The sequence below is a fragment of the Dyadobacter jejuensis genome (genome assembly GCF_003149085.1).
Taxonomy (GTDB): domain Bacteria; phylum Bacteroidota; class Bacteroidia; order Cytophagales; family Spirosomataceae; genus Dyadobacter; species Dyadobacter jejuensis.
Genome location: NZ_QGDT01000013.1, coordinates 1 through 57,671, shown reverse-complemented (window position 1 = coordinate 57,671; position 57,671 = coordinate 1). Strand labels below are relative to the sequence as shown.

Below are 57,671 nucleotides of genomic sequence, written 5' to 3'. Positions count from 1 at the left end.
ATTCACAATAAGCTAATCATTGGGATTTTCACCCTCTGTCTTATTGTATGGGGCAGCTACTCCCTTACGCAGTTGCCTATTGATGCCGTGCCGGACATCACCAATAACCAAGTACAAATTATTACGAGCAGCCCATCTTTAGCAGCACCAGAAGTAGAGCGCTCCATCACCTTCCCCATCGAAACCACCATGACCACCATACCTGGCATGGAAGAGATCCGATCTATATCACGGTTTGGTCTTTCGGTGGTCACGATTGTTTTCAATGACAATATAGACATTTACTGGGCCAGGCAGCAGGTTTCTGAGCGTCTATCGCAAGCCAAAGAACAGATTCCAGTGGGCTCCGGTACTCCAGAACTCGCGCCCCTAACGACCGGTCTTGGCGAAATATACCAGTATGTATTGCATACCGAAGAGGGGTATGCGCATCAATACGACGCTACTGAGTTACGGAGCATCCAAGACTGGATCGTGCGCCGGCAGTTATTAGGGACCGAGGGTGTAGCCGACGTCAGTAGTTTCGGTGGCCTGCTCAAACAATACGAGGTCGCCATTGACCCCTTGAAGCTCAGAGCGGCAGGGCTAACCATCGGCGAAATATTTAGGGCATTGGAAAACAATAACCAAAACACCGGGGGAGCCTATATTGATAAAAAACCGCAGGCCTACTTTATCCGAAGCGAGGGGCTGATCGGCAACTTAGCAGATATTAAAAAAATTCAGGTGGGTGAAACCCCTGAAGGCCTGCCCATACTCGTGCGCGACATAGCGGAAGTAGGCTTGGGAAGTGCCGTTCGCTATGGTGCCGTTACCAGAAATATGGATGGCGAAGTGGTAGGTGGACTGGTATTAATGCTCAAAGATGCCAACGCAGCCAAGGTAATCGGACATGTTAAAGAAAGGATAGAGCAAATCAGAAAATCCTTACCCGAAGGAGTGGTCATTGAACCATTTCTGGATCGAACCAAACTGGTCAATAATGCCATCGGAACGGTGTCTACTAACCTAATAGAGGGGGCCTTAATCGTAATCTTCGTATTGATATTGTTATTGGGCAACTTACGCGCAGGGCTGGTGGTAGCCTCGGTGATCCCTTTATCCATGCTCTTTGCAGTGAGTATGATGAACCTGTTCGGTGTCTCTGGGAACCTGATGAGCCTGGGCGCTATCGATTTCGGACTGATCGTCGACGGGGCCGTGATCATCGTTGAAGCGACCCTGCATCATATAGTGGGTAAAAAATACACCCATCGGTTAACCCAAGTGGAGATGGATCGTGAGGTGTTCCAATCGGCCTCCAAAATCCGAAATTCGGCGGCCTTTGGGGAGATCATCATCCTGATCGTCTACCTACCTATTTTAGCGCTAGTAGGTATAGAAGGAAAAATGTTTCGGCCCATGGCACAAACCGTCAGCTTTGCCATTCTAGGAGCCTTTATCCTATCGCTCACCTATGTTCCCATGGTTTCAGCCTTGTTTCTTAGTAAAAAAAGCGACCATAAGCCTAACGTTTCCGATAAAATCATCTCCTATTTTCAAAGGATTTACCGCCCTGCACTCAACTTCGTACTCAGCCATACCCTAGGAGTTATCACCTGTACTTTCGGTTTATTTTTGCTCAGCCTGGTGGCCTTTTCAAGAATGGGTGGGGAATTCATCCCCCAATTGGACGAGGGCGACTTCGCCATAGAAATGCGGGTACTCACCGGAAGCTCCCTAACCCAGACCATCGATGCATCACTAAAAGCTTCCCAGGCCCTGCTCGAAAACTTCCCTGACGAGGTGGTAGAGGTTGTAGGTAAAATCGGTTCCTCTGAAATCCCAACCGACCCCATGCCTATTGAAGCGGGGGATGTGATGGTCATCCTAAAGGACAAATCGGAATGGACAAAAGCCATAAACCGGGAAGCGTTGGCAGAAGCAATGGAAGAAGTCCTAGAAGCGAACGTACCTGGAGTTTCCTTCGGATTCCAGCAACCGATACAGATGCGATTTAATGAACTAATGACCGGAGTAAAACAGGATGTGGCCGTAAAAATATATGGAGAGGACCTAGATATCCTAGCCCAACAAGCCGACAAGGTAGGCAAGCTGGTGAGCAGCGTAGAAGGAGCCACAGACTTATATGTAGAAAGCGTAAGTGGACTCCCTCAAATCGTCGTAGCGTTCGACAGGGATCGGTTGTCCCAATTTGGGATTAGTATTGCGGATGCCAACCGTACCCTGAACGCCGCTTTTGCTGGATCCAGCGCAGGCTTGGTATACGAGGGAGAAAGGCGGTACGATTTGGTAGTCCGGCTACAACCCTTTAGTCGCCAATCTATCGACAACGTTGGCCAACTATTTATCACCAACCCCAAGGGGCAACAAGTACCCTTAAACCAACTCGCCCAGGTAAGTATGAAAACGGGAGTTAATCAGATTCAACGTGACGATGCTAAAAGAAGAATCACCGTGGCTTTTAACGTGCGGGGCCGAGATGTAGAGAGTATTGTGAATGAACTCCAGTCAAAAATAGATAGTCAGATAGACATGCCTGCAGGCTATTTCGCCACCTATGGAGGACAATTCCAAAACCTAAGAGAGGCCAATGCCCGCCTGAGCGTCGCCGTTCCCTTAGCCCTGATATTGATATTCATTCTCTTGTATTTCACCTTTCATTCCATACGTCATAGTATGCTCATCCTTTCGGCCATCCCACTCTCGGCCATAGGGGGGATTGGCGCCTTGGTCCTACGCGGAATGCCATTCAGTATTTCAGCAGGAATCGGCTTTATAGCTCTTTTTGGCGTGGCCGTCCTAAACGGTATCGTATTAATAGCCGAATTCAACCACCTCCGAAAGGCAGGTATGACCGACCTGAAGGAGATAATCCGCCAGGGCACACAAACGAGGCTCCGGCCCGTGTTAATGACGGCCCTAGTGGCCTCCTTAGGCTTTTTACCGATGGCCCTCTCTGCTAGCGCGGGGGCCGAAGTGCAAAGACCCTTGGCTACGGTAGTAATTGGCGGGCTACTGTCTGCCACCTTACTTACCCTGCTCGTCTTGCCTGTTTTATACCTATTATTAGAGAAAAAACATTCCCTTCCCAAAGGCCCTAAACCCTCCATCATCGGCCTTTTAATAGCTTTGGGCTTACTAACAGGCCCTTCGGTAGTAGCTCAAGGACAGCCCGAAACCCCCACCCTGCCCATCAGCCTACAGGAAGCCTTACAACGAGCGGAGTTGCAAAATTTGCAAATGATATCGGACCAGCACCAAATCGACTATCGGCAAGCCCTAACAGGTACCGCCCTGGAATTGGAAAAAACCAATCTCACCTGGGTTGGCGGGCAATACAATGGGCTTCGCTTCGACAATCAATTCGGCATAACCCAAGCCTTGCCTTTACCTCCAACTACCCGTAAGAAAAAGGCCTTACTGCAGCAGCAGCTGGCTACTGCTGAAGCACAGATCCTAACCACGCGCGCATCCTTAATTCGGGAAGTCAAGCAAAATTACCATGGTCAGCTTTTACTCGAGAACCAAAAAAAACTATTGGAACAAGAAAGAAAGAGAACCGAAAAATTTGTTTCAGCAGCTGCCTTACGACTCAAAACGGGAGAGGGAAACAAACTGGGCTATACCATGGCACTTAGCGAACTCAGTACACTGAAAGCGAGAACAATACACAACCAGAACCTACATAGGCAATTACAAATAGGACTTCAAGAGCTATTGAATGCAAACACGCCTCTGCTGGCCCAAAGTGATACGATGGTCAAACTGCCTTCACCCTATGTTTTGAAAGACTCCGCCCTACTGTCAGAAAACCCCAACTTACTTTGGATGGAGCATCAAATGCGCGTCAGCCAATTGAAAACAGCCCTGGAGAAAACCACTTTACTCCCCGATATAACCCTGGGCTACCACAACCAATCCCTCATCGGTATCCACAACCGCAATGGCCAGGAAGTGTATTACGGCTCAGGACATAGGTTTCAATACGCGCAAATAGGCCTTGCTATCCCCATTTTTAATGGGGCCACCAAGGCCAGAATAGAGGCTAACCGAATACAAGAAAGATTGGTTGAAAACAAGAAGCTGTCGACAGAGGTTCAGCTTAAAACCGACCTTCAAAAAAGTATTCAGGCCCTTCAATCGGCCAGCCTACGACTCATAGAGTTTGAAGAAAACCAATTGGTTATGGCCCAGGAACTACAGCAAAATGCGACCATGGCCTATGCCGTTGGAGAGGCCAGTTATATGGAGTATATGCAAGCGCTCAACCGTGCATGGGCCATTCGGTCCGGTTATTTACAGGAAGTGTATGCCTATAATCTGGCCGTGCTCGACATCGAATATTTATTATATAAGCCCTAACTGGACCATATCAACTATTTTAACGAACGATCTCATTCTTATGAAATATATAATTATAGCCCTAATATTGATGATGCTAACCTCCGCCTGCAACAGCAACGGTACCCAGGAAGAAGCATCCGCCCCCCATTCCTCTGAAGAGCCAGGCCATGTCCAGCTCACCGACTTCCAATACAATGTTGCGGGCATCGAACTGGGAAAAACCAGCCTTCGAGACCTAAGCGACGTGGTGGTCGCCAATGGGTTAATCGATATACCCCCGCAAAATTTGGTGAGCATATCCGCTATTATGGGAGGATTTGTCCGAAAAACGGAATTATTACAGGGAATGAAGGTCAGGAAAGGCCAGGTGCTGGCAATGATAGAAAACCCCGATTTTATACCCTTGCAACAAGACTACCTCGAAACCAAGAGTCAGCTAGCATATGCCAAGCTTGACCGACAGAGACAGCAGGAGCTCAGCACCGAACAAGTAAATGCGCAAAAGACCTTACAACAAGCCGAAACACTCGTACAAACGCTACAAGCGCGCATGTTGGGAATGAAAGAACGACTTCGAACTGCGGGAATACCTTTGAAGACATTAGAGTCTGGTAAGATCGTCAGCCAAACGGCTATAGTCGCCCCCATTAGCGGTTCGGTCACTACCGTGAATGTCAATCTAGGCATGTATGTCAGGCCCACCGACGTTCTGTTTGAGATTGTGGATACCGACCACCTCCATGTAGAACTTTCGGTATTTGAAAAAGACATTCCAAAGGTTCAAATCGGTCAAAAGGTAAGGTTTCACGTGAGTAACAACCCAGAAAAGGAAATACAAGCTGAAGTATATTTGATCAACCAAATGATCGACGAAGATCGTACAGTCCGGGTACATTGCCATCTGGAGAACGACGCAGCTGGGCTCTTACCCAAAAACTATGTAAAGGCGGTCATTGAAACGGGTACCAAACCAGTGAACACCCTTCCCGAGAATGCCTTGGTTCAGTTTGAAGGGAAAGATTATATCTTTATTGAGACGGTTGACAAGGACCGGGATTCATCAAAATCGTCGGATAAAACCTTTGAAATGCTTGAAATTCAAAGGGGTATTTCGGAAGACGGTTTTACGCAAATTACATTTCCGGCAGGGTACGATATAAAAAACACCTCTATCGTTATAAAAGGAGCCTATACCCTGCTTTCAATGCTGAAAAATAGTGAATCCGGTCATTCACATTAGACCATTATGGGAGGGTACGCCTAGCTACTTTCCATAGAAAAAGAATCAATCCCTGAATTGGTACGATTATCTAAAATCATAAACCATGAAAAGTAAGAGTAAAGCTAAAGAACACGATCACAAAGGTCAGCCTTCAGAGCATGATCATCACCATCATGGCCCATTGGGAGAGGCCACGGAACTCACCTTCTCATTAATGAGTGGGGCAGCCTTAGCGATGGGCTTTCTGTTAACCTTTATGCATGAAGCCCCTACCTGGGTCTCTCTATCGTTATATATGGCGGCCTACTTTTTTGGAGGTTATTTTACAACTAAAGAAGCCGTCGAAACGGTGCGCAAGGGTGGCTTTGAAATAGACTTCCTCATGCTGGTGGCCGCACTGGGAGCGGCATTTTTGGGGGAGTGGGCGGAAGGAGCTCTATTACTATTTCTCTTCAGCTTAGGCCATGCTTTAGAGCATTACGCCCTTGGCAAGGCGCAAAAATCCATTGCCAGCCTCTCTGGCCTGGCCCCTCCCACGGCCCTGTTGCTAGTAAATGGACAACAGATAGAAACGCCTGTGGAGCGACTCAGGATAGGAGACCGAATTCTTATAAAACCCAATAGTAAAATACCTGCCGATGCTTTAGTAGTCGCTGGTGAAGGCCCTGTGGACCAAGCTCCTATAACCGGAGAAAGCATACCCGTCATCAAGACGGCATTCCCATCCTCAACCGTCAACCAGGATCGTCTATCTAATATACCTAAAGAACATCGGGTATTTTCAGGGACTATTAACGGTTCTGCGGCCATGGAGGCTCAGGTGCTCAAAACTTCCGGCGACTCCACCATCGCCCGGTTGATCAGATTGGTTCGTGCTACCGAAAAACAGAAATCACCTACTCAGCTTTTTACAGACAAATTTGAAAGGTACTTCGTTCCTGCCGTCTTGCTACTGGTACTAGGGCTTTGCTTCGCTTTTTTGGTCATCGACGAGCCTTTCAGCACCAGTTTTTACAGGGCCATGGCCGTTTTGGTAGCCGCTAGCCCCTGCGCCCTGGCGATTTCGACCCCTAGTGCGGTACTCAGTGGCGTAGCTCGAGCTGCCAATGGCGGCGTGCTCATAAAGGGCGGCCGGCCCTTAGAAGACCTTGGAACGCTGAGTGCCATTGCTTTTGATAAAACAGGAACACTAACCGAAGGAAAGCCTAGCCTCACTCATCTGATAGCCCTGAGTCCATTCTCGGAAACAGAACTATTGAAATATGCTGTCGCTCTCGAGCGCCTTAGCGATCATCCTTTGGCAGCGGCTATCGTAAAGGGCGCTCAGGCCTATTTGAACGGAGTCGACATTCCACAGGCAAGGCAGCTCCAAGCCGTGGCGGGCAAAGGCATAGAGGCTCAAGTAGGACATCAGCACATAAAAGTCGGCAATAAGGCCTTTTTCGAAGAGGAAGAGATCCCAGAAGTCATCATTAATCAAATGATAGGTCTAGAAAAGGAAGGGCATACCACCATGCTCGTACGCAAGGATAAAGACTGGATGGGCCTAATAGGCGTTATGGATGTTCCTCGCAAGGGCGCCCAACAAGTACTAAAGCGCCTCAGCGAACTAGGCATTCGTCAGATGGTCATGCTTACGGGAGATAATCAGCGGGTGGCCAACGCCGTGGCACGTCAGATTGGAATCGATCGGGCATGGGGCGACTTGATGCCCGACGATAAAGTTAAAGCCATAGCTAAGCTAACCCATCAAGAAACTAAAGTGGCCATGGTGGGCGATGGCGTCAATGATGCCCCCGCCATGGCCATGAGTACGGTAGGAATCGCTATGGGTGCGGCGGGCTCCGATGTAGCGCTCGAAACGGCCGACATCGCCCTCCTAGGCGACGACCTCCAAGGCCTACCCTTTGCGATTGGACTGAGCAGACAGGCCCACCAAATCATCCAACAAAATCTATGGATCAGCCTTGGCATGGTCGCCGTGTTGATTCCATTGACCCTGCTGGGCTATGCCTCTATTGGCCCCGCCGTATTAGCCCATGAAGGCTCTACACTTTTGGTGGTCCTCAATGCGCTCCGTTTGCTCCTATACAAGTCCGAGCCCTAGCTAATTACACCTGTTGGCATACTGCCCTAGGCCCATGTGTCGTTCCTTTCAATAATGCAATGAAAAAACCTGGTTTAGACAAATGTTTAGCTTGTATATTTGAGTGTACTCCAATACCCTATGACGCGCACAAACATTATCATCGTGAAACCCAAAATTAGAGTCGTTATCGGAATAGCAACCCTCATACTTTTGGCACAATGGTACCTACTGGGACCATATTCAGCCTTCGACTTTCACAGGTGGGGCATTTCATCGCCCAACCAGTACCTGAGCTCCTCCCCCTTTGCTGGGAAGGACCCTTGTGAATTTGGTCCGAAAATCATGGAAATTTTCAACATAACGCCGCAGGGTGCCCGTGTCACTTTTCATGGAGTGAATGTGTTTGGGCTCAATTATAAGGTCTATGACCCATCCAACCAATTACTCACTTCCGCCAATCTAAAGCCTACTTCCAGCCTTATCACCATCGGCTACCCACGCCTGCAACCTGGTAAGTATCGGCTCGTGCTGAGTGCCACCACCTGCGAGGGAAAATCGGAAAAGTATTTTACTATACCTCATGACGACGCCACCAAAAATAGCCGTTTACAAGCCTCCAATCGCCCACAATGGATCACCAAAGGAATGGATGAACATCTGGATTTACGGATCACGGGCGAGCCGGGCAATTGGCTATTAGAGGATTTCTCCTCTCCAGCCTTAGAAGATGGATATGAATTTCGCTATATGATCAATAGTGACCTGGTAAAACAAAGTACGCCTCTCCACCAATACCCCTACCAGTCCGACAGCCCTATTCGGGTATGGAAAATGAAAACAAAGACCGGTCTGGAATCGGTAAACCGATGGTCGGACAAGGTGATGAACTACTTCTTCTCGACGGATGCCGGAAAAACCTTCTCTTATAATGTTACGGCGGGTATTTATACAGGAATCTTTCCAAAAGGGCCCTCTAAAGAATTTATAGACCCTATCCCCGATGGCTATGACCCTAACCTAAAAACGAGCCAATGGGCCGACTTGTTGCCTCCTTTTAAGCTCCCCAAGGGCCATGTATTTTTTGTAAATCGAGGCGAATGGCCCGTTAACACCATGCTGTCGCAAGGGGTAACCCATATTTCTCATTTTCAGCTACCTTGGGAAGATATCAACGAGGTTCATCGCCTCAAGCAGGCAGGACTGACCTACTTCGATGTGCAACGCTTGGAAAACTTCCTTCAGCTTAAACCCACCAATGGCCCCGACGACTATTCTAAAGGTTACAATAAACGTTGGTGGCCCCATGGCCCTTTCGACCAGCAAACGTCTATTCAAAAGGCCAACGAAATACAAGCGCTCGACGCGGTGTGGATAGGGGAAACCCTGGAAAATGCCTCTTGGATCCAGCAAGATGTACCTATGTGGGGCTGGTTCTACAAACGCCTGCGAGAGCGTTATGAAGCAGAATTCGGCAGCCGAGATATCCCCTATTACATTTGTCATAATTATTTTCAACTCAACAGAGACTTGATTACCAAAGGGCGTGAAAAGGCGAAAAGAATTATACGTCAGCCCGAAAGTGAAAGCGGATTGGGGGTTTACCTCAAAGGAGGCACCCTGACCAGCACGAACCTCATCACCACTTCGGTATACCTTGGGGCTCCTGACGATCAGGTGGGGAGTGTCTATAAGGATATTTATGATATGATTCTGAACAAGAGTATGGGATACGAAGCGGGGATATTCTTGGCCGGTTTTCACGAATGGAAACCCAATAACCTATTCGCCTACCACTACCCCGAAGGCACCTTTTACACCTATAGTAAGCTCCCTTTGGATCCTAATGTGATCATCAATTATGCCTTCCTATCGCAGGTGTATGGGAAGGTGTTTGTAGAATGGGGAGGGGCCGGCAAACAAACCCGCCGGGATTTCTCGCCTCAATGGGCCAAAGGATTATGGTTTCCAGACGGAACGCATTCCCCTCAGGAAGGCTTCCCTTACTATAGCAAAGACGACGGCTACTACTCAGGTTATAACGCAAGTATCGATTTATCGGCATTCGGGATCCGCCTTTATACCGAATCCTTCGGCCGGCTTCAAGGAAACGCAGGAAGCCGGCAATACCTCCCTTTCCGGATCGACAAGGGGCCTTGGATCCAGCCCGCACAGGAAGCAGCCGATGAGGTGGTCGATGCCTATTACGACCGCCGTGGCTTCGTATATTCACAATCCAAAGGAGGCAAAACCGCCTGGTTTTATCTCAATAGTTTTGCGGATAATAAAAAACATCTTTTGGAAGTAAAACTACCCAATGGTCGAATAGAAAGTAGAACAGTAGCAGGAAATTCTGTCCATGTGACTATAGAGTAAATTTACTACTACTGTTTCGTTGAAGGCATCTTGCTAGCCGAGGCTTATTTGGTCAAATATGGTCAAATCATTAATCCGTTTCATTCAAACCCTCAGCCAGAACCCAATCAGCCTATACCAACGCTGAGCTTCGTACCTCACGAATCACACGGGTAATTTCGGCGGCATTATTCTTGATCTGGCTCCACTCCTGGGCTTGTATCAGCTTTTGTGGGGCTATCCAAGATCCCCCAATGGAATGAATCAGAGGCGACCCTAGGTACATAGGCGCATTACCAATATTGCAGCCTCCCAAGGGGATAAACTGTAGACCAAGGAAATGATAAGGAGCGGCCATACTCTGCAAATGCTTGAGCCCTCCGGCGGTTTCGGCGGGGAAGAATTTCATCACTTTACATCCCTGTTCCAAGGCCATTTCTATGTCGGTGGGGGTCATGACACCTGGGCCAAAAAACAGTCCTTGTTGATGGGCCTCAGCGATAACTTTGGGATTACAACCTGGCGCCACCGCAAAGTCGACTCCCCAATCGACCGCCTTACGTACCTGGTCGGTGGTCAGCACGGTCCCCAACCCTAGCAGAACTTCGGGAAAGGTTTTCTTTATTAAGCGGGCCGCCTCCCAAGCTATCGGTGTTCGCAAGGTAAGCTCTATGGCCCCTACTCCACCCTCCAACAGGCTCTCGATGGTTGGCAAGGTATGTTCTATTCGGTCGATCACCAATACGGCCATAACTCCTGCCACATTTAGTTTATCACTGATTTCTAAAGCCATAATGCTCCGTATTAGTTGTTCCTAAATAAATATTAAAGGGCTGTGGTAATTCTTTTCTTAACCAAATAATCGTTCAGAGCCAAATAAGAGCAATCATGTCCTATTCCGCTCTCCTTGATCCCTCCATGAGGAAGATAAATCGCATATTTGACCCCATTGACCTGCACCTCCCCAAAATCCAATTCTTCGGACAAGCGTCGAATGGTTTTTTCATGGTTAGAAAATACATAACTGACTAGGCCATAGATGGTATCGTTACCCATTTCGATGGCCTGATCGAGGGTATCAAAAGGCATAATACTCGCTACCGGTCCAAAGACCTCTTCCTGATAACACCGCATGGCAGGAGTCATATCGGCCAAGACGGTAGGCTCCATAAAGTTACCTACTTCCATATTGGCGGGTATTCCTCCACCCAGTAACAGCCTTGCCCCGGAGGCCACGTCGTCCTGGACCATCTTCAGTATCCGCTCTCGGTCTTTAGAAGTTACCAAAGGCCCCATGTCGGGCTTGGCCTCCAATCCAAAGCCTACTCGAATATTGCGGGCCTTCTCAACAAACTTAGTTACGAAAGTGTCATAAACTCCTTGTTGAATTAAGAATCGATTCGGAGACACACAGATTTGTCCGCAATTCCCGTATTTCAGTGCGATACCTATATTAATAGCCAAGTCGATATCGGCGTCGTTACAAACAATAAATGGGGCATTTCCACCAAGTTCAAGACTGACATGCTTAACAGACGTGGCCGAATCCTTGATAATCTGACGACCCGAAGCCGACGACCCTATCATGGTGAGCACCTTGGGGATCTTGCTTGTGGTCATCGTATAGGCTACCTCCTCGACCGATCCACACAAAAAGTTGACCACTCCCGCGGGGAAGTCTATTCCATGCATAATTTCTCCTAAGACATAGGCCGAAAGAGGCGATATGTCGGAAGGCTTAATGATGATAGAGCAGCCAGCGGCCAGTGCAGGGCCTAGCTTATAGCCCACATTGAGCAGGGGGAAGTTCCATGCCAAGTATGCCACCGCCACCCCCGTGGCTTGGTGTACCAGCTTATGACGGTGGGTATTCTCCAAATCAGGAATAATCTCCTCGTGCATATTCCGCATAGCGCCAGGATAAAACTCGAGGCCATTGATCAACGCTTCTATGTCTTCCCATGCCGCCTCATAGGATTTACCCATTTCGAACATTACGGCTTTACGTAGGATATCTTCATTTTTGAGAATTTCTGTTCTCAACTTCGTCATCCATTTGGTGCGTTCCCCAAGGGAAAGTTTAGACCAATACTTAAACCCTTTTTGTGCTTCGTCCAAGGCGAGCAAAGCATCTTCACGTCCGGCCCAAGCAATGGTAGCCACTACCTGATTGGTGGCAGGGCAAACTACCTCTTTTCTTTCTGTTGAAATGGCATCGACTAGCTTTCCGCCAATATATAATCTTTTATATCCGAATTCCATAATGGTACTTTTAAACTGTATTGTTCTAATGCATCTTCATTAACGGTAAAACCTAGTCCTGGCGCGTCTGAAATGACGATTTCTCCATCTACCACCTCCATGTCGGTGGTGGTTAACGCCTCCCTTAGCCCATTTTCGGTCCTATCGTATTCCATAAAATTGAAAGGAGTTCGCAACCGCCCAGGGATGGTTTCCAAATTGGCCACAAAATGCGTTGCAGCGGCAATGGCAATGCCCGTCCCCCAGGTATGAGGCACCAGATCGACCCCATAAACGGTGGCTAACGTAGCTATTCTTTTGGCCTCGGTAAGTCCACCACACCCACAAATATCGGGTTGAACGATATCGACCGAGTTGGATTTCAACAGGGTTTGAAATCCATAACGCAAGTGCTCACACTCTCCCCCGGCAATAGGAATGGTCGTGTTTCGTCTTAGCTCGGCATACTGGTCGTAATACTCCGGAGAAATAGGTTCTTCAAACCAATGGATATCGTAGGACTCTACCGCCCTCGCCAATTGGATGGCCTCTCGCAGGTTATAGGCATGGTTCGAATCGATCATCAACTTGACATCAGGACCTATTGCCTCCCTTATTTTGCGTACATGGTCTATATCTTCTTCGATCGTCAGGCCCACTTTCATTTTCATGGCCTTATATCCTAACGATACATAATCCTTGGCCTCCTTGCACAATACCTCCGCCTGGTTGTCGCAATTTGTAAAATACAAGCCCGTAGCATAAGGAGTAATGGTATCTCTTTTCTTACCTCCCAATAGCAAATGCACGGGCTGTTCCATTATTTTTCCTTTCAAGTCCCACAAGGCCACGTCGATGGCGCTAATGGCCGACACCAAAATACCCCTACGTGCAAAGTCCAAACTCCGACGGTACATGATACTCCAGATTGTTTCAGTTTCCAGGGCATGCTGGCCTACCACATAAGGGGCCAAAAACTCGACACTAGCCCTGATGATGGCAGCGGGTCCATACCCTTCTCCCCAGCCCACATGGCCGGTATAACTCGTTATTTTTACGATGCAAATTCTCCTTTCAGAATATTCCCATTGCGAAAAGTAGAAGCTTTCCTTTAACTTATCAGTAAGTATAAAGGTCTCGATCGATTTAATTTTCATATATCATTTTCTTTTTAAACGAAGTCCTCTCCTTAGGATACCCCATTGGCGTACCCTAGAATAATAGTAGCCGAAATAAGTACCATCAACCCCACTACCAACCAGGCAAAGGGCTTCACTGCCCCGAGCCATTCTTTATTAAAATAAGCCCATATATTGCTTACCACGAGTGAAACACCTAACAAAATAGGCCAACCTATAACAGGCCCCATACTTCCCATAAGCGTGGCTCCTTGGCCATATACCCCTAAAGCGCCAAACCATAATACCCCGGCTCCCACCGACCAGGCATAAGCCTTGCCAGTACCCTTCAGGCCAAATGACCCCCAACTATTATTCCTAAATAGAAGAAACAACGCATAGCCTGCATTCATGATATATGCCCCCACCAACACGACTACCCATACCGCCAAACTACTATTGCGTGTCAGCACGCCAGCGGCCTCAGCCAACTGCCCTACCGGCTGTGCCTGAACAAACCCTACATTGAGCAAGGCCGACAACACCCCACTGATCAGGGCGATGAGCAGGCCCAGTTGCAGATTACCTCCACCGGGCTTTCCTTGATTCATTATTTTATCCTTCTGAATTCCTGCATATGCCGTTATAGCCACCCCTATGAGCATAATCAACACTCCTGCCATCACATATGGAAAGGCGGGTAGGCTCGAAGCGTTCTCTAATTGGAAAAATGGGATCAGGCTTCCTACTGCCGAACAAGAACCCATGACAATGCCATAGGTAAGTGAAATACCGATAAATGGAATACTTTTACCGAACATAATTCCTCCTATCCCCCATAAAAAACCAAATAACATGCCCAATAATAAGGCTGAAGAAGGTGCCTGGGCAATGATTCCAAACAAATCGGGAACGACTAATAGTGCCCAAACTAAGGGTAAGATCACCATGGCCACCGTGGCATGTACGAGCCACCATGCCTCCCAAGCCAGTGGTGCCATGAATTTCATTCCTATTCCGAAGGATCCTTGAAAAATACTGGCAAATAATACCAATGCTAAAGGAAGTAATGCAAAGTCCATATTTTTAAGTGTTTAATACAAATTAACTATTTTATACGTTCTGATGGCTCGTGAATCTTACCCTGCTTTAGCAGTATTTTACCCACAAAGGCTCCTGCTCCGATGAACCAGCGGCAGTGAAATAACTTAGTCATAAATTACCTTTCTCCTTCCATGACCGCCCATGGGCGCTTCCCTTTCGTCAGATAGGCCCATGTTCCCTCATTCATACCCCAAAACCTATAACCATATACGGAAGTACATCCATAGGGCTAAGCCATCCTCCTCCTGCAGACATCCAAAAGTTGCCCCTTACGGCCTTAGCCTACCTGGTTGTATTTATCACTAAAGAACAAGTTCAGGTTATTCAATCGATAGTCTTTGGGTGTACTACCAACAATCTGCTTGAACTGCTTATTGAAATTGGTAATGGACTTATAGCCTACAATATCACAGATTTCGGAGATCGGCAAGTCCTCTTGAGCCAACAACCTAGAAGCATCCCGGATGCGAACTTCATTCAAAAACTGAACGAATGATTTATTGGTCATTTTCTTAAAAAATCTACAAAAAGAATTTGGAGTCATACAGGCTATATCGGCCACATCATTGAGGCTAATCTCCTCGGCATGGTTATCAGAAATATATTTGAGCACCATATCTATACGTTGTGAATTTTCGGTGGTATACTGCCGCATATCCGAAGAAGACAGTTCCAGCTTGTCCTCCGCCACCGACAGCCTAAAGAGCACCTCTAACATTTTGATAGACTGCTCTGCTTGGGATAAGTTTACCATTTGATGTAATTCCTGGTGTAACCGACGGCTGGTATTTTTACCGAAGCTGATCCCATACTTCGCCTGTTCAAGCATATGGTTTACCCCTCCAAACATGGGGTTTTGAAAGGTTCCTTCACCAATAAAATTTTTCGTAAACTTAAGAATGATTGTTTCCACTTTTTTAGATTCGTCCTCTTTATAATACGAAGGGTCGTTTCTCCATAAATGAGGCAAATTGGGGCCAACCAGCACTAAATCGCCAGGGAAAAACTGAGAGACACTATCCCCCACAAAGCGAATTCCGTTGCTCTGTGAAATATATATCAACTCAAACTGGGGGTGATAATGCCAAGATGAATCCAAACAAGCTACTTCGCGCTTAATCACGTTCAAACGATCGTTCAATAGATTTTCAGTATTTTTCAGTAGCAATTTCATAGTCCCCCATTTAAGTCCTGTCCCATTCCAATAATTGGCCATACTAATTTAAGCCATTTCTCCTTTAAGAATAATCTTTTAAGTGCTTTATTCGTCAATACTAAAAGTTTCCTTATAGTTCGGAGTGAGTCCCTGTTTCCACATTACAGCCTCCTTGTCGTAATACCACCATAGCGGTTGCACATGAGTTTTGCTCCATTCCTGTGTCTGCTGTACCATTTTGGCCAAGCGATCCGGAAATCTTTTACTAAGATCGTGCTTTTCACCGATGTCATTTTTGATATTGAAAAGTTGCCATGGCTCATTAGCCACCCGAGTAGCCTTCCAGTCGTCCATTCGGGCGCCCACGTCGGTATAGCCAAACCGATACCGCAAGGCATAGATCATTTCGTTGGGGCGAGGGTTTTCTCCTTTTATTACCTTTTCAATAATATTTTTTCCATCTAGCTTCTTACCCTTCGGTATTTGGGCTCCAGCGAGGTGAGCAAATGTAGGATAAAGGTCCAAGGAAGTCACTGGGAAATCGAACTGACTACCGGCCGTAATTTTTCCTGGCCAATGCATGAACATAGGCACCCGGTATCCTCCCTCGAAGGTATCGCCTTTGGTACCCTTCAAGGGCTCATTATTGGCGCCATGATCGAAGTTCCCCCCATTGTCGCTCAAAAAGACTATCAGGGTATTATCATATTGATTGGTCTCTTTTAGGACCTTCACAATTTCCCCTACCCCCCTATCGACGGCATATACCATGGCTGCATAGGTCCTACGGTCCTTATCTTTAATATGGGCAAAGTGCTTCAAATCCTCTTCTTTGGCCTCCAAAGGTACATGAGGGGCATTGTAGGCCAGATATAGGAAGAAGGGCTTTTTATTACTTGCAGCACCTTTTATCATCCCCATAGCTTCGCGAGATAGTCCGTCGGTAACGTATTCTTTTTCCTGAACCCACTTCCCATTATGCTGTAAGGGTTTGATATACTCTCGTATAGGATACACTCCCGCCTTGGCTTGTTTTTCATATAAGGGCGAAAATTGTTCAGGGAAATAATTATGCCCCCCACCCAGAAAGCCATAGAAGTCGTCGAAGCCTCGGTTGTTGGGGTGGAACTGATCCGCATATCCCAAATGCCATTTCCCTACAATTCCGGTGTAATACCCTGCATCGTGTAGGACGTTGCTAATATATACCTCATTGGTAGGCACCCCATCATCGGTTTTCACCCCGTCGTCGCGGAGGTTGAAAGGCGTGCCGATCACATGTGGATAGCGCCCCGTGAACAGTGCAGCCCTACTCGGGCCACAAAAAGGGTGCGCCACATAGGCCGAGGTAAAGTGAGCTCCACCTTTGGCTAGTTTATCCAGATGGGGAGTTACAATATCCTTCGATCCGTTGAAACCGACATCGGCATAGCCCAGGTCGTCACAAAGCACTACTAATATATTGGGTTTGGCGTTTTGTGCCTGCACCAGCCCAATGCCAACCAGCATCAATAAGCCCAACAGATACTGAAAACGATATGAGTTCTTGTTCATCATTAATTACTTTAAATTTTCTTTTAAATATTCGCTACAAGGATTTTTATGCCAGCCCTTCTTCGAGACCTTGCTCCGAATTCACGGTTCGGGCCTCGATGACGCTGTGGTACGGTCCGTTAGCCTATAGGCCTTCAATAGGCCTGACTAACTACATATGATGATCGGGCAGATTGCCTTGCCAGCCCGCATTGAACTGGTTCATAAGCTTGTGAATGGTGGCTTTTTTCTTGCTGGCAATGTTTACCATTTCGGCGGGGTCTTTCGACAAATCATACAATTCTATATCAATAGGATCGGCTTTGGGCTTGCGGGTATCTTTCCATACCACCAATCGGTAGTCTTTGGTACGCATGCTATAGCCCATCAAATATTTTTCAAACAATTCCCTATCCCATTTACCCTTCTGTTGATCTTTGATATGACCCTCTACCTCCTCAATGAGGGGGCCAAAATAAGTTTCACGCATACCTGGCGAAAGCGGGTTGGCGGCCCATTCCCTCAGAGCAGGATCAGGATATTGACTAAATACGGCCTTCTTCCACTTCAATTCGGGGTTTTCCATTAAGGGCGCAAAGCTATGTCCTTCTAAGTGGCTTGGCTTCGAGATTCCCGCTAACTCGCAAAGGCTTGGGTACATGTCTACCAATTCAACCAAAGCGTCGGTCTTTTGACCCCGTATGGATTCTTTCATCGATGGCGCCGAGATGATTAAGGGCACCCTGGTGGCGATTTCATAGTTGGTAGCCTTTCCCCAAATCCCCATATCGCCCAAGTGCCAGCCATGATCGGACCAAATAATGACGATGGTATTTTCTCGTAAACCGGCCTCATCGAGCGCCGCTAGCATCATACCTATTTGTGCATCTACGTAGCTCACACAAGCCAAATAGGCATGCTTGAGGTTGACCGCCATTTTGTCGTCGATAGCCCCTTCCTTAGGGATGTCGTAACGAGTACGCAATTCGAAAGAAGCGTGTAAGCCCATTGCTGCCCCACCTTTAGGCCCCTCTTTCTGTGTTGCCAAGCTAATTTTGTCCTCGTCGTACATATCCCAATAACGCTTCGGCGCTTGCCAGTTGAGGTGAGGCCTATGAAAACCTAGGCCTAAGAAGAACGGCTTATCATCATTTTTAGCCATATCTTTCATAGTAGCGATAGCCAGCTGGGTATTATACCCATCCTCGTAGGTGACATCAGGCACATCGGCAAACTCATAGGCAGGACCATTCCCTATTCCGTATTTGGCGGCTTCACCATATTTTTTGACCATCGCCGATTTATCTTTTTTGAAGGTCTCCTGGTTGTTGGGCAGGGCATATCCTCCAGGCAAATGAGGCCTTTTTATACCCAGTGCCTTCACGGCCGGCTGCCAACTCCAAGACTTTTCATCATCGGTATATTCTCCGTGGAAAATTTTGCCACAGTAGACGGTTTCGTATCCATTCTCCCTGAAATGCTGGGGCAGGGTGACTATATCCGGATTTAGATCTCGGAAATAGGTATAGTTTTCTATCACTTTGATGGTCTCCGGCCTAGCCCCGGTCATCAGACTCGCCCTGGAAGGACTACAAATAGCCTGCTGACAATAAGCCTTATTGAATAGGAGTCCTCTCTGCGACAAGGCATCTAAGTTTGGGGTAATCGCCTGGTCCGAGCCATAGCACCCTAATTCGGGACGTAGATCGTCTATGGCAATAAACAGTACATTGGGTCTTTTCTGGGCGCTGGCACAATGAACCAAAAGCATCAAAACGGCCGACTTCAATAACGTTTTCATCTGATTTTTGGATTTAGATTATTTTTTGTCCCACATAATCGGCAACCACACGGTCATCTCACTTTGTCCCCTATTACTCCAGGCAAAATATGGAACGAAACTCGTTTTTACCTTTTGCCATTCAGGCTTTGAAATCGACTGGTACATTCCCTGTACCTCATCTTTGCGGAGCATGATATTTCCTGAAATCGTACTCACCCCTCCTAAAAACTCCGGCTGAAATTTAACATCCAGCTGTTCGGAACCTGGCAAATAGGCATCCAAGATGCTGACGTCTTTGGGCAAATCCGTCGATTCTAAACAATAAACGATAGGTCCTCTTTTAATAGCCACCTGATTGCGGACCTCCTCAATTCGTGAATTCCCTTCAATTAACATCACTGGCATAGGCAGGTTAACACTTACCACGTCGCCCTTTTTCCAAAAACGATCCACCTTGGCATAGTGTCCTGGCTCTACTACTACGCCAATATCTTTCCCATTTACCGTCACTTTCGCTCCTTTAGCCCACTCCGGAATCCTTAACATCATTTCGAAAGGAGCCTCTTTGCACTCGTCTACAGTCAGCTTCACTGCGCCATCCCACGGATATTGGGTTTCTTGGGTAAGCTTAAGTTTGGACCCATCCAACAAATGCGTATTTAAGGTGTTACCTCCATACAAATTGACCGAAACCCCTTTAGGCGATAGGCTATAGGCCCAGCCCGAAAGCTGCGCAATGGTCCGCACCAAATTTGGTGGGCAACAGAAACACTCCAAATAAGACTGCCTAACCGGCAATTCCGTGTTATGTTTGGTGTAATCTCTGGAGTTATTGAGCATCCTTAAAGGATTGCTGTAGAAATAATCTTTACCTTCTATGCTGATACCCGATAGCGCACTATTGAACAATACCAGCTCCATCACATCGGCATATTTGGACTCCCCTTTTAGGCCCATCATCCTATAGCTAAACATAGAGTTACAAACATTAGCACAAGTTTCGTTATAAGCCGTCATATTGGGCATCATGTACTCGTCAATAAAACCTTCTTCGATCTTATCCTTACTGGTCGATCGGCCATAATGCGCCTGTCCTACCGCTCCGGTAACATACATTTTCTTTTGTGTAACATTATCCCAAAGCCTATCCAAAGCCTCAATCAAAGCCTTTTCGCCCGTTTCGGCCGCTACATCGGCCGCACCTGCATAATAATAAAGTGCTAACACGGCATGGCCTACCGCCTCCGTAGACTCGCGCAATGGGGTCCGCTCCTGCACCATATCCCCTATAGGATAGCCCAGGGTAGTCTCATCGTCTTCTACCTTGTACTTCCCACGGTTATTTATAAATTTCTCAGCCAGTTGGAGGTAGCGATGATCTTTTGTAGTCCTGTAAAGTTCCACCAGCCCGATGATCTGGGTTTGGTTAAAACCGAATCGTCCATAATGCTTATTCTCAGGCATAAAAACAGAGTACAACAGGTCGGCATGCTTTTTGGCAATATCCAAAAAATTGGTCTGCCCTGTTACCCTGTAATGAATACATGCGCTGGTAAAGAGGTGACCACTATTGTACATTTCATGGAAACGTCTGTTTTCATAGCGATCTACTTTAGGATCGATTTGGATTTTAGTTTGTAGGTATCCATCTTTTTCCTGCGCTTTACCAATGATGTCGATAATATCATCGAGCTCTTTTAGGATTTTAGGATCCTTGTTATGCGCATAGATATAGGTAGAGGCCTCCATCCATTTGTAAAAATCGCCATCGTGCCAGGGGAAACCTTGGTGCTTGCCTTCTTTGAGGCCTGCCGCAATTTTAAAGTTATTCAGTCCATGGCCTATATCTCCCTTCAACAAGGTACCCATGTTCGGAACCATCACTTCTTCGGCCTTTTTAAATTTATCGGCCCAAAAACCCGACGTCCACTGACAGTCGCCCATATTTATGCTCTTAAGCGTCACATAGGGACTGTCGGCGTTATTGATAATGCCTTTCTGCTGCGCCTGAGAAGGTTGCATGGCCAACAACCCTAGGGAAAGAAATATGAGTTTTGTAGTTTTCATTTATGCTTGGTTTAAAATCTAAATACCTTCTCCTCTTTACATATCATGATGTCAAAAATCCTTTTAAGAATTAAACCTGGAATTGTGTTTATCCTATAAGAAAAAGATTTATACAAAGAGAATAGAATAAATTGTAAGAAGATTATTCGAAATTACCCTGCACTAGTAAAATATTACCCCATTGGCATTTTACACTATTTTTCTTGTACGTTAACAAGAATTTCAGCTAAAATGGTTATTATCAGGGATAATCTTAAAGTGAAGAGCGCATAATCGGCTAATTACGCCGATAAAACAGGGGTTCTTGATACCAATACGAGAATAAATACGGCCATAATTAGGAAAGACAGTGGGCTGATTTTACCCAACAGAAAGTTAGTATCCTGTAGGTTTTGACTATATCAATGGATACGGGTAGTTAGCTTAAAACCATTAGGTAGCACCGGATTCGAAAGCGCGAAAGCCTCCTAAACTATGAACCTGTCCATCTATTTTTCTCCTATTCTGCTGTAGCCCTGTTACAAAATTTAGCGCATTCGAGCGGCTCAAAGGGTGGCCTCGGGACAAGACTGTGTATATTTACTTGTATAAAGTAGATTTAACCCTAAACGACAGACAGGTAAAAAGTCCAAAAATCAAATAATCGGAAAATCAATGGGAAAGATAACAGCACAAATCACGGATGCGCATAAGCAATTTATTGCCTCCCAAAAGTTGTTTTTTGTGGGAACTGCCGCCGCAAAAGGCACCGTCAATGTATCCCCAAAAGGGATGGACAGCCTACGCGTGCTCTCACCAAATAGGGTAATATGGCTCAATGTCACGGGGAGTGGTAACGAAACCGCCGCCCATCTGTTAGAGAACGACCGAATGACCCTGATGTTTTGTGCCTTCGAAGGAAAACCATTGATATTGCGCCTGTATGGAACTGCCAAGGCCTATCATCCTAGGGATGCCCAATGGGAGGAGTTTATCCATCTATTCCCTGCCCTACCCGGTTCTAGACAGCTATTCGATTTAGAGATCGACACGGTCCAATCGTCCTGTGGAATGGCCGTACCATTGATGGACTATCAGGGCGACCGTCATGAACTCAACGAATGGGCCACCAAACAAGGGGAAGAGGGCATTGCCGAATATTGGTCGAGAAAGAACAGAAAGAGTATCGATGGATTCGAAACCAGTATCTTTGACACAAAATTGACTTAAAACCAAATTTAAATATACTACTTGCCCGTTTACCTCATGCGCATTTCCATAAAATCCCTTTTCTACCTTACTCTAAGCCTGTTCGTTACAGGAATTGCCTCGGCCCAGCCCAGACAGTCACCCACGCTGAAATTGATCATCAACCCGGCGGAAACGTACCAGACCATCGAACATTTTGGCGCTTCCGATGCTTGGTCCTGCCAGTTTGTAGGACAATGGCCCGACAGCAAGAAAAACGCTATAGCCGATTTACTCTTTAGCCAAGACACCCTTCAAAATGGACAGCCAGTTGGTATCGGCCTATCCCTATGGCGATTCAATATTGGCGCCGGCAGTAGCGAACAGGGCGAAAACAGCGATATAAAGGACGAATGGCGCCGTGCAGAATCTTTTTTAAATGCCGATGGCACCTACAACTGGAACAAACAAGCCGGTCAAAGCTGGTTTTTGAAGGCTGCCCAATCCCGTGGGGTCAGTCAGTTCCTAGCCTTTCCCAATAGCCCTCCTGTTTTCATGACTAAGAACAAAAAGGGCTACGCCAGCAAGGACGGGGCTAATAAAGGAATCCCTAACTTGGCCGAGGATCGGTTTGACGACTATGCCACTTACCTTGCTGAAGTATTGGCTGGCCTGCATGGTAAAACAGGCGTTGACTTCGACTATATTAGCCCTGTGAACGAGCCTCAATGGGACTGGACCAATGCAGGGCAAGAGGGAACTCCTTACCGGAATGGTGAGATCGCCGGAATCACCAAGGCTCTGAGCAACATTTTAATTCAAAAAGGAATCAAGACTAAAATCGACATTGCGGAAGCTGGACAGATTGACTTTTTGTACGCCGACCATAACAAGGCAGGCCAAGGCCAGCAGGTGCAGGCATTTTTCGATCCAAAGTCAAAAGATTATGTTGGTGATCTCCCCAACCTTTCCAAGGGCATCTCAGCGCACAGCTATTTTACCACCTCCCCAGCGGCAGTGGCCATTTCTAAACGTAAAAAAGTCGCCGAAGCCATCGGAACCGTACCTGGCCTACGCTACTGGATGTCGGAATATTGTATACTCGGAAATAATGCTGGGGACATAAACGGCAATAAAAAAGACTTGGGGATAGACCCTGCGCTCTATGTGGCGGGGGTAATTCATAACGACCTGGTATATGCCCAAGCTTCGGCCTGGCATTGGTGGCTAGCCATATCTCCTTACAACTATAAAGACGGCTTAATATATATCGACAAAAACAAAACTGACGGTAATTTCCAGGCCTCTAAGATGCTCTGGGCTTTGGGCCAGTATAGTCGATTTATCAAACCCGGTGCCCAACGAATCGCCGTTCAGAGCAGCCAAGAAAGCGAACTGTTGGTATCGGCCTATATGAATGAAGCCAAAGAAATAGTCACCGTCCTAGTGAACCCCACTGAAAATGACAAAGTGGTCAACCTCAGCACTAAGGAAGGGGATCTGGAGCCATACAGGGCATTCAAGACCTCCGCCCAACACGACCTTCGGCCCATAGACGCTGGCCCTAGCCTCACTATTTCCGCCAAAAGCATTGTTACAGTGATTGCAAAAATCCCATCCCCTTAATTCCGCCTTGGCTTGGCTTCGTCACCCATTCTCTTTGCTTTTAAATTCACTTTTTTTTCGACAACACCTTATCTTTGAGCCTGGACTATACAGTAAGCCCAGGTAATTTTTACACTATTCTTAGCCCCATGAACCTTAAAACTTTACTAATATTGCTAATGGCCAGCCTTCATCTGACGATTCGGGGAAGTGCACAGCAGGCCCAGGACCTCCAGCTATGGTACCAACAGCCAGCCGAAAAATGGATGACTCAAGCCCTGCCCCTAGGCAATGGGTATCTTGGAGCCATGTTTTTTGGTGGAATCGACAAGGAGAGAATCCAGTTTACTGAGGGAAGCCTTTGGGCTGGAGGAAAAGGAGCCCATCCAGAATACAATTTTGGTATTCGCGAAAATGCAGCAAAAGTCTTGCCTACCATCAGGGCGCTTTTGGCGGAAGGAAAGTATAAGGAAGCCCACCAACTGGCCAATAAAGAACTTACCGGGCAGATTCACCAAACGAAAGGGAAAACTCCTGCCATAGATTTCGGTGCTCAGCAAACCATGGGCGACTTGATGGTAACGGTGAGCAGAAAGGGCGAGGTGGCCGACTATAGCCGCTCACTCGACCTGGCCACTGCAACGGGTAGCGTCCGGTACAAGGTGGGTAAGGACCAATACACCCGCAGCTATTTTGGCAATTATCCATCCAAGGTGATGGTTTATCACTACACCTGCACCAGTCCACAGACCTATACCATAGCCTTTCAGACACCCCACGTTAAGGACCACGAAGCATTCGAAAACCAGGTATATCGCTTTGGTGGACATTTACAAAACAACGGCCAGGCCTTTGAAACTGCCTACCAGATTAGGACCGACGGAAAGCTTTCCTTTAAGGATGGGAGCCTCTCGGTGGCTGACGCTCACTATATGACCATCGCCCATACCGCCGCCACCGAATATCGCTTACAATTTCCGGACTATAAAGGCCACGATTACCAAAAGGACAACCAGATGACGATGGCTGGAATTCGGAATAAGGACTTCAAGAAATTACAAAAAGAGGCGCTGACCGACTACCAATCCTTATTTGACAGGGTGCAGTTTAGCCTATCTAACGGCCCCCAGTCCAATGCCCTCCCTACCGACCAACGGCTGGCAGCCCATTATCAAGGCACTGTCGATTTGGGTCTGGAGCGTCTATACTTCCAATATGGCCGCTACCTGATGATCAGTGGCAGCAGGCCGGGAGCCATATCCATGAACTTACAAGGAAAATGGAACGACAGCACCGACCCACCCTGGGCAGCGGACTTCCATGCCAATATCAACCTGCAGATGATCTATTGGCCTGCCGAAATCACCAACCTCAGTGAATGCCACATCCCCTATCTCGACCTGACGCAGTCGATCGTAGAACCGGGACGCTTGACGGCCAAGCATTTCTTTGGCACCAAAGGCTGGGTTGTCAATACCATGTTAAACGCTTATGGATTTACTTCGCCAGGATGGGAGTTCCCTTGGGGATTTTTCCCTGGTGGTGCCGGTTGGATGAGTCGGCATTTATGGGAGCATTATGCGTTTACAAAGGACAAGGAATTCCTTCAAAAAAAGGCCTATCCCATCCTAAAAGAAGCCTCGCTGTTCTGGATGGACTATCTTACCAAGGATGCTCAGGGGTATTTAATATCCTCACCGTCCTATTCTCCCGAGCATGGGGGAATCTCTATGGGAGCTACTATGGATCATCAGATTGCCTGGGATTTGCTTTCGAACACCTATAAGGCCACGCAAATTCTAAATACCGATGCAGCGTTTGCCGCCCAAATTAAGGAGGTTAAGGATCGGATTCAACCCAACCAGATCGGGAGCTGGGGCCAGCTCCAAGAATGGAAAGAAGACAAGGACGACTCCACCAGTCGCCACCGCCACGTCTCCCATTTATATGGACTTTACCCTGGCTACCAGATATCGCCAAACAGCAGTCCCGACTTAGCCCAAGCGGCCAAGGTGACGCTCAATGCCCGCGGTGATGAAGGAACGGGATGGTCGTTGGCATGGAAAATAAATTTCTGGTCGCGACTGCTCGACGGCGACAGGGCCTACCAGCTCTTCCACAACCTCCTAAAACCGGTCGACCAGGCAGGTGTAAACATGTCGAATGGAGGAGGTTCCTATGCTAACTTATTGTGTGCTCATCCTCCATTTCAGCTTGACGGCAACATGGGGGCTACGGCGGGTATAGCTGAGATGTTGCTACAATCGCATAACGAGGTCATCCATCTACTACCGGCTCTGCCCAGCGCCTGGCCCGACGGCGAGATGAAAGGCCTGAAAGCAAGGGGGAATGTGACTGTGGATCAGAAATGGGAAGACGGCCAACTCGTGCAGGTAAGGCTAGTAGCCCAGGAAACCGGCACTTATACCATCCAATATAAAGCCCTTGTTAAAGAGATTAGGCTAACCAAAAACAAGGCCATAACACTAGGAAAGGAGCTGTAAAATGCGTATCGTTGTAAGAGGATAAAACCTTCATTATCAATATTGTACCATTAAAAAAATAGGATTATGAAACTACCATATCTTGCTTACGAGTCCTGGAAGGACACTAAGATGACCTTGCACCTGATTATGCAGATCATCGGAAAAATAAGGCTGCATGCCGCTCCAAGAAAAAACCATTGGTGGTATATCACCGAATACGTGACCTCCAATGGTTTTTCTACGGCCCCGATACCTATGGCTGATGGACTTAATACCTTTGAAATCACCCTGAATGTCCACAGAAAAACCGTTCACTTCGAAAATAGCAAGGGCGAGCGCCACGAGATCTCCCTAGTGGATGGCTATACGGTAAGTAGCTTTTATAAAGACAGCCTTGCCATCTTGAGCTCATGGGGAGAAGAACCCAAGTTTGTCAACAAGCCGTTGGATTTGGGGATCGATAAGCCCTTCAAGGAAATCACCGAATACCATCATTACGATTGGACGGCCATTCATACCTTTTGGCAGATGATGCTGTGGAACGACCGCATACTTAAAGAGTTTAGCGGACGCTTTTACGGCAAGACCTGCCCCGTGCATATCTATTGGCACCACCTGGACCTTACCGTCACCCGATTCTCGGGCCGAAAAGCACCAGCCGCCAATCCGAAAGCGAGCGCACTCGAAAAAGATGCCTACTCCCATGAAGTAATTAGTTTTGGCTTCTGGGCCGGTGATGACAACCTGCCAGAACCCGCTTATTATTCCTATACCTTCCCTTCCCCAAAAGGCTTGGAAGAAGAACCCTTACTACCCGACACCGCCTTGTGGACCGACGCCAACGGTAGCCCCATGGCCATTTTAAAATACCAAGACGTAGTCTCGAGCTCCGATCCCGCCAAAACGGTATTGGACTTTCTTGAGAGTGCTTACCAAGCCGGTGCCAAACGGGCCAATTGGGATGTGGAAGGACTGAAGGTCTTGGCATTGGACCAATTATAGGTAGCCTGCCGCTTTATCTCAGTTAAATGCGAATGACTTAATTTTCGCTGCCCTACATGCAGCCAAATAGCCGCTTCGATGAGCAGCTGTTTGGGGGCCTACCAAAAAACTGCATGGTTCTGGTATACAGATTAATGGTTTTGTAAATATAGTTGAGAGGTTGGTGGTGCTAGGTCTGGTATCTATTATGGTTTGATCACTGTCAGGCCATTAGTATTTGGATCGATTAAACAAAACTGGTGATTTTTAGCCCATCAAAAGGGCAATCAGTATGGTCGACAACTCGCCCATTTTAACCTTTAAGATTCTTATACTTTTGGTAATATGAAATTCTACCGTTTTCTCGGCAAGTCCCAAAAGTTGGGCGATTTCCTTATTGGGTAAGCCGCTTCGACTAAGTTCAAAAACGGCCTTACTTTTCTCAGGGAGCATTTCCAATGCCGTATTGTATTTCTTTTGAACCTCTTCAAACAATATCCAATCGTCCACCAAGTTGGCCGATTGCCGTATTAATATTTCTGGATTGAGTTCTTCTATGGAAGATGCTTTCCGATACATTTCTTTCCTATGCTGAGAAATGATCCTATTCTTAAGGGCCGCAAACAAATAAATAGGAAGCGATTTTTCTATTCTAATATCTTGGCGATGAACCCATAACGACACGAAAAGGTCCTGGACTAGATCTTCAGCAAGGATGGAATTCCCTAGCTTCAAGCATGCTTGGGCATGTAATCTTTCTGCATATCGTCGATGCAATTCCGCGAAGGCCTCTTGATTGTCATCTTCCCTGACCATTTGCCATAAAGTAGAATCGCCTGTCTTGCTAAATGCACCGTATCGATATTTGTATTCCATATTTTAATAAACCGTTTGAAATCAAAGTTAGCGGATCTAAACAAAAAAATTCATAAAATATCTTTCTATTCCACAAGGGTTCGTCAATTCCCATGCGTCCTTATAATAGCGCACCTTAAATATACCACCAGAGAAAGAACCTATGAGGGAAGAGAAATTAACCCCAGAATTACTGAAACGTTTCCTTGAAGGCCAGGCCACGGAAGAAGAAAGATTGTTAGTTGAAACTTGGTATCAGGAAACCAACTTTACAGAATCCGAGGGTACCCCATTCAACCAAGAAGCACATTTATTAAGGATAAGGGAGAAGATAAACACCACAACTGGAGAGTTTTTAGACTTGGACTCTAGTCCTATGCCAGTTAGGTTATGGAGACAAGCACAACGATATGTTGCAGTAGCTTTAATCCTCCTCATTGGTGGATTGGGCCTCTATTACGTTAGCGAATTGAGCCAACCTACCACTTCGTCAATAGCTAGCCTAGTTATCAAAAATTCAGAAAAAAAAGTAGCCAAACACACCCTACCCGATGGAACTTCCATTTGGCTTAACCCAGAGGCTAGTCTGAGTTATTATCCTGAGTCATTTATGGGAGACCACCGCAATGTCACCCTAGAAGGGGAGGCATTTTTCGATGTATCGAAGGATGCTTCTAGGCCTTTTATAATTAACTCTAAAGAAATTGTGATCAAAGTACTCGGTACCAGTTTTAATGTAAGAGCTATTTCAGGACAAGAAAACTATGCTGTTTCAGTGGTAAGTGGCAAGGTAGAAGTCGCTTCTGTAAAAGAAGCGGACAAGAACGTAACCTTGTTGGCCGAAGAGGAGGCTGTTTTTGAAGTAGCAACGGGCTCCCTGCTGACTAGTCGGATCCCCGATAAAAACCAACCGAACGCTCCATGGCAACCCGTTTCATTGGCATTTGAGGACACCCCCTTAAAAGATGTAGCCCAACAACTAGAAAAAAGATTTGGAATAACGGTCCAATTGGCCCACGAGGGGCTTAATAAATGTTTGGTGACAGCCAATTTTGACCAGAACAGACTTTCAGAAGTTTTGGAAACGATTACACAAATGCTTGGAGCTACCTATGAAATAAACGCATCGGTGGTAACTATCAGCGGTGAAGGATGTACCAACCCGGGCCCTGGCACCCATCAATAATCCACTTGATCCATAACCATGCCGCTAACTTGGCCTGAATAATCAATTATTGTATCACTTATAAACTATAATTCAATGAAGTAAAGAGACGAATTAAACTTATTTGAATTTGGCGCTTAAAAAAATCAGAGGTGATGGCGTCACCCCTGATCTCCAAATAAGCTCCCAAAGTCACCGATAAGGCAACAAAGATTTCTTATTGTATTTAACTAACTCAAACCTATGCAATTTTTATTAAAAAGCAATACGGCATACAGAATTATGCGGTTATCAATCCTACAAATCCTGCTGGCAGGAACAGTGGCCTTAGCGTCCAGTGTTCACAAAAGCGATGCGCAAGACTTGCTAAAGCAACAAATTACGCTTCGGTTGAACAATGTGACGCTTCAAGAGGCTTTGACCGAAATTGAAGCACTTACTCAGGTTAAGTTTGCCTATAGTAAAAGCAGAATTCAGCTAAAAGAAACGGTCAATATCCATGCGAAGGAGAAGTACCTTTCGTCGGTTTTGACTGAGCTACTGACTCCGCTTGGCATCGAGTATAAGCTCATGAAAGGCCATATCATGCTGATGCTTACCACTAAGCCCAATACAATTCGCCACCACCCCGATGCTGCGCCAAAACGAGAGGAGGCTACTGTAGCAAGTCCCCTTCAAAACCTTACGGGTATCGTAACCGACATTCATGGGGAAACTTTACCTGGGGTAAGTATTGTGGTGAAAGGTAGCCAACATGGAACTACAACTGATGTAGAAGGCCGATATTCCTTGGAACTCGACACTCCCGATGTAACTATTATATTCTCCTATGTCGGATATATCTCCCAAGAGATTACGGTGGGGGAAAGAACGACCCTAAACGTTACCATGCAAGTCCATTCCAAGGCCTTAGATGAGGTAGTAGTGGTAGGGTATGGTACCAAAATGAAGGGGGCCTTAACAGGAGCCATAACTTCCATAGACCAAAAAGTATTCGAAGCTCGCCCTTTAACGAACACACTAACGGCCCTACAGGGGACCATGCCTGGGGTCACAATCCTGAGAGGTAGTGGACGGCCAGGTAACGACAATTTTTCCCTGCAGATTCGAGGCGTTTCTTCTATAGGCGGGAGTAAGCCTTTAATCTTGGTAGATGGAGTACCAGGCGACCTGAACCTTCTCAACCCGAATGATATCGCTAATATTTCTGTTTTAAAAGATGCAGCAGCATCTATTTATGGTTCGAGAGCTGCCGATGGTGTGGTACTCGTTACGACCAAGAAGGGCACTAGTGGAAAACCAACCATCTCCTATTCCTTAAATGTGGGGATTAAAAAACCACAGTTCTTGAAAAACATGACCAACACCCTCCAGATGACCGAGATGTATGATCAGGGGATGCGTAATATTGGCCAACCGGGTGTTTCTTCAGACGTCTTCGACAAAATAAGAGCCAATGCCGAACCAGACCCAACTGGTGGATGGCTGTGGGTGAATAATCCAGGATTCTACCAATCCACTGATTGGACCAACATCATATACGGTACCGGCATGCAACAAATGCACAACCTCAGTATCATGGGAGGTGGAGAAAATAATAGTTACCTATTTTCGGCTGGCTACAACAAAGATGAAGGCATCATGAATTATGGAGACAACCATTCGGATCGCTATAATCTTCGAATGAATTATGATTTTCAATTGTTCAAAGCCTTACGTTTTGAAACTAGAACGAGCTTCGATTCTAGGACTAATATTGAACCCGTCAATTTGATGTCTGCGACAAGCCTTACTCCTAGAGTTTGGAGTTTTATACCAGTAAAAAATCCACTGGATCAGTACTACCGGTTTAGAGGCTGGGGGAATCCGGTAGAGGCCTTACTGCACGGTAAATATAAATATAACTATTCTAAGCTCTCTACGAATTTTAAAGGAGAGGCACAACTAGCTCAAGGCTTAAAATTAGTCGCCCAAATGGGGATTACCTTGGGCTTTGGAGATACGTTTTCATCCTACCCCACCTACACCAGTCATAATTGGGAGGGCGGCGTAGAAAGCATCGTTAATAATCCCAATCGGGCTTTTTACGACAACAGCAAAAATGTATATGGGCTCTATAACGCCTACTTAGAGTACGACAAGGCCATAGGCAGGAAACACCATTTGAATATAATGGCCGGATCTTCACATGAAGAAAATGGGAATAACGGCCAGTCGGCTGGGGGATATAATTTTGCCAGCAACGACCTCTTTACGCTGAACCTCGCCGACAAAACAAGGGCGGAATACATCAGCACGAATGGATATGAAACGGAGTGGTCTCTAAGGTCTTATTTCGGTAGGTTAGGTTACTCATTCGACCGAAAATATTATGTAGATTTCACCACTAGAATAGATGGTAGTTCAAAATTTGCCCCTGGCAAAAGATGGAGTGCTGTGTTCCCCGCAGCTTCGGTATCCTGGAATCTATCGCAAGAGGAGTTTATGAAGTCCGCCACATGGATGCAGCTTGCCAAGTTCAGGGCCTCGTGGGGCCATACCGGGAACCAAGAGCTAAGTTTCGGCAACTACGATTACATTCCGTTGGTATCTATTCAAGGATTATACCCTATAGGCACGCCCAATACAGGCCTTTCAGGAGCGGTATCTTCCATAGCATCGGCCAACCGGACCTGGGAAACGGTCAAGAACACCAATATAGGTTTCGATTTCGCTGTATTTAACTCTAGGCTTTCTGGCTCCATCGATTATTTTATTAAGGTTAACGATAAAATGTTAGTCCGGGACGAATTGCCAGCGCTTTTGGGTGGTACCGCACCAACTCAAAACATCGGAAAATTGCGCACTCACGGATGGGATCTATCTCTAAACTGGTCGGACCGCCTAGGAGATTTTAAGTACAGCATCACCGCTATGGTGAGCGACAATAAAAACAAGTTGGTTGAGCTAAAAGGGAATAGTACTTACTCCGAAGGACTCGTCCATTTGCGGCAGGGATACTCCCTAAACTCCTATTTCGGCTATGTAGATGACGGCATTATCAGCAACGAAACACAGCTTGCGGAATACAAAAAAATCGGGAATACACCAACCCAGTTGGGCATTGGGGACATGATGTATAGGGACGTCGACGGGGATGGTAAAATTACCGCCTTTGGCGATCCCGCCGCAGGAACTACTGGTGATATGCAATATCTGGGTAACCTTATGCCTCGTTACAACTACTCCTCCAATATCAGCTTATCCTATAAGAATTTCGATTTCACCATGTTCTTCCAAGGTATAGGAAAACGGGAGGGCATCCGTTACGGCGATTTCTCGGCTCCCTTTCGGGTTTGGTGGTATCAACCTTTGGAGTATTTCTACGGAAAAACCTGGTCGGCCGACAATGTAGACGCCCCCTACCCAAGGATCATACCCGGTGGCAAAGGCTACGACGTGCTTAGAGACTGGAACTGGTCGAGAGCCTCCAATCGACGTATGAATAATTTGGCCTATTTACGTATGAAGACGGTTTCTCTCGCCTATAACATCCCTAAAGAGCTATGTGCCAAGGTAAAGATGCAAAGTGCTAAAATTTATTTTAGTGGCCAAGATCTACTGACCTTCTCCAAGGGTACCTGGAATAAATCCTTTGATCCTGAAGAAACCTGGGAACGTAATGACGAACAAACCTATCCATTCACATCCGTAATTTCCTTTGGTTTGGATATCAAATTTTAATTCCTAAACTTGAAAATATCATGAAATATATATTTGTTAAATCCCTCGTAGTATCCTTGCTTATTATATGTGGATGTACAAAAAATCTGGATCTCGCCCCTCAAGATACCATCTCAGATGCTACCTTTTGGAGAACGGCCGATGAGTTCAAGTTGGCAGCAAACAATCTCTACCTTTCCTTACCAGTCTTTAACCGCGATGATCTGGAATCGGATATAGCTTTTGAAGTCCCTAACGCCATTAGCAATGGCACCTACCAACTAACAGAAACGGCATCCAGCTGGAACACGCCGTACATTTACATACGTCGCTGCAATAATATCATAGGAAAAGCCGCTCAATTGGAAAAGGGTGCAGATGCTTCAATCCCACAGTATGTTGCTGAAGCTCGTTTTTTTAGAGCATTTAACTACTGGCAGCTATTTCGTATGTACGGTGGCGTTCCTATTGTCGACGAGGTACTCGATATTGCCAGTGACGCACTCTATTCAACTAGAGCAGATAGAAAAACCACGGTTGACTTTATTATTAATGATCTGCAGGAAGCAGCCAATAACTTACCTGAACAAAAAAACCTAGCTGCTTCTGACAATGGTCGTATCACGAAAGGGGCCGCCTTAGCCTTACTCGCCAGGGTAGCCCTATTTGAAGGTACTTGGGGGAAGAGTCGTGGCAACACCTCTGCCACTCAATATTTAGATCAGGCTATTGAAAACGCCAAATTGGTGATGGAAAGCAATCAATACAGCTTGTTTAGTGCAAAAGGAAAGGATAGTTACCGTTATTTGTTTATTGAAGAAGGGGATGACGCCTCCGAAAATATTTTGGCCCGTCGCTACCAGAGGGACATAGTCTCCCATGGATATCCCTTTAGCATTGATAGAACTTGCTATTTGCCCACCAAAAAACTGGCCGATATGTATTTATGTAGCGACGGTTTGCCCATTACAAAATCTACCATGTTTGAAGGGTACGGAAGTATGCGTGCTGAATATCAAAACCGCGATCCACGTATGACGATGACCATGGTGATACCGGAGAATAAAATCCTCAGACCCTTCCATCCCATCGAGCCCGTTGCTAACTATCCTTTCTATCCTCAAAAAAATGGAAATACGGGGTATATCACTTACAAATATATGTCTGAAAGTGCCTTTGGAAATAATGCTGGTGATAATGGACAAAGTCATGATTATGACCATAGACTGATCCGCTATGCCGAGGTACTGCTAATTTATGCCGAAGCACTATTTGAAAAAAATGGGGAGATCAGTGATGCGGATCTTGACAAATCTATTAATCTTATTAGAGCACGTGTGAGTATGCCTTCGGTAACTAATGCTTTTATAGAAAACAATAATTTAAACATGCGGGAGGAAATTAGGAGGGAACGCTCCATTGAACTGGCTTTGGAAGGCTTTAGATATGATGATCTAAGACGATGGAAAACTGCTGAAACAGAGCTCCCAAACGCTATTAAAGGGATCAATATAAAAATTTCGGCCTGGCAAGTCCCAACCCTTCCTGGGGGTATCAGAAATCCGTATTCCGACGAAACATGGCAAAAAAATACCGACGAAAATGGTTTTATTATCTGTGAAAACGCCGACGCCCGGACTTTCGACCCTAACCGACATTATCTAAGGCCATTACCTACCAGGGAGATTTTGATCAATCCGTCCTTACAGCAAAATCCTGGCTGGTAACCCCCACTTGCAATATCACTATTCCTAAATAAGCAATTTTAATATGCCTAACCGTAGACAGTTTATGAACCAACTCGGCGCCTCTGCTTTGGTGCTGCCGATGATTACCCAAGATTCCTTTCTAAATTCAGCCTTTAAAAAGGACTCCTTTTCTTATGAACCCTTATTACCCCAACAACCCACTCCACTGCCCGTTCCGGAGGGCATGCGAATCCCCCTAGGTTTGGATTATTATACCCTAGCCCCCACCGGTGATGGCTTGACCCTAAACGTTGGAAAAGGGAAGAAAAACCCGAAAGGGACGGTTTATTTACGATTGCAACTCGCCCTGGACACCCGGGAAAAGGATGAAGTAGAGATTTTCCTCGGAAAATCAGGGCGAAAAATTGGCCAGTCGAGCATATGGTATGCGACTGCCTTGCAGCTTTTTGAAACGAAGCTAGACGCCACCTATTCCGAAATAAGCCAGGAAGGCATCCACCTCAAAATGCTAAACGGAATCAAGCCCATGTATATACTGGCCACCTCGGCCGACAATGGCTCTCATCTGTTGGTTAGCAAAATAGAGTCGATGCCCACTAATGCGAGCAGCTCCGTGCTGTATTCGCAGCGCTCGGTTCAGCCCTTTGGCTGGCTAGAGGGATGTGTGCTCGACGGCCTCCAGGAGTTATACAAACGCAAAAATGATAAAAAAGCCCTCGAAGCCATTCGCATGCACCTTCGGCTATTTTTGAAGCCCGATGGAGGGTTCATTTACGAGGATCCTTACGGCCGGATCTCCGACAATAAGTTCAACAACCTCGAGGCTGGACTGCCCTTCGCCATTAGCGCACAGCACTTACCAGATCATCCCTCATTTGGCTTATTCCTAAAATACTGCAAGACTCGGATTGGCGATAATAATACCGTTAAGAGCAATTCACTTACTGCCGAAGGCTGCTATACCATTGCCTATCCATTGGCCACTATTGCCCGGGATTTACGTCAACCCGAATGGTTCGAATACGCTCTGATAGAGCTAGAGGACCGCATCGAAACCCTGACCGATTCGGGGGCGGTATATACCAGAGCCTGGAAAGACAAAGGATTGAAGACCTATCGGAATTGGGGACGCGGCTATACTTGGTTTATGCTAGGGCTCATTCGTACCGCCGAAATCCTTCAGAATGATAGCCCTTTTAAGAATGACAGCCGCATCAAGCATTTGAAGGAAGTATACGTCTATTATGCGCAGCTGGCCCTTAAGAACCAACAGGCCGACCATAGCTGGCGGGCTTATCTGGACCTGGAGGAAACGGGCTACGACTGTTCGGCCACGGCAGGCTTAGGCGCCATGCTCGCCCATGGCCACCGAATGGGCTGGCTAACAGGCTTCTCTAACACCCAGCTGAAGCAGATTCAAGGTCGGCTATCCCAAAGCCTGACTCCAGATGGATTCCTAAAGGATATATGTCAGCAAAATGCAGCAGGCGAGGAACTCCAAAAGAGCGAGTATAGGGTAATAGCCCAGTACGTACTGGGACTGAAAGCCCATATCGACGCCCATATTTCGTAAAGCCATTTACGTGTAATCCTTTGGTAGATCAACGCCACTTTAGTTCGTTGGCCTGATACCTTTTTCCCGCAGACTCCCATAGGGACCATCTGCGGGTTTTTTTTATCATTACATCCCCATGTGATAATGGTGTTGCTTGAAAATTTAAGACTGATTAATCCCGCAAGTCCCCTGCGATAGAACCCATAATGCATTATAACTAAAAAAAAGACAATTCATGCATATGGCCTGAACAAGGTGGGTACCTTTAGCCGAATGCCCTCGAAACGATCAACTTACGGCTCCTTGATATCCCCCTAAACTTTAGCCTCTAAATAAAAAAGCAATAATAGGAACCCAAATAGCCCTATTTTGCATTGTATACGATAATTAATCATGTTCTGGATAAAGTGATAAAATCCACTCTGTACCCATGGTACACTTTAAGCCAACATCAACGTATCATGCAAAAAAATAGCAACAAGTCCTTCGTCATTCATATAATATTGCTATTCCTTGTGGCTGCTAGTTTTTCCTGTGAAGGAATCTTCCAGTTCAATCCCAACCAGATTACCCTGAAGGAAAGCGAAAAAAACCTTAATGCAAAAAATGTTGAACAAATTCATCAACGGACCCCAGGCGACACCCTTCGCTTCATTTTTATGGGCGACACCCAACGCTGGTACGACGAGTCCAGCGATTTTATAAAAAGCGCCAATGCTCAGCCGGGGGTGGACTTTGTGGTTCATGCCGGGGACATATCTGACTTTGGTCTATCCACCGAGTTTAAGTGGATCAACAAAATCATGCAAAAACTAGAAGTACCCTATGTTACCGTAGTGGGAAACCACGACCTGGTCGCCAATGGCCCCATAGTTTACGAGCAAATGTATGGGCCTATGGATTACGCCTTCGAGTTCGGAAATAACAAGTTCATTTTCATTAACACCAATTCCCGTGAGTACCAATTTAATGGACTGGTACCGAATTTGCCTTGGCTCCAATCGGAGCTAAGGGACAACCCCGACAATAAAAACGCCATCATCATGGCCCATGCCCCTCCTTTTGATTCCGATTTTGACCCTAAGCTTCAGGCAAAGTTCACCGATATGCTAGCCCAAGATCCCAATGTCAGATTCACTTTATACGGTCATCAACACACTTTTAAGGACGGAGAGTATTATAATGATGGGGTTCATTATTATGTCACAACGAGCATGGGTGAAAGGGGGTACCTATTGGTAACTTCTTGGAATGATGGTTATAAAGTTGAACGTATTACCTATTAGTATACCATGAAGAATACGCTTATTGCATGCTGCTTGCTCGTATCTATAACAGCTCAGGCCCAACTGTCACAATCTACCGCAGCACTTCGGAAATGGTACATGCCCGACCATATCAAATTTCAATTTGCAGGCAATATTGGTTTTATGGCCGGTGGCCCAGGATACATCTCTCGAAATAAAACCTTAGAGACGGATCTTCTTTTTGGATTTGTACCCAAAATGATCGGAGGAGATGCCTTGATTTCCATCACCGCCAAAACGACTTATTCGCCATGGCGCATAGGCCTGAAAAACGAGAACTATGTCGTCCCATTTTCGACAGGCGCCTATCTTAACTATACCTTCGGTCCGCAATTCGATTCCAAATGGCCCGATTACTACCCCAAGGGCTATTATTGGTGGGCAACCTCATTTAGACCTGGCGCATATATTGGTGGCAAAATAGGAAGGAACACTATAAAACGAAATAAGATAAAAAATCTTGAACTCTACTACGAAATCGGTACCTACGATCTCCTGCTCATTAGCTATGTCTTAAATCCAAAGTTTCTTAAGCCAAGCGATATTCTGAGCCTGTCACTAGGATTAAAGATCGGTTTTTGATGCTCCCTACCTTTGATGGATACCTGACGGGATGTCTCAGGCAACCAAGAATAGGTCTTATGATATGGAACGACGTTATAAAACCGATCCTTACTCTAATTAACAATTAGAAAGTCTACCTGCACCGTTGGCAAATAAGCGGATGGCTAAAATACTTTGACCCATCATATCTTTTTCACTTCTGAAAATCATTTACCGAATATCGCCTCTAAAGCGGCCACCAGATAGACCATAGGGGCATTCCAGTTAATGGCAATTTCGTTGGAAGCATAGGAGCAATAGTCGTCTGTAAAGCTTTCGTCGGGGCTATTGCTGGTATAGGTGGTACACTTATCTTGCTTGCCCGGGTTGGGCCCTCCCGACAGTAGCCCTGGCACGGGCTCTACCACCCCATCGGCGGCGGAAGGCCTGTGATGGGGATGCATCACAGGGTTAGTACCAAAACCGGTCAGAAAGCAATAATTGGTCGCATTCCTGCCCAATAGATAATCCAAGTTACCCAAAGCCGCTTGGGCGTATTTGATATCGTCGGTAAGTTTATAGGCTTGCAGCAAGGCTATACCCTGATTGGCCGCCACCGAATTACTCCCCCAGGAGAAATCCCAGACGCTTTTGCCCATCACCGTTTGGAACGGCTGACGGTCCACATCCTTCAAAAGCTTGTCCGCAAACTGAATAATGGCCTTTCCAGCTTCCGATTTATGCCTTGAGGTGGATTTTAATAGTGCATAATTACTTAAGGCACTCACCTGATTCCAAGAAGGCAGTCGAAGTTCATCGGCATAATTGGCTCTTTTCAGAAACCCGTCTTCTCCCGTACTCACGTAAAGCTCCGTAGCCGCCCAGCTCCATTCATCCTCCACATGACCATCCCCATAAGCCCCAGTGGTAACATCTGGATCAAACTTTTTATTCATCTCTTCTTGAACGTAAAACAGGTCAGGATTCCTCTCCGCCCATTTCCATGCCTTTTTTGAGGCGGCGAGGCACGAATCAGCCAGGCCTGGAAAGTCCTTTTCAAATTTGCTATAAACCCGGTACGACTGGGCCGTTACCGCCGCAAAGTTTAGTGCGGCGGCGGTACTCTTCTCTACCACATACCTGGGCTTGGTAGCCGCCTCGGGCATGATGGTGCCGTCAAAATTGGCGTTGGTAAGCTTATGGTATACCCCCCCATCGGCAGGGTCCTGCATCTGGAGCATCCACCTCAAATTCCAGAGTATTTCGTCCAATATATCAGGAACGGCATTAGCACTTTCCGGTATATTCGTATCGAGCCCTTTACAGAACTCAGGATAATCTTCATAGAGCGACAGTAAGGTTCCCATCGTAATCCCTGAGTTTACAATATACTTATTATAATCGCCGGCGTCATACCAGCCTTGTGGGGCACTCATAACACTTCCTTCCGGTCTGGAACTCGAAATGGCCGAGGCATGAATCGCCACCCTGTCGTCGGGGTGCCCGGCCTGCCGTGCCCACTTCCCTGCATATTGCTCCGGCAAGGCAGTGGAGGCTCGTTGATAGTAAAAACCCTTTAAAGCAGCAGCGGCCACCTCCTGATGGACCCGTTTGTTTATTTTAAAATTAGCCGACTTCGCCCCTCCCACTATTTCTATATAAAATTCACCTTGTTTTTTCAGTCCCGAGAAATCGGCCACCCTGCTTTTCTTTCCAGAAAACTGATTCTCCAGTTCTTTACCCAGCTCCCCTTTCAATGCCACCTTTTTGGTCCTGGCATCTTTGACTACAAACTCAGTTCCCGTTGGATTGACGACAACGGCTACCTTAGGTGCATGGGGATAAAACCCCACCTGATTGAGCCGGATGGAGGTGGATGACTGGGCATAACCCCAGGAGGTCTCTAGTATGAAAATTAGAATTACGAACCTTAGACACACTACTGTCTTATTTCTATTTAAACCACTCATCTCTATCATGCATTAAATGTTTGTTGGCCTTATTTTACAGTTCCATAAAGGAGACCAAGAACTATAAAAACTACTCGGCATTATAAAAAAATGCATCTGCAGTGGACTATTTCTTGCCGACAAATAAATTTTATATCAAATAGAATCGCAACCTTAAAACCCAAAGAGTAACCAGCGTTATTATCTCAAGTTAGGCAGACCCAAACTAACATATTTCTCTCAGCTTTTTTGCATAAAAAATGGAGTAAATATTTTTATATAAAAGGTTGATTAACAATATATTAATATCTAAAAACAAAACTATTCTACAACATAACGATTGAAATTGAATACCGGAATTGAAAACACTTTTTAAATCACCAGGCCTTGTTGCGGATAAGTTCTTTCACTGGCTCTATTTTTTTAAATTTCCAGCTTTGAAAAATTTGGATACGATCAAAAAAACTGGCTATAAAGCGAATTAATTCTTGGTCTTGGATTATTATGATGGCAAAAGTTTTCTTCCTGTACCCTTTTCGCTTCAGGGCGAGAAAGGAACACGGGCAATACAAATACAAGACTTAGTTACCGTAAAATGATGAAACCATATCAGATTCGGTGGAGCATAGAGGCGGTCCGTCACACGGTCTTTTTAAAGAAAGTAAACCATACTTAAATTTAGGAAAAAGCCAACCAAAAGACTTTGGCGGCCAAATACTGTTGATATTAAGAAAACTTTTGAAGACAACGTATCAGGGGGGGCTGAAATAGCTTTCACTAATAATTTGAATAAACTTACATTTGCGTATGACAAACCTTAAAGCCAATTTTAAGACGTCTTGGCAAGTATGGTTTCATGGCCCATTGAATGTTTTGTTAATATTATCGAATCATGATTTTTATCATCGGGATATTTGTATCCATTTTTCTTGCTATACTGCTCTTTTCAAAAAGTGGGAGAAAATTACCCGATCGTATTCTGGCCATATGGTTGCTCATTATTGGGATCCATATTTTCACCTATTATAGTTTTTCCACCGGATTAATCTATCGATACAACTTTTTAATAGGCCTTAATTTCCCATTTCCGTTTCTCCATGGGCCGATATTATACATATATACGCTTTCAATAACTCAACCCGAAAGGCCAAAACTTAAAATATGGCTAGGACACTTTGTGCTGCCGCTGGTTGTCCTTGCCTCTACAGTCTCTTTTCTGCTACTCCCTATGGACCAGAAAATATATGTTTTCCGAAATGAGGGGGAAGGTTATGAAACCTTCCTGTTGTCCATCAATGTCATATTAAGCCTATCGGGACTTACTTATATTTACATTACCAACAAGCTTCTATTGAAGCATAGACATAGAATACTTCAGGAATTCTCTTACAAAGAGAAAATTAATTTGGATTGGCTCCAGTTTTTATTTTTCGGTATGGGTTTAATATGGATCAGCATCATATTGAATTTGAGTGATAACTGGATATTTACCTTAGCGACCCTTTTCGTAATATTTATTGGTTACTTTGGGATCAGCCAATCCAATATATTTAACTATCAACAACCCGAAAACATCGGTTCTGAGAGCGAGATTATCCTCGATGATCAAGGCGATGGCCTTGACACTAAAAGAAAATATGCCAAATCCGGCTTGACCAAAAGCTCATCAGAAGACCTACACCATCGATTAACATTGCTTATGAGGCAGCACCGATTATATCGGGAACCGGGGTTAACCTTAGTTGAATTAGCCAACCGATTGGATATACATCCTAACTACCTTTCGCAGGTCATCAATGAAATAGAAAAAAACAACTTTTACGATTATATCAATGGCCTTCGAATCGAAGAATTTAAGAAAGAAATTATTAAAGCCGAGAACAAAAAGTACACCTTGATTTATGTGGCCTTCGACTGCGGTTTCAATTCCAAATCGGCATTCAATAGATACTTTAAAAAGATTGAAGGGCAATCGCCAACCGAATTTCTAAAATCATACGAAAATGAAAACCTTTAGCTCAAAATGAAGGTTTTCTTCCGTCCCACTTTACAGGGAAACTAACTTCTCCTAATGCTTATTCATTTATAACTTCATTATTATCAACTGATTACCAAAAAAATAGTACCGTCTTTCAAGCTAGGTCTTTCGATCGGCTCGTTCGGTGCATATTTGCAGTTCAAACTAATGAATTTATAAATCCATGCACGTTTCACTTAATTCTGGTCCGGGTATCCCAAAATTACTCCTCCTTTTACTGCTACCATTATGCAGCCAGGCGCAAAAAAACCTGAAAGTATCCTTCACCAATGAAGCCATAAGCCTGCCCACAATAAAGGCACTACAAACGCCCATTCATCCAGGGATAAAAGTGGGTAGTGATTTTATTGTTAAAGGAAAAAACAATTGGAAACAAACCGTAGGGGCTGATCTGTCATTTTTCCACCACCGCCTCTCAGAAAATGCACTAATGTTGGACGCCACCTACGCCATTGGGTATAAATTTCGCTTCGGTTTACAGCCAAAATTCTTGTCGTCTCTGGGCTATAAGCATTCCCTCCCCGTAAGTGAAGTTTACAAATTGGATAATGGGGTTTATAAAAAAGCCAGCTTTTTCGGAAAGTCGCAGGTTAATGCAAAAATTGGTTTAGGACTAGAATATCCTGTCAACAAAAAACTAAGCATTACGGCCGATTATCAAACTATGGTAGCAATGCCTTATTCTCAAAAATTACCTTTCTCCCTGCATACCTTCCTAAGTATGGGCATCAAAGTAAACTTCAAACAACAATGAGATATAACATGAAAAAAGGACTGTTGAAAACCGGAATCGTAATAAGCATTGTATTGTGCTTTTCCTGTACAAAAATTGACTACCTGGTACCAACCCAAGCTTGTGAAAAAGGTATTCCTAACCATCCTAATGCCAGCAGGTACCAAAAACTAGCCGATGCATTATTGAGCCAAGGGGTAGTTGGCGCTAGTTTGACCATCCTTTCACCGGAAGGCATTTGGAGTGCAGGTATTGGAATGGCCGATTTACAAAACAAAGTAAGCATGACCCCCTGCCATACCTTGCGGATCGGAAGCGTTTCCAAGATATTTTGTGCAACCGCCATTTTGAAACTTCATGACGAAGGAAAGCTAAATATCAATGATAAAGCCAGTAAATACCTGCCCCAGGAATTCACAAAAGGTATTGCCAATGCCGATCAAGCTACAATAAAACAGCTGTTAAACCATACTTCCGGCATTGTAGAATATTCTACAATTTCCAATATCCTACAAATTCTTAACCTTTCGATCGTAAAACATTCAGCAGAAGAAAATTTGCGTTCAATATTCGGCAAAAAGGCTAATTTTAACGTGGGAAAAAAGGACGAATATTCCAACTCAAATTTTTTATTACTTTCTCTGATCATTAAAGCAGTTGGAAAAATGGAAGCTTACGAATATATCACCAAAAATTTACTCCTACCAAATGGCATCACTGACGTTTATGCAAGTACTATAATCCCTACTTCCTTGTCAAGAGCCTATTACGACAATTATGATAATGGTATAATGATGGATAGAACCGAAATAGAAAACAATGCCGTGGGTGGTTCGGATATGTTAGACGGAGGGATGATTGCCAATTCTTATGATTTAGCCCTATTTCATGAAAAGTTAATGACTGGAAAAATCCTATCTGAAAATTTCATGGCTGAATTATATTCTTTCAATCCAGTTACTCAAGATTTGGGCGACGAACTTAGCCATTTAAAAGGATATAGCCTGGGGTTGATGAAACTTGAAACAAATTATGGAATAGCCATCGGTCATTATGGCACTGTTCAAAGTTTTAACGGAATGGTGTACTATTTTCCTCAACAGCAAGTGACCATGGCCTTAATTCGAAACGCCGATTCGGCCAAAATCAAGAAATTTGCCGAGAGTAAGGAAATATTCGACTTCCTTTTTGAGGAGTAAGCAAGCCACTTCCAACTTATTGGACCACTCCTTGTAACCTAAAAAATTAAATCAGTGGTCCAATAATGCTGGCAATATCTATAAGCCTATGTGAGCAAGGGCACCTCTTTTGTTGCGGACAAGTATCACGCCCTGTGGCAAGGCTGACAGGGTAAAATATCCCCTGCGAAATACGACAATACTGGGGGCTAAAGGGTCATCAGAAATGAAAATTTCCGTCAGCATTGGTTAATCGATTGACCTAAGGTTGGCAACCGATTTTTGATTTAAGCGTCTTTCAGCCATCCCTATTCATCATTCCTCCGAAATACTAAAAGCAACATATTGGTCGCCGGACTTCGTATTAAGTTTGCCCCCTCCACAGGCGATGACAACGTATTGCTTACCATCGACGGAATAGGTGCTTGGGGAAGCATAACCGGCTGCGGGCAAGTCCGTTTCCCATAGCAACTTACCGTCGCGTTTATCGAAAGCCCTAAACTTTTCGTCGCGGGTGGCCGCAATAAAAATTAGTCCTCCGGCTGTCACGAGTGGTCCCCCATAATTATCCGTCCCTGTAACTGGAATTCCCTTTTTAGTCAGTTCCTTATATTCCCCCAGTGGGATCTGCCATAGGTGTTCGCCGGAGTTAAGGTCTATGGCGGTTAGGGTACCCCAGGGAGGAGCACTTACCGGATAACCATTGCGGTCATACCAACGGTTATAGCCAGTATGTTGATAGGGAATTATCATTTTTTGGGTTGAAACAACTTGTTTGTCCATTTGCTTATCCCTAATAAAATTGATGATCGCGTCGCGTTCAGGCTTAGAAATATGTGAAAAAGAAGGCATCATACCCCTTCCTATCATGAGCAAGTCATGGAGTTTTTGATCGGACATTTTACCTCCTATACCAATTAACGAGGGGTAGGACCCGTCGTGGTTACCCTGACGATCGGCCCCGTGACAAGCGGCGCAATTCATTTTGTAAAGGTTTGCACCAGTCGTCATTTTGTTCTTGCTGTTTTGTTGTTTTGGAATCAGAGAAGTGTAAACCGGAATTTCCTTGGAGGGCACATACAGCACACCATCGGGGTCTGTGGCAGCCCCACCCCATTGTGCACCACCATCCGTACCTGGAAAGAATATAGTCGTTTTCCCGGTCAGAGGAATATAGGCTGAACCCGTATTGGCCAATTTTAACATAGCGACCAATGAATCCCTATCGGCCACAAAGGGACTAAAATCCCTTTCTGTGAAAGCCTGCCGGGCAAATGGAGCCGGTTTGTCAGGAACAGGCTGTGTAGGACTAGCCTGCTCCCCGGGCATGACCGTCTGGGGGAAGGCGGTTTCGGTAATCGGAAAAATTGGTTTTCCCGTAACCCGGTCAAAAACAAAGGTATAACCTTGCTTGGTAACTATGGATACCACATCTATTTTCTTCCCATCCTGTTTTATTGTCAACAGGTTGGGTGTAGCAGGAGGGTCTCGATCCCAAATGTCGTGATGTACCAATTGGTAATGCCAGAGCTTCCTCCCAGTTTGAGCATCGAGAGCTAACAGGCAATTGGCATAGAGATTATCCCCTTTGCGGTTTCCTCCATAAAAATCATACGCAGAAGAGCCTGTGGGTACATAAACAATCCCTCGCTTCCTGTCGATGGCCATTCCCATCCAACTGTTGGCTCCACCTAGTCTTTCACGGGGATTTTCAGGAAGCCAGGTTTCGTATCCCGGCTCACCTTTGGCCGGAATGGTCTGGAAGGTCCAGGACAAAGTACCCGTGCGTACATCAAAGGCCCGGATATCCCCCAATAATGCCGTTTCGGACTCATTGACCCGCACACCGGTAATCAATAGATTTTTGAATATGGTATTCGGAGTATTAGAGGTAACATAGTCGTCTGCACCCGGACGATCTAACCCAATTTTAAGGTTTATTCTACCATTTTCCCCAAAATCTGGAATAGGTTTACCGGTGGTGGCATTAAGCGCATAAATGTACTTACCGGCTCCAAAGAAAATTCGTTTGTCGTTACCTTCTGCCCAATAAGTAACCCCTCGGCTGGTGGTGCCTCCATTATCTTTAAGAGCCGTTTTCCAGAGTGATTCACCCGTAGCGGCATCGAGTGCAAATGCCTGGGTATTGGCAGATACTCCATACAACACTCCGTCGATAATGATGGGATTGCATTGCATTTGCGACCGATTCAACGTCGTATCCGCTCCACCCGACCGATAGGTCCAGGCCACTTTAAGGGTCGTTACATTGCCTTTATTGATCTGATCCAGTGCCGAATAATGGTTTCGCGAACCGTTTCCATTGTATTCGGGCCAGTCTTGGGTCGATTGGTAAGGCCGTATTGAAGACCCAGCAATAAAGAATATCGAAATAAATAAAATAGATAGGAGTCTAGTCATATTCATGATGAATTGAAAACAAACTGGTTGGGCCTGCCCCATTATTACCTTTCGGTATTTTTCATTAATAGGGAAAGGGAGATGCTGATCTGAGCCAGAAAATAGGTTGGTAAAATAAGGAAGTTCAATGCCGAATATAATGATTTAAAGCGAGTAAGGCCGACAAGCCAGAAAGTAGTAGAAATAAAAAAGGCACTACCATCCGATTTCGGGGGTCATATTTTGATCGTTCAATCATGTTGATAACCATTAAATTCTTAACTGCCCAGTAAACAGACCATCACTTATTTAGCAAAAGTAGCAGCACCCATTCCCCTACTTATTTATATGAATGATAATCTACTACCAAATCTCTACGGGCTCTTCCAAAACAGACTTGGCGATCCCTTTGCGGTAGACACTTGTCCGGAAGTCACTTTAAAACACTAATAGTCACCAGCATAGCCATATTTCTGTTATTCGGAAGCTCCACCAAATTGTCTAAACGGAATATAATCTCCCAATCCCAAAATTTATAGGCCAAAATTTTCGGATGAGATTTTGTAAAATCTAAAAAATTGATGTTAATGCATTTGGATTGAACTTTGGACCTGATCGATAAACAGAAAAAACATGGGACTATTTGATTTTATAAGAAACGAACTGATAGAAGTAATTGATTGGGTAGACCCAACGACGGATACGCTGATATGGAAGTTTCAGGATTCAGGTAATAATATCAAAAATGGGGCAAAACTTACTGTAAGAGAGAGTCAAAAGGTAGTTTTGATGAATGAAGGGAGTTTTGGCGATGAATATGCCCCGGGCTTGCATACCCTTTCTACCAGCAATATGCCAATTACTACCACCCTATCCTCGTGGAAATATGGCTTCGAATCTCCCTTTAAGGTTGATATTTACTATGTAAACACCCGGGAGTTCACCAATCTCCGATGGGGTACATCGGGCCCTATCCTATTCAAAGATCAAGAATTGGGCCCTATTCGTTTAAAATCCTTTGGGAATTTTACAATCTCCGTTTCGGATTGTAAAAAGTTCATTACCAAGTTTTCAGGCACTCAGCCTTATATTAAAATTGGACAGGTGGAGGAAAGTCTCAAAGCCATTGTTTCCAGCAAATTGGCGGAAAGCCTGGCGGAAGCCGGTATTTCTGTATTCGACCTGGCTTCCAATTTCACCGAAGTATCCCAAAAGATCAAACCGATTCTTCAGCTAGAATTCGATTCCTACGGAATTTTGCTTGAAAAATTCTTTATCGAAAGCGTATCACTACCGGAAGAAGTTGAAAAAATTATTGACAAAAAAACGGAGTTAAATCTGCTGAAAGGTGATTTAAATGATTTTACGAAACTTCAGGGAGGTATTGCCCTAGAAAAATTAGCGGATAACGATGGCGCTGCCAATATGGGTGGATTAGGTGCGGGCGTTTTACTTACCAATATTTTGGGACAGTCTAACCAGACCAACACCAATAGTGCCGATTCCAAGAATCAATTACTGGATTTATTAAAACAATTGGGTGAGCTAAAAAACCAGGGAATTATAAGTGAAGAAGAATTCGCCGAAAAGAAGAAAGACATTTTAAGCAAGCTCTAAATTCCTATAATGGCTGAAATTCAAGAATTCCCCTGTCCTAATTGTGGTTCAGAACTAAATTTCGACTCAGAATCTATCCAACTCAAGTGTTTGCACTGCCATTCAAAATTCCCCATTGAAACTAGCACGCATATTATTGAAGAAAAGCCCATTGAAGAATTAAGAAAATGGTTTAAGTCACCCAATAAGGAACTTAAGCAGATCGCTTACGCTTGTAAAAAATGTGGTCAAACGACCTTCATCAATAATAACGAGGTCTTTTTTGAATGCAAAGACTGTGGTAATAATGCCATGAATACGGAAGCCTATGGCTTTAATCCGATTTCGCCTTCCTCTATTATCCCATTCTCTATTTCGAAAAGTGAAGCACAGGATGCATTTACCAAATGGATATCAAAAGGGTTTTGGTACGATTCCGACCTGAAGGACCTGTCCATAACCGATAGCCTGGAAGGACATTATATACCCTTTTGGACCTTTGATGCCAATACTTATAACCAATGGTCAGGGGAAGCAGGCACTTACTATTTTGAACAGCAAGCGTATACCGATAGTAAAGGTAAAAGGGCGACACGAAGTGTAAGAAAAACCAGGTGGCGCTATCGACAGGGTAACTTTACCCATTTTTTTGACGATGTTTTGATATCTGGAAACGACAGCATTTCGCAGAATTTTGTACAACAGGTATATCCCTATCATTTGCAGGAATTAAAACCTTTGAATGAAAAGTACATATTGGGCTGGAAGGCAAAGAGCTACGAAAAAAGTGTAGAGCAATGCTACCATATGGCCAAAGAACATATGAACGGCCAGATTTACAATATGTCGGCAAATTATTTGAAAGGGGATACTTATAGAAACTTAAGGGTTAATACGAATTTCACCGAAGAGTCTTTTAAGCTGATTGTATTACCGCTATGGCTGTGCACCTATTTATTCAAAGGCAAAGCCTACCACTTTATTATTAATGGCCAGACGGGAAAAATCTATGGGGATAAACCATTGAATAAGGTTAAAATAGGTTTGGCCATTTTACTAGCGATTTTAATAATAATAGCCATTGCGGTCCTTTCTAAGGGGTAAATGGCCATGGAGACCGTTTAAACTTAGGCTAATAAAAATCTATTTCTCAGTTGAAAAATTAATCTATATGATGTCCAAATCATCAAAAGCTTAAACAAGCTGTATATCAACTGGCATTACTTACATGAAAAAACCTGATCGATTTGACCAGGTTCTCCCATAATGTTTTAGATAGATTTCTCCGGTTCGTCCTTAAAAGGCTGATTATAGTATCGCTTACCTTTCATCTTATACAGTGCATTGGCCACTGCCCCAAAAACCGGTGGAAATGGCGGTTCCCCGAGCCCTGTTGGGTCCATTTCGTTTTGGACAAAATAGACTTCAATACTTTTGGGCGCTTCATTCATCCGGATCATCCGGTAATTATGAAAATTACTTTGCTGGGTAGCACCATCTTTGTGGGTAAGTTGACCGTAAAGGGCATTGCCGATCCCGTCGACAACGGCACCCTGCACCATGTTAGTGGCAGCATTGGGATTGATTACAATTCCGCAGTCCATTGCACTGAAAACACGCGCTACATAAGGTTGCCCATCACGCGTTACCATATCCACCACATGCGCTGCATATGAATTGTGACAGAAATAAGCGGCCACACCACGGTTGTATTTTTCATTTCCAGGCTTATTCCAATTAGATTTGTCACGCACTAGTTCCAGTACGCCGGCATAGCGGTCGGCATCATAATCGTTGTTTTCCCCAACAGGTTTTTCCTTTGCTCTTTTTAAAAGCTCCAGCCTGAATGCGATGGGATCTTTGCCTGCTGCTTCTGCTACTTCATCCAAAAACGATTGCTCGGCAGCTGCGTTAAAATTGGAACGAGGAGCACGGAAAGCCCCTATCGTAATGTTCGAAGCGATCTGCCAGCCCTCTGCCAGATAGTTCTCAACGGCCCCGGCCGGAAAACGGTTGGCATGAATCGGATGTTCGGGTATGCCGCCTCCTTTTACATGAAAAGCGATCAGATTTTTATTAGCGTCCAAAGCTGCCCGATAAGTGGCGGTGTACATCGGTCGATAAATGCCGTAGGTCATGTCGTCCTCACGGGTATACATCAGCTTCACCGGCGCTTTCACTTTTCTTGAAATCAGCGCAGCTTCGTAGAGATAATGACCGTACGCCCGGCGCCCGAAGCCACCGCCCATGCGCGTCATTTGTATCTCAATCTTGTCGGCAGGCAGGTTTAATAACTTTGCAAGTGTGGGCTCCGACCAACCCGGAGCTTGCAACGGACCTGCCACGAGCGCCTTTTCATCTGTCACATGAGCAAAGAAATTCATGGGCTCCATGCAATTATGTGCCAGAAAGGGCCCGTTATATGTCCGCTCGATCACCTGGTCTGCGGTCCTAAAAGCGGCTTCCGGGTCACCATCTCTCCTTAACTGCTGAGCTGGTTTTGCCGCATATTCCTTCATTTGTTGCATGTGCGTGGTTGTACTTTCAAGTGCTCCCGGAATGGTAACCTCTCTTTTTCCTCCCCGCCCCGCGATGGTATCTTTCAAGTCACCGGAAGCTTCCCATTGGGCGACTAGTTTTTTGCGCGCTTTCATCACCTCCCAGGTGCTATTACCCACTATAACCAGTAGATCATTGAATGTCCGCGTATCAAAACCGCCTTGTTCAAAATCATCTGCATATAGTTTCAGTATAAAAACATCTATAATTCCTGGCATTTTCAATGCTTCGGCGGCATCAAAGGATTTCAACTTCATCCCAAAAGCAGGTGGGTGCTGGATCATCGCGATCAGCATTCCCTCTACACTATAATCCAACCCGAAAAGCGGCTTACCAGAAGTGATCTTCTTTATTTCTACGTTCTTTTTAGACTTGCTGACAATGTTAAAATCCTTGGGTACTTTCAGTTCCAAATCTTTCGGCACGGGTATGATGGCCGCTTTACTGGCCATATCGCCATAGCTAGCCGATTTACCGCTAGGGTGCGACAAAATACCTGCTTTGGTGGTTACTTCGGCGGCGGGCACATTCCAGGCTTGGGCCGCAGCCTCACGCAGCATTTGCCTGGCTGCAGCCCCGGCCTCGCGCAGTGGTTTCCAGTACATGCGCACAGAATTGCTTCCGCCCGTAAACTGTGCCCCGAGTTTGGCCTGATCGTGTGGGCCCATTTCAACGCTTACATTTTTCCAATCCACATCCAGTTCTTCTGCCAGCATCATCGGCAGGGAAGTCATTACATTCTGTCCAAATTCAGGGTTAGGACAAATTAGTTTCACCTGGTTATTAGGAAGTATATGGATGTAACCATTCAGAGTTGCCCAGTTCTCTGTCAAGCCCAGGGCTTCGGTCTTGTCAGCGGACTTAAAGCTGGATAACCAGCTCACGGTAAGCATCATTCCGCCACCAGACAGAATTGAAGCTTTTAAGAATGAGCGTCGGCTCAAGGCTGTTTTATCTTTTTCCATGTTCGGATTTCTTTAAATGGTTAACTAAGAATCATTACTGGCTTCAATCTCAAACTGGCCAAGCGCTTGTATTTATTTCTATTTGGGCCATTCCTATAAAAACGGCCTTCTCTAAATAGCAAATAAAGCACCGTCCCATGCAGCCCAAGCCGAGTGCCGCCACATCAAGGCCGTCCTCCCTTGAAACACCATTTTTATGACAGCAGGCGCACGATGCCAGTCAGTGTTTCCAGGTGGTATATGCAGACCCGCCATTTGAAAATGGCTGTTATTAACCCTTTGTCCCCGTTTTCTTTTGTAACTCGGCTGCCGTGTGGATTGCTTCACGAATGCGCAGGTAGGTGCCGCAGCGGCAAATGTTGCCAGCCATCGCATCATCAATATCCTGGTCGGTCGGATTGGGCTTTTCGCGCAAAAGCACCGCAGCAGACATCATTTGCCCTGAATGGCAATAACCGCATTGGGGCACGTCGATTTCCTGCCAGGCTTTTTGGACAGGGTGTGAATTTGTTTCAGACAACCCCTCAATCGTTACCACCTTTTTACCGGCAGCTCGGCTCACTTGGGTCACACAAGACCGAATAGCTGCACCATCCAAATGCACCACACAAGCCCCACACTGAGCCATGCCGCAACCATATTTGGTGCCTTTTAAACCAGCCAGATCGCGGATCGCCCACAAAAGCGGCATTTGCGGATCAGCCTCCAGAGGGTAATCCTTTTTATTGATGTTTAAAGTGATTTTTGCCATGGTGATCTGTGTTTACATTGATGTTGTGATGATACGATATCTTTATTGACTATTGGTTTTACTATTACAAAGAGCCTGTTTAAAAATTAACCAATTGAGCGGTTAATTTTTTTATTTCTGGGTTTAATGTCTGATGACATGCGTATCACGCACGCTGCTGAATGAGAGTGCCAGCAGTTTCCAGTCGCTGGGCAGTTTTGTATAAACCTCCGTGACAGTGAACTCTGTAATGACTTCATTGCCACGAACCATCGCTGAGAGTGTAATCCGGCTCCATATAATGGCCGTATTGCCCACTATCTCGACAGCAACATCATGGACGTCTGCTTTTTTGTACCAGATACTTCCGGTCTTGATAATTTCCAGCTCTTCGTCCTTTTTCCAGGTACCGCTCATATGGACAAATTTTGCTTTATCGTCAAAGAGCTTGGCCAGCTCCTCCACGTTTTTATCGGCCATCCATTGCCACTTCTTATTTGAAAGATCAATGATTTGCTGTTCCGGTTGGGCCGCGCCTTGTGCCAGCAACGACTGGGTATCAAAGAGCACCAAGTATAACGCGGGTAAACTAGCTGTCAAAATAGACTTAAAAAATGATGGCGATTGCATAAGTAATCCGTTAATTTAAAAGTTAAAAATTAATTTCTCGGCCTTGTATGGCCTATTAAATCGTCCAGCTTACTTTCGTCCAGCGATTTCACCATTTTCGGAATGCGGTGATCGAGAATTTTGCTGGAGGAAATGGTGCATTTCAATCTGGTTGAAAACCGGGACAATTACACGGTCTCCCACCTGGTTCTTGTTTGATGATGCAAAGTTCCGTCATCCTAGAGTATGTTCTGTATATAAATTCCCTTTTTTTCTACCAAAATTCCTAATTTACCCTTCAAGATTTTTCGGCTGTAATGAATTGGGTAACTTTGTGTACCTAAAATTCTCAGACCATGGAAGACATCATTCGTTTCGATACTGTAAATCAATACAATGCATTTAATCAGCAGGAAACGCTGCACCCGCTTGTGACTGTAATCGATTTGTCAACCGCAAGTCCCAGAAAGAAGACTAGCCAGTACATGGGCTGTTACGGCATTTTCCTAAAAGACGTTGTTTGTGGTGACCTTCGTTATGGTAAAGAATACTATGACTATCAGGAAGGCACACTGGTCTTTATGTCTCCCGGCCAAGTTTTCACTGTTGAAAATGATGGGGAACTTTATCAGCCGAAAGGCCATGCGCTCGTTTTTCATCCTGATTTACTACTGGGCACTTCACTGAATGGGAAAATGAATGAATTTTCGTTCTTTGGTTACCAGATTAATGAAGCACTGCATCTGTCGCAGCGTGAAAGGCAGATTGTTATGGATTGTTTTGGTAAAATCAGGTATGAGCTCGAACACGCCATTGATAAACACAGCAGAAAACTGATCGTCGCCAATCTAGAACTGTTTATGGACTATTGCACACGCTTTTACGACAGACAGTTTATCACACGGGACACCATTCACAGAGGTATCCTGGCAAGGTTTGAGAACCTTTTGAGTAGTTATTTCAGCTCGGACAAGCCTCAAACGATTGGCCTGCCATCTGTTTCATATTGTGCCGATGAGCTCAATTTTTCTGCAAAATACTTTGGGGACCTGGTTAAGAAAGAAACTGGCCAGACTGCCCAGGAATACATTCAAATGAAGATAATTGAGGCAGCAAAGGAAAGGATTTTCAATAGCGACAAAACCGTTAACGAGATCGCTTTTGAGTTGGGCTTTAAATATCCCCAGCATTTTAGCCGCCTGTTTAAGAAGCGTATTGGACAAAGCCCTAATGAATACAGGAGTTTAAATAACCTCAATTAAGTTTTATACCCAGCGAAATTGAAGCGATCAAAAGGACGTAACCAACCACCCATCCCCATCTTTCCACCCAACGCTTTTCTGTGGCACTTTGTCGTATTGAAAATATACCTATAAAAAACGAGCCCTACTGCCGGCAGCTTTACGGCCAGTGGAAGGATAGTAACTTAGGAGTCAAGGCCATTTGCGAGCAGCCATCGGTCAAATACTACAGAACAAACTCAACGATATCAATTACGACAGTAAGTTCTCCGACCTACTTCCGCATAGGTGGAAAACATCCTAAACCCTGTTAAATAAATGGCAATAGGGGGAAGGTCTAGTGCTGACAATTATAATTCAAGTGAATTAATCATTTCTTTAAGTTCACTTGGTTCCAAATCAACCTTTTCTCCTTTATCGTATATTGTAAGGAGGTAAACGGTTTCAGTTTGAACATAACAGTAAGTAATCACCATTGCACCTCCTCTTTTCCCTTTCCCTTTACTAGCAATTGCTAGGCGTATTTTATAACAATTATTCCCAATGAAAGTACCATGCTCTGGATTGGCAATAATCTCTTGGCCCAATTCCAACAACTCATTTTTAAGAGAAGGGAATTTTTTGGCTAACCTTTTAAATTCTCTCTTAAATCTCTCAGTAAGCAGGATGCTATACTTCATTTAAAAATTCATCCAATGTCTGCATTTTAACTTTTCCATCCTTATGCAACCGAACATCTTTTGCAGCGTCTTTCAAATCATCCCATAAATTAACCGCCCCGGAACTCATCGGTTTAGCTTTTTTAACAAAAGAAAGGCTTCTTAATACCTTCAATCCAAAAGCTGCATCGTTATCGGATATTTCAATTAATATTTTCATACTTGAATTTGATTGACTAGCTATACAAATATAATCCTTTAGGATGATACAATATCATGTTTTTATGAATTACTTTAAACACCTTTTACCTGGATCTTTTCTCCCACGTGGCTCAATATTTCCTCCATTTCAGCAACTTTTGCAAGGAGCTTTTTTATCCCTAGATCATAAATCATAAGCAACCACCCATCCCCATCTTTCCACCCAACGCTTTTCTTTGGCGCTTTGTCGCATTGAAAATATACCTTTAAAAACGAGCCCTACTGCCGGCAGCTTTACGGGCAGTGGAAGGATAGTAACTTAGGAGTCAAGGCCTTTTGCGAGTAGCAATTGGTCAAATACTACAGGACAAACACAACGATATCAGTTACGAAGATTCGGACCAGCTTCCGAATAGGTGGAAAACATCCTAAACCTTGTTAATTAAATAGCTTTAGGGGGAGGGTCGACGGCTTACCTAAAATTTGGATATTTAAGACGACGAGGTGCCTCCTGGGCCCAGCGATGATTTCGGTGACCGGAAACCACTCCCGAGCATAACCGATGCCAACAATTCGAGAATGGGGATGCTACCGAACTTTTCATGGATGGAATACCAGCCATCCAGATGATATTTCTTTCATTATAATGGTCTGTAACGTTTGGGTATTGCCGAAGGTGGGGATTTTTAGCACTAAAACTGGCCAATATACCTAATGTTCAAAGAATAGAAAAAAGTTCTAAACAGGAACTTTAGCCCTTCTTTTGGCAATACTTTATTGTGCTTTCGGCCTACTTTTCAGTACTCTAATTTTCTATTATTAAGTTCTACATTGAAGTTCACTTTTGCACCCAAAGCTTCAAAAACTTTCAAAACTGTTTCAAACCTAGCATTTTTGACGCTGTTTTCTATTTTTGAGATTTGAGCTTTTTGCACACCAACAAGTTCGCCTAATTGTTCCTGTGTGAGATTTCGTTCTTTTCTTGCTTGTTTAATGGCTTGACCCAATAAATCGGTTCTCAATTCATTTTCAAATGCCTCACGTCGTTCAGTTCCAACTTTCCCAATGTGTTTGTCTATCATTGTGTCTATTGAAACCGTTTTAAATTTATTGGTTGCCATAATTATTTATTTTTTGCCTTATGGTCTAAAAATTCCTTTCTTATTTCTTCCGCCTTTTTAATTTCTTTTGGCGGTGTTTTCTGGTTTTTTTTCAAAATTCCGTGAGTTGCCACAACCAAGGTTTCTTTTCCGTCAGTTTTGTCCCAAAAAGAAAAAAGTCGGTAAGCCCTACCGTTGTACAAAGTTCTAAATTCCCAAATGAAGTCATTAAGTTTCTTAAAGAGATTATTGTCATTTACGAATTGAGATTTTTTGATGTTGTAATATATTTTTCCCCTCGTTTTGTCGTCAAGTTTATCCAAAAAATCAATTGCTTCGGGCAATAATTCAATGTTAAAGTTTGGCTTCATTCACAATTTTTGTCAAAGATGCAAGTTTCCTGACTGGGAAACAAATTCTATTCTAAAATTTAGTATCTTCAATTGACAATGAACCGGAAGTGGTTAAGAAGGTTGGTTTTTGCTGACGCATAACGGTGCTACGGCTATGAGTAGTTGCGTGGATTAGCACTTAATTTTGTAAGCACGCACCAAGTTGGAAATTCCTGCGAAATTTCCAAAGTAGGCAAGAACGAGCAATTCCATATAGCCAATGTTAGGCTTTGTTTTTATATTCATTTATTATTTCACTATCCCACACTTGGACTTCTATATATTTATCATACTTTGCACTTTCCTGATTTTGTGATTTTTCCTCAGTCGGCAGTCCATAGTCATCAATCAGATTATTTACTTCACTCAATAAAAAAACTTGTCCGTTACAATTCTTTCTGTATGTTCCAAGTTTTGGTTCATCGCAAAACTGAAACGAGACCATACTGTCAGGGTAAGTGAAACTTAGATGTTCGGGTTTAAAGTCAGCTAAAGGAATTTTTATAACTCCAGGATTTGCATACCAAGATTTAGCCCAATCACATTGTCCTAAAGTGAAATAGAAAGGATCATTCCTATTTGGCTTTCCACCTTTCAAGATAAATTGTTTTTTAATTCTATTCTCTAGAGAAAACCTTAAATCAAGATAGTTTTTAGGTCTTTTGCTGTTATATCCTTCCGATATTTGACTTTGAATACTTTCTGCTTTTTCAAATCCATATTCAGTTATATTTCGAAATGGTCCGTTGTTAAGTTCGAAATAATGAAATAGAAATTTCGGTATTTTCATTGTTAATTTTTTGGTCAAATAAAGCTCAACACCGTTATTTTCGTCCCTAGTTACATCTATATCGTAATTAGTGAGTAGGTTTCTCCACAATTATATCGAAATTTCCAAAAAGATCAAGCGGGCTTTTGGCCGTTTTATTATTTACAGCCAGTACGTAGGTATAAATTTCGGTGGTTGTGCTACTGCTATGACCCAACATACGCTGTATATTGCGAAGATTCTCAGCTTCCTGAAGCAAATGCCGAGTGGTCGGACCCGTCGCGAAACGAAACCAACCACCCATCTGGATATTCTGGAGCATGTTGACCCCTTGTACTCAGGGTAATAATGAATGCTAAAAGCACATTAATGGCTTGTTTTCTAGTGACATTCTGGCGTATATTGACCCCCTAGACATTTATTTTTGATTCATTCTGGAGCATATTGACCCCTTTGGGTAATTGT

The 57,671-nt window shown here is 44.9% G+C and carries 40 protein-coding genes (1 of these 40 running past the window's edge); 20 read left to right on the top strand and 20 right to left on the bottom strand.

The genetic code is table 11. The annotated features are described in order from the left end of the window. The 4 genes from CLV98_RS19205 to CLV98_RS19190 all read left to right on the top strand — a co-directional run. A protein-coding gene (locus CLV98_RS19205) for a CusA/CzcA family heavy metal efflux RND transporter (RefSeq protein WP_109677011.1) crosses the window boundary here: on the top strand, window positions 1-4,365 show its 3' portion. The gene continues 27 nt to the left of window position 1, outside the view; 4,365 of the gene's 4,392 nt are visible here — the last part of the coding sequence; the start codon falls outside the window, past its left edge; the stop codon is at window positions 4,363-4,365. A gap of 40 nt (window positions 4,366-4,405) precedes the next feature. Then, a complete protein-coding gene (locus CLV98_RS19200; RefSeq protein ID WP_109677009.1) occupies window positions 4,406-5,587 on the top strand; it encodes an efflux RND transporter periplasmic adaptor subunit in 1,182 nt (393 codons plus the stop codon). Between the two features lie 85 nt (window positions 5,588-5,672). Next, window positions 5,673-7,676, top strand: coding sequence for a heavy metal translocating P-type ATPase (locus tag CLV98_RS19195; protein ID WP_109677007.1), 2,004 nt, complete (start codon window positions 5,673-5,675; stop codon window positions 7,674-7,676). 120 nt (window positions 7,677-7,796) lie between these two features. Then, window positions 7,797-10,031 (top strand): hypothetical protein, encoded by a 2,235-nt coding sequence (locus tag CLV98_RS19190; protein WP_109677005.1) that lies wholly within the window; start codon window positions 7,797-7,799, stop codon window positions 10,029-10,031. A gap of 112 nt (window positions 10,032-10,143) precedes the next feature. Here the strand turns inward: CLV98_RS19190 and CLV98_RS19185 are convergent, their stop codons facing one another. The 8 genes from CLV98_RS19185 to CLV98_RS19150 all read right to left on the bottom strand — a co-directional run bounded on the left by CLV98_RS19185 (window position 10,144) and on the right by CLV98_RS19150 (window position 21,012). Further along, window positions 10,144-10,803 carry a bifunctional 4-hydroxy-2-oxoglutarate aldolase/2-dehydro-3-deoxy-phosphogluconate aldolase gene (locus CLV98_RS19185; RefSeq protein WP_109677003.1) on the bottom strand — a complete coding sequence of 220 codons (660 nt, stop codon included), beginning with the start codon at window positions 10,801-10,803 and terminating at the stop codon, window positions 10,144-10,146. A 32-nt stretch (window positions 10,804-10,835) separates the two neighbouring features. Then, entirely contained in the window at window positions 10,836-12,272 is a 1,437-nt protein-coding gene (locus CLV98_RS19180; protein ID WP_109677001.1) for an NAD-dependent succinate-semialdehyde dehydrogenase, read from the bottom strand. Next, window positions 12,230-13,408 carry a mandelate racemase/muconate lactonizing enzyme family protein gene (locus tag CLV98_RS19175; protein WP_109676999.1) on the bottom strand — a complete coding sequence of 393 codons (1,179 nt, stop codon included), beginning with the start codon at window positions 13,406-13,408 and terminating at the stop codon, window positions 12,230-12,232. The genes CLV98_RS19180 and CLV98_RS19175 overlap by 43 nt, the downstream gene beginning before the upstream one ends. Before the next feature lie 32 nt (window positions 13,409-13,440). Then, a complete protein-coding gene (locus CLV98_RS19170; protein ID WP_109676997.1) occupies window positions 13,441-14,451 on the bottom strand; it encodes an L-rhamnose/proton symporter RhaT in 1,011 nt (336 codons plus the stop codon). 299 nt (window positions 14,452-14,750) lie between these two features. Further along, complete coding sequence (locus tag CLV98_RS19165) at window positions 14,751-15,647, bottom strand: AraC family transcriptional regulator (RefSeq protein ID WP_109677135.1); 897 nt, start codon at window positions 15,645-15,647, stop codon at window positions 14,751-14,753. A gap of 87 nt (window positions 15,648-15,734) precedes the next feature. After that, on the bottom strand, window positions 15,735-17,186 hold the full coding sequence (locus tag CLV98_RS19160) for a sulfatase family protein (protein ID WP_211320074.1): 1,452 nt from the start codon (window positions 17,184-17,186) through the stop codon (window positions 15,735-15,737). A gap of 148 nt (window positions 17,187-17,334) precedes the next feature. Then, a complete protein-coding gene (locus CLV98_RS19155; protein ID WP_109676993.1) occupies window positions 17,335-18,963 on the bottom strand; it encodes a sulfatase in 1,629 nt (542 codons plus the stop codon). 18 nt (window positions 18,964-18,981) lie between these two features. Then, window positions 18,982-21,012 (bottom strand): glycoside hydrolase family 127 protein, encoded by a 2,031-nt coding sequence (locus CLV98_RS19150; protein WP_109676991.1) that lies wholly within the window; start codon window positions 21,010-21,012, stop codon window positions 18,982-18,984. A gap of 654 nt (window positions 21,013-21,666) precedes the next feature. On the opposite strand from CLV98_RS19150, the gene CLV98_RS19145 reads away from it, so the two are divergent. The 4 genes from CLV98_RS19145 (at window position 21,667) to CLV98_RS19130 (ending at window position 27,272) form a co-directional block, all read left to right on the top strand. Further along, complete coding sequence (locus CLV98_RS19145; RefSeq protein WP_109676989.1) at window positions 21,667-22,221, top strand: pyridoxamine 5'-phosphate oxidase family protein; 555 nt, start codon at window positions 21,667-21,669, stop codon at window positions 22,219-22,221. Window positions 22,222-22,257: 36 nt separating this feature from the next. Beyond that, window positions 22,258-23,805 carry a glycoside hydrolase family 30 protein gene (locus CLV98_RS19140; RefSeq protein WP_109676987.1) on the top strand — a complete coding sequence of 516 codons (1,548 nt, stop codon included), beginning with the start codon at window positions 22,258-22,260 and terminating at the stop codon, window positions 23,803-23,805. A gap of 128 nt (window positions 23,806-23,933) precedes the next feature. Next, the gene (locus tag CLV98_RS19135; protein WP_109676985.1) at window positions 23,934-26,288 is read left to right on the top strand and encodes a glycoside hydrolase family 95 protein; all 2,355 of its coding nucleotides are present in this window, start codon (window positions 23,934-23,936) and stop codon (window positions 26,286-26,288) included. A 66-nt stretch (window positions 26,289-26,354) separates the two neighbouring features. Further along, complete coding sequence (locus CLV98_RS19130) at window positions 26,355-27,272, top strand: DUF5996 family protein (RefSeq protein WP_109676983.1); 918 nt, start codon at window positions 26,355-26,357, stop codon at window positions 27,270-27,272. Window positions 27,273-27,518: 246 nt separating this feature from the next. On the opposite strand, the gene CLV98_RS19125 is transcribed toward CLV98_RS19130, so the two are convergent. Next, window positions 27,519-28,127 carry a sigma-70 family RNA polymerase sigma factor gene (locus CLV98_RS19125; RefSeq protein WP_109676981.1) on the bottom strand — a complete coding sequence of 203 codons (609 nt, stop codon included), beginning with the start codon at window positions 28,125-28,127 and terminating at the stop codon, window positions 27,519-27,521. A gap of 142 nt (window positions 28,128-28,269) precedes the next feature. Here CLV98_RS19125 and CLV98_RS19120 point away from each other — a divergent pair, with 142 nt between their 5' ends. The 6 genes from CLV98_RS19120 to CLV98_RS19095 all read left to right on the top strand — a co-directional run bounded on the left by CLV98_RS19120 (window position 28,270) and on the right by CLV98_RS19095 (window position 38,126). After that, window positions 28,270-29,292 carry a FecR family protein gene (locus tag CLV98_RS19120; RefSeq protein WP_109676979.1) on the top strand — a complete coding sequence of 341 codons (1,023 nt, stop codon included), beginning with the start codon at window positions 28,270-28,272 and terminating at the stop codon, window positions 29,290-29,292. 261 nt (window positions 29,293-29,553) lie between these two features. Further along, entirely contained in the window at window positions 29,554-32,994 is a 3,441-nt protein-coding gene (locus CLV98_RS19115) for a SusC/RagA family TonB-linked outer membrane protein (RefSeq protein WP_158281295.1), read from the top strand. Between the two features lie 20 nt (window positions 32,995-33,014). Next, window positions 33,015-34,700 carry a RagB/SusD family nutrient uptake outer membrane protein gene (locus CLV98_RS19110; protein WP_109676975.1) on the top strand — a complete coding sequence of 562 codons (1,686 nt, stop codon included), beginning with the start codon at window positions 33,015-33,017 and terminating at the stop codon, window positions 34,698-34,700. A 43-nt stretch (window positions 34,701-34,743) separates the two neighbouring features. Continuing rightward, window positions 34,744-36,255 (top strand): glycoside hydrolase family 88 protein, encoded by a 1,512-nt coding sequence (locus CLV98_RS19105; protein WP_109676973.1) that lies wholly within the window; start codon window positions 34,744-34,746, stop codon window positions 36,253-36,255. Between the two features lie 443 nt (window positions 36,256-36,698). Next, window positions 36,699-37,523, top strand: coding sequence for a metallophosphoesterase family protein (locus tag CLV98_RS19100; RefSeq protein ID WP_109676971.1), 825 nt, complete (start codon window positions 36,699-36,701; stop codon window positions 37,521-37,523). Window positions 37,524-37,529: 6 nt separating this feature from the next. Beyond that, complete coding sequence (locus CLV98_RS19095) at window positions 37,530-38,126, top strand: hypothetical protein (protein ID WP_109676969.1); 597 nt, start codon at window positions 37,530-37,532, stop codon at window positions 38,124-38,126. 188 nt (window positions 38,127-38,314) lie between these two features. On the opposite strand, the gene CLV98_RS19090 is transcribed toward CLV98_RS19095, so the two are convergent. Further along, entirely contained in the window at window positions 38,315-40,057 is a 1,743-nt protein-coding gene (locus CLV98_RS19090; RefSeq protein ID WP_109677134.1) for a glycoside hydrolase family 9 protein, read from the bottom strand. A 1,207-nt stretch (window positions 40,058-41,264) separates the two neighbouring features. On the opposite strand from CLV98_RS19090, the gene CLV98_RS19080 reads away from it, so the two are divergent. From CLV98_RS19080 to CLV98_RS19070, 3 genes are all read left to right on the top strand, one after another. Beyond that, window positions 41,265-42,053: a helix-turn-helix domain-containing protein gene (locus tag CLV98_RS19080; RefSeq protein ID WP_158281294.1), complete on the top strand. Its 789-nt coding sequence runs from the start codon at window positions 41,265-41,267 to the stop codon at window positions 42,051-42,053. A gap of 184 nt (window positions 42,054-42,237) precedes the next feature. Then, window positions 42,238-42,828 (top strand): hypothetical protein, encoded by a 591-nt coding sequence (locus CLV98_RS19075; RefSeq protein WP_109676963.1) that lies wholly within the window; start codon window positions 42,238-42,240, stop codon window positions 42,826-42,828. Further along, window positions 42,825-44,006, top strand: a complete 1,182-nt coding sequence (locus CLV98_RS19070; RefSeq protein ID WP_109676961.1) for a serine hydrolase domain-containing protein — start codon at window positions 42,825-42,827, stop codon at window positions 44,004-44,006. The genes CLV98_RS19075 and CLV98_RS19070 overlap by 4 nt, the downstream gene beginning before the upstream one ends. 294 nt (window positions 44,007-44,300) lie before the next feature. On the opposite strand, the gene CLV98_RS19065 is transcribed toward CLV98_RS19070, so the two are convergent. Then, on the bottom strand, window positions 44,301-46,406 hold the full coding sequence (locus CLV98_RS19065) for an outer membrane protein assembly factor BamB family protein (protein WP_109677132.1): 2,106 nt from the start codon (window positions 46,404-46,406) through the stop codon (window positions 44,301-44,303). Window positions 46,407-47,018: 612 nt separating this feature from the next. On the opposite strand from CLV98_RS19065, the gene CLV98_RS19060 reads away from it, so the two are divergent. Both CLV98_RS19060 and CLV98_RS19055 read left to right on the top strand, forming a co-directional pair. Further along, window positions 47,019-48,002, top strand: coding sequence for an SPFH domain-containing protein (locus CLV98_RS19060; protein WP_109676958.1), 984 nt, complete (start codon window positions 47,019-47,021; stop codon window positions 48,000-48,002). 9 nt (window positions 48,003-48,011) lie between these two features. After that, on the top strand, window positions 48,012-49,085 hold the full coding sequence (locus CLV98_RS19055) for a TFIIB-type zinc ribbon-containing protein (protein ID WP_109676956.1): 1,074 nt from the start codon (window positions 48,012-48,014) through the stop codon (window positions 49,083-49,085). 167 nt (window positions 49,086-49,252) lie between these two features. Here the strand turns inward: CLV98_RS19055 and CLV98_RS19050 are convergent, their stop codons facing one another. The 3 genes from CLV98_RS19050 to CLV98_RS19040 form a co-directional block, all read right to left on the bottom strand. Beyond that, window positions 49,253-51,505 (bottom strand): xanthine dehydrogenase family protein molybdopterin-binding subunit, encoded by a 2,253-nt coding sequence (locus tag CLV98_RS19050; protein WP_109676954.1) that lies wholly within the window; start codon window positions 51,503-51,505, stop codon window positions 49,253-49,255. Window positions 51,506-51,776: 271 nt separating this feature from the next. Continuing rightward, window positions 51,777-52,256, bottom strand: coding sequence for a (2Fe-2S)-binding protein (locus CLV98_RS19045; protein WP_109676945.1), 480 nt, complete (start codon window positions 52,254-52,256; stop codon window positions 51,777-51,779). Window positions 52,257-52,379: 123 nt separating this feature from the next. Next, complete coding sequence (locus CLV98_RS19040) at window positions 52,380-52,865, bottom strand: nuclear transport factor 2 family protein (protein WP_109676943.1); 486 nt, start codon at window positions 52,863-52,865, stop codon at window positions 52,380-52,382. Between the two features lie 335 nt (window positions 52,866-53,200). On the opposite strand from CLV98_RS19040, the gene CLV98_RS19035 reads away from it, so the two are divergent. Continuing rightward, window positions 53,201-54,106, top strand: coding sequence for a helix-turn-helix domain-containing protein (locus tag CLV98_RS19035; RefSeq protein ID WP_109676941.1), 906 nt, complete (start codon window positions 53,201-53,203; stop codon window positions 54,104-54,106). A 329-nt stretch (window positions 54,107-54,435) separates the two neighbouring features. On the opposite strand, the gene CLV98_RS19030 is transcribed toward CLV98_RS19035, so the two are convergent. The 6 genes from CLV98_RS19030 to CLV98_RS19005 form a co-directional block, all read right to left on the bottom strand. Beyond that, window positions 54,436-54,765, bottom strand: a complete 330-nt coding sequence (locus tag CLV98_RS19030; RefSeq protein ID WP_109676939.1) for a type II toxin-antitoxin system RelE/ParE family toxin — start codon at window positions 54,763-54,765, stop codon at window positions 54,436-54,438. After that, the gene (locus CLV98_RS19025; RefSeq protein ID WP_109676936.1) at window positions 54,755-54,964 is read right to left on the bottom strand and encodes a hypothetical protein; all 210 of its coding nucleotides are present in this window, start codon (window positions 54,962-54,964) and stop codon (window positions 54,755-54,757) included. The genes CLV98_RS19030 and CLV98_RS19025 overlap by 11 nt, the downstream gene beginning before the upstream one ends. A gap of 778 nt (window positions 54,965-55,742) precedes the next feature. Continuing rightward, window positions 55,743-56,066, bottom strand: coding sequence for a helix-turn-helix domain-containing protein (locus CLV98_RS19020; RefSeq protein ID WP_109676934.1), 324 nt, complete (start codon window positions 56,064-56,066; stop codon window positions 55,743-55,745). A 2-nt stretch (window positions 56,067-56,068) separates the two neighbouring features. Then, window positions 56,069-56,416 carry a type II toxin-antitoxin system RelE/ParE family toxin gene (locus tag CLV98_RS19015; protein ID WP_109676932.1) on the bottom strand — a complete coding sequence of 116 codons (348 nt, stop codon included), beginning with the start codon at window positions 56,414-56,416 and terminating at the stop codon, window positions 56,069-56,071. 244 nt (window positions 56,417-56,660) lie between these two features. Beyond that, window positions 56,661-57,227 carry a hypothetical protein gene (locus CLV98_RS23490; protein ID WP_158281292.1) on the bottom strand — a complete coding sequence of 189 codons (567 nt, stop codon included), beginning with the start codon at window positions 57,225-57,227 and terminating at the stop codon, window positions 56,661-56,663. Window positions 57,228-57,294: 67 nt separating this feature from the next. Next, the gene (locus CLV98_RS19005) at window positions 57,295-57,528 is read right to left on the bottom strand and encodes a tyrosine-type recombinase/integrase (protein WP_109676928.1); all 234 of its coding nucleotides are present in this window, start codon (window positions 57,526-57,528) and stop codon (window positions 57,295-57,297) included. Window positions 57,529-57,671: the final 143 nt, after the last annotated feature.

What these genes read in the sequence shown, in the direction of transcription:
- CLV98_RS19120 (WP_109676979.1), top strand. Translation starts at nt 28,270, where the DNA reads ATGAGGGAAGAGAAATTAACCCCAGAATTACTGAAACGTTTCCTTGAA.
- CLV98_RS19145 (WP_109676989.1), top strand. Translation starts at nt 21,667, where the DNA reads ATGGGAAAGATAACAGCACAAATCACGGATGCGCATAAGCAATTTATT.
- CLV98_RS19040 (WP_109676943.1), bottom strand. Translation starts at nt 52,865, where the DNA reads ATGCAATCGCCATCATTTTTTAAGTCTATTTTGACAGCTAGTTTACCC.
- CLV98_RS19080 (WP_158281294.1), top strand. Translation starts at nt 41,265, where the DNA reads ATGGACCAGAAAATATATGTTTTCCGAAATGAGGGGGAAGGTTATGAA.
- CLV98_RS19160 (WP_211320074.1), bottom strand. Translation starts at nt 17,186, where the DNA reads ATGATGAACAAGAACTCATATCGTTTTCAGTATCTGTTGGGCTTATTG.
- CLV98_RS19135 (WP_109676985.1), top strand. Translation starts at nt 23,934, where the DNA reads ATGAACCTTAAAACTTTACTAATATTGCTAATGGCCAGCCTTCATCTG.
- CLV98_RS19150 (WP_109676991.1), bottom strand. Translation starts at nt 21,012, where the DNA reads ATGAAAACTACAAAACTCATATTTCTTTCCCTAGGGTTGTTGGCCATG.
- CLV98_RS19035 (WP_109676941.1), top strand. Translation starts at nt 53,201, where the DNA reads ATGGAAGACATCATTCGTTTCGATACTGTAAATCAATACAATGCATTT.
- CLV98_RS19180 (WP_109677001.1), bottom strand. Translation starts at nt 12,272, where the DNA reads ATGGAATTCGGATATAAAAGATTATATATTGGCGGAAAGCTAGTCGAT.
- CLV98_RS19065 (WP_109677132.1), bottom strand. Translation starts at nt 46,406, where the DNA reads ATGACTAGACTCCTATCTATTTTATTTATTTCGATATTCTTTATTGCT.
- CLV98_RS19165 (WP_109677135.1), bottom strand. Translation starts at nt 15,647, where the DNA reads ATGAAATTGCTACTGAAAAATACTGAAAATCTATTGAACGATCGTTTG.
- CLV98_RS19195 (WP_109677007.1), top strand. Translation starts at nt 5,673, where the DNA reads ATGAAAAGTAAGAGTAAAGCTAAAGAACACGATCACAAAGGTCAGCCT.
- CLV98_RS19105 (WP_109676973.1), top strand. Translation starts at nt 34,744, where the DNA reads ATGCCTAACCGTAGACAGTTTATGAACCAACTCGGCGCCTCTGCTTTG.
- CLV98_RS19185 (WP_109677003.1), bottom strand. Translation starts at nt 10,803, where the DNA reads ATGGCTTTAGAAATCAGTGATAAACTAAATGTGGCAGGAGTTATGGCC.
- CLV98_RS19190 (WP_109677005.1), top strand. Translation starts at nt 7,797, where the DNA reads ATGACGCGCACAAACATTATCATCGTGAAACCCAAAATTAGAGTCGTT.
- CLV98_RS19155 (WP_109676993.1), bottom strand. Translation starts at nt 18,963, where the DNA reads ATGAAAACGTTATTGAAGTCGGCCGTTTTGATGCTTTTGGTTCATTGT.
- CLV98_RS19050 (WP_109676954.1), bottom strand. Translation starts at nt 51,505, where the DNA reads ATGGAAAAAGATAAAACAGCCTTGAGCCGACGCTCATTCTTAAAAGCT.
- CLV98_RS19200 (WP_109677009.1), top strand. Translation starts at nt 4,406, where the DNA reads ATGAAATATATAATTATAGCCCTAATATTGATGATGCTAACCTCCGCC.
- CLV98_RS23490 (WP_158281292.1), bottom strand. Translation starts at nt 57,227, where the DNA reads ATGAAAATACCGAAATTTCTATTTCATTATTTCGAACTTAACAACGGA.
- CLV98_RS19020 (WP_109676934.1), bottom strand. Translation starts at nt 56,066, where the DNA reads ATGGCAACCAATAAATTTAAAACGGTTTCAATAGACACAATGATAGAC.
- CLV98_RS19055 (WP_109676956.1), top strand. Translation starts at nt 48,012, where the DNA reads ATGGCTGAAATTCAAGAATTCCCCTGTCCTAATTGTGGTTCAGAACTA.
- CLV98_RS19170 (WP_109676997.1), bottom strand. Translation starts at nt 14,451, where the DNA reads ATGGACTTTGCATTACTTCCTTTAGCATTGGTATTATTTGCCAGTATT.
- CLV98_RS19045 (WP_109676945.1), bottom strand. Translation starts at nt 52,256, where the DNA reads ATGGCAAAAATCACTTTAAACATCAATAAAAAGGATTACCCTCTGGAG.
- CLV98_RS19140 (WP_109676987.1), top strand. Translation starts at nt 22,258, where the DNA reads ATGCGCATTTCCATAAAATCCCTTTTCTACCTTACTCTAAGCCTGTTC.
- CLV98_RS19130 (WP_109676983.1), top strand. Translation starts at nt 26,355, where the DNA reads ATGAAACTACCATATCTTGCTTACGAGTCCTGGAAGGACACTAAGATG.
- CLV98_RS19110 (WP_109676975.1), top strand. Translation starts at nt 33,015, where the DNA reads ATGAAATATATATTTGTTAAATCCCTCGTAGTATCCTTGCTTATTATA.
- CLV98_RS19015 (WP_109676932.1), bottom strand. Translation starts at nt 56,416, where the DNA reads ATGAAGCCAAACTTTAACATTGAATTATTGCCCGAAGCAATTGATTTT.
- CLV98_RS19100 (WP_109676971.1), top strand. Translation starts at nt 36,699, where the DNA reads ATGCAAAAAAATAGCAACAAGTCCTTCGTCATTCATATAATATTGCTA.
- CLV98_RS19030 (WP_109676939.1), bottom strand. Translation starts at nt 54,765, where the DNA reads ATGAAGTATAGCATCCTGCTTACTGAGAGATTTAAGAGAGAATTTAAA.
- CLV98_RS19115 (WP_158281295.1), top strand. Translation starts at nt 29,554, where the DNA reads ATGCGGTTATCAATCCTACAAATCCTGCTGGCAGGAACAGTGGCCTTA.
- CLV98_RS19095 (WP_109676969.1), top strand. Translation starts at nt 37,530, where the DNA reads ATGAAGAATACGCTTATTGCATGCTGCTTGCTCGTATCTATAACAGCT.
- CLV98_RS19125 (WP_109676981.1), bottom strand. Translation starts at nt 28,127, where the DNA reads ATGGAATACAAATATCGATACGGTGCATTTAGCAAGACAGGCGATTCT.
- CLV98_RS19025 (WP_109676936.1), bottom strand. Translation starts at nt 54,964, where the DNA reads ATGAAAATATTAATTGAAATATCCGATAACGATGCAGCTTTTGGATTG.
- CLV98_RS19005 (WP_109676928.1), bottom strand. Translation starts at nt 57,528, where the DNA reads ATGCTCCAGAATATCCAGATGGGTGGTTGGTTTCGTTTCGCGACGGGT.
- CLV98_RS19060 (WP_109676958.1), top strand. Translation starts at nt 47,019, where the DNA reads ATGGGACTATTTGATTTTATAAGAAACGAACTGATAGAAGTAATTGAT.
- CLV98_RS19075 (WP_109676963.1), top strand. Translation starts at nt 42,238, where the DNA reads ATGCACGTTTCACTTAATTCTGGTCCGGGTATCCCAAAATTACTCCTC.
- CLV98_RS19070 (WP_109676961.1), top strand. Translation starts at nt 42,825, where the DNA reads ATGAGATATAACATGAAAAAAGGACTGTTGAAAACCGGAATCGTAATA.
- CLV98_RS19090 (WP_109677134.1), bottom strand. Translation starts at nt 40,057, where the DNA reads ATGAGTGGTTTAAATAGAAATAAGACAGTAGTGTGTCTAAGGTTCGTA.
- CLV98_RS19175 (WP_109676999.1), bottom strand. Translation starts at nt 13,408, where the DNA reads ATGAAAATTAAATCGATCGAGACCTTTATACTTACTGATAAGTTAAAG.